Raw genomic sequence first — 45,109 nt, 5'->3', positions numbered from 1 at the left:
GCGTACGCGTCAGACGTCGGCGTACGCGTCAGACGTCGGCGTACGCGTCAGACGTCGGCGTACGCGTCAGACGTCGGCGTACGCGTCAGACGTCGGCGTACGCGTCAGACGTCGGCGTATTTGGAGTCGGCGGCCGGGTCCAGGGCCAGCCGGTAGCCGCGCTTGACGACGGTCTGGATGAGTTTGGGCGTGCCCAGTGCCGTGCGCAGCCGGGCCATCGCGGTCTCCACGGCGTGCTCGTCCTTGCCGGCGCCGGGCAGCGCCCGCAGCAGTTCGGCGCGGGCCACCACCCAGCCGGGCCGCCGGGACAGGGCGCGCATCAACGACATCCCGGCGGGCGGTACGGGCCGCAGGGCGTCGTCCACCAGCACGGCGTGCCCGCGGATCTCCACCCGGTGCCCGGCGACCGGCAGGGTCCGCGCCCGGGAGGGCAGTTCCTTGCACAGCACCTGGACGAGGGGGCCGAGCCGGAAGCGTTCCGGCTGGACCGTGTCGATACCCCTGGCCTGCAGCGGCAGCGCGGTGACCGGGCCGACGCAGGCGGACAGCACGTCGTGGTTGAGGGCGGCGAGCAGTTCGGACAGCAGCCCGCGGTCCTCGGCGCGGTTCAGCAGCGAGGCGGCGGCCGGGGCGCTGGTGAAGGTCAGCGCGTCCAGGCCGCGGCCGACCGTGGCGTCGAGCAGCCGGTCCAGGGGGCCGATGTCCTCGGGGGCCATCCACCGGTACACGGGAACGCCGACGACCTCGGCGCCCGCGGCCCGCAGCGACTCGACGAAGCCGGGCAGGGGTTCGCCGTGCAGCTGGACCGCGATCCGGCGCCCGTCCACTCCTTCGTCGAGGAGCCGGTCGAGCACTTCGGCCATGGATTCGGAGGACGGGGACCATTCCTCGGTCAGCCCCTGGGCGCGTACCGCACCTTTGACCTTGGGTCCGCGGGCGAGGAGTTCGACGTTGCGGAGCACGTCGAGCAGTTGCTCCCCGAGCCCCCAGCCGTCGGCGGCCTCGACCCAGCCGCGGAATCCGATCGCGGTGGTCGCGACGACGATGTCCGGCGCCTGGTCGAGGAGCTGCTTGGTCGCCGCCAGCAGTTCGCTGTCGTCGGCGAGGGGCACGATGCGCAGGGCGGGGGCGTGCAGGACGGCGGCTCCGCGCCGCTGGAGCAGGGCGCCGAGTTCGTCGGCGCGGCGGGCGGCGGTGACACCGACGGTGAATCCGGCGAGCGGCCCGTGGTCCTGCTGGTCGGGCCGGCCGGGTTGCTGCTGTGTCCGGTCCGGCTGCTGCGGTTCCTCGTACATGGATGGCATGGATGGCTCTCGTCCCGCTGGAGTGGTGTTCGTCCGCGTCACCCGCTGGGTTGGGGCGCCCCGCCTACCCGCCTCACGACGGACGACCGAGCCTGTCAATCATGCGTGACAGGCTCGGTTCCGCTTGATGTCGCCCGTGTTACGTCACGTGGCGGGCCGTGTGCCGGGTTACACCTCGGCGTAGCTGAGCTGCGTCTTCGTCTCCGACGCGGTCGTGGCGGTCGCCCCGGAGGTGGCGGGGCGGCGAAGGTATACGGCCCAGGTGACCGCGAAGCAGGCACCGTAGAAGGCGAGGAAGGCGACGAAGGCTCCGGTGCCGGACCCGACACTGAGGAAGGACTGCCGGAAGGCGAGGTTGATACCGAGCCCGCCGACCGCGCCCACGGCCCCGATCAGCCCCATCGAGGCCCCCGACAGCCGCCGCCCGTACGACGCTGCTTCCTCCCCGGTCAGCCCCTTGGCGGCGGCCTTGGCCTGGAAGATGCCGGGGATCATCTTGTACGTGGAGCCGTTGCCGAGCCCGCTGAGCACGAACAGCACGATGAACGCGGTGGTGAACAGGGCGAGGGACTTCTCCATGGAGGCGACCACGATGACGGCGGTCGCGGCGCCCATGCCGACGAAGTTCCACAGGGTGATGCGGGCGCCGCCGTACTTGTCGGCGAGCCAGCCGCCGACGGGCCGGATCAGCGAGCCGAGGAGCGGCCCGATGAAGGTGACGTACGCCGACTCCAGCGGCGTACGCCCGAACTGTGTCTGGAGCACGAGGCCGAAGGCGAAGCTGTAGCCGATGAACGACCCGAACGTGCCGATGTAGAGGAAGGACATGATCCAGGTGTGCGGGTCCTTCACGGCCTCCCGGGCGGCGCCGGTGTCGTTCTTCACGGACGTGATGTTGTCCATGTAGAGGGCGCCGAGCACGGCGGCGACGACGATGAGCGGGATGTAGATCCCGAGCAGCAGCCGCGGTCCTCCGTTGGCCCCGATGACGGCGAGCCCGATGAGCTGCACGACGGGCACGCCGATGTTGCCGCCGCCGGCGTTGAGTCCGAGCGCCCAGCCTTTCTTCCGCAGCGGGAAGAAGGAGTTGATGTTGGTCATGGAGGAGGCGAAGTTGCCTCCGCCGACCCCGGCGAGCATGGCGCACACGAGGAAGGTGCCGAAGGACGTCCCGGGCTCCATCACCACGAAGGCGGCGATCGTCGGGACGAGCAGCATGCTCGCCGCGATGATCGTCCAGTTCCGGCCACCGAAGCGGGCGACGGCGAAGGTGTACGGCACCCGGACGATGGCGCCGACCAGCGTGGCCATCGAGATGATGAAGAACTTGTCGGCGGGGGTCAGCCCGTACTCGGGCCCCATGAAGAGCACCATGACCGACCAGAGGGTCCAGATCGAGAACCCGATGTGCTCGGAGAGTACGGAGAAGAAGAGGTTCCGGTGGGCGACCTTCTCCCCCGTCTCCTTCCAGAACGTCTCGTCCTCCGGGTCCCACTGCTCGATCCAGCGGCCCCCCTTGCGCGTCGCGATGCTGCTGCTCGGGGCTGTCATCTCACGCCTCCACGATTTTTCCGGGTGGTGTTCCCGAAGGTAGGGACGGCGCGTTTCCACCCTGTGCCTGCGAGTGACCACGGGGGAACGTTGCTCTCACCCTCGGGCGGGGGGCGTGGTGAGGGTTTTCGGGCGGGGCCGTTTTCGGGCGAGGCGTTTTCGGGTCGGCGTCTCAGACCTCGAACCAGAGCAGCTTCCCGGCGCCGCGTCCGAGCAGACCGCTCCCCAGGGACCAGCCGCCCCACGAGGTCGCGCACTGCCGTACGAGGAGGAGCCCGCGCCCGCTCTCGGCGTCGCCGGGGGCCGGCGCGATCGGGGTGCTCTTCTCGCCCCGGCCGCCGGGAGGCTCGTCGAAGGGCGCCGGGACGTGGGGGCTGCTGTCCCACACGCCCACGCGCAGGCGCCCGTCGCCCAGCGCGGTCAGCCGCAGGGAGGCGGGCCCCCTGGTGTGCCGGTAGGCGTTGGTGACGAGTTCGGACGTCAACAGCTCGACGACGTCGAGGGTTTCGGCCATTCCGTGCCCGTGGAGGGCGGCTCGCACGGTCATGCGTGCGACGCGGGCGGCACGGGGGTCATGGGGCAGGCGAAGGGCGTACGTCCAGGTGTCGGGCGGGGCTACGGTGACCATGGGTGCCTCCGAAAAGAGAGGGGTTGGGTGCACTTCCGCTGGCGATGCAGGACCACCGTAGAGCAGGCGGTTAGATGGATCTAACCTTTCTATCCAGAAGCATCCATGCTTCACTCGTGTGAGGGAGAGAGACCCATGCCACGGCCAGGTAAGGAAGCGCTTTGCCGCCCACCAGTAATCCGACGCTGAGACAGCGAAGGTTCGGTGCCGAGCTGCGCAAACTTCGCGAACGGGCCGGATTGACCGCCACCGGCGCCGCCGAACTGCTCGGCGTCAACCAGGCACGCGTCAGCATGATCGAGACCGGCCGCACACCCGTCAGCGCCGACAAGGTCCGCTCCATGGCCCGCGCGTACGCCTGCGCGGACGACCGGCTCGTCGACGCGCTGGCCGCGATGACCGGGCGCCGTGCCCGCGGGTGGTGGGAGGAATACCGCGAGCACCTGACCGCCGCGCTGATCGACCTGGCAGAGCTTGAGCACCACGCGGCCGGTCTGCGGGTGGCGCTGATCATCCACATTCCCGCTCTGCTGCAGACGACGGACCACGCACGATCGCTGTTCCGACAAGTGGCCCCGCCCATGCGGCAGTACGAGGTCGAGCACCGCCTCACGTTCCGCATCAAACGGCAGGGCATCCTATATCGGGAGAACCCGCCCCCGTACGCGGCGATCATCCACGAGTCGGCGCTTCGCATGGGCTTCGGTGGTCCCGCGGTTGCCCGCGCCCAGCTCAAGCACCTGATCGAGATGAGCGAACTGGCCCATGTCACCCTCGGGGTGATCCCCTTCGGCACGGACCGCTTCCCGACCACGGGGCAGTCGTTCGACTACCTCGACGGCCCTGTTCCGCAGCTCGACACCATCCAGTTGGACTCACATCACGGTGCCTGCGAATTCCTCGACGGCGAGGCACAACTGAGCAAGTACCGCGCCGTCCTGGACCGGATGGAGTCGTGCGCCCTGAGTCCCGCCAAGTCACGGGATTTCATCCACCGCCTCATCCAGGACACGTGAGAGGGACCACCTGTGCATGCCACCGACTGGCAGAAGTCGACGTACAGCGGCGACGGATCGAACTGCGTCTACGTCGCCGCCACCCCTGCCGGAACCGTCGCCCTCCGCGAGAGCGACGCGCCCGACACCACCCTCATAACCACCCGCGCCCGCCTGGGCGAACTGATACGAAGCATCAAAGCGGCTCCGTCCCGCAAGGGAGCGTGACGCCACACGGTCAACGATCATTCAAATATGCACTCAACTTTTCAACGTGGACGCTGTCTGCGACAGCGCGGATACTGGTGTCGTCCGATGAGATCACCACGTGAACCGCCTCATCTCTGGCGATGGTGATATCACCCACGGGCATTACGGAGAAGCCATTGATCGCCACACTGCGCAAGCCCCCGAAGTACAATCCGAGCTGCACTGTATTGAAGCCCTGCAATCTCCATTTGCGGGGAGGATCTGCCGGATAGGACGGCAGGTCGAACCGCACGCGGAGCGAAGGACCCTCCCTGCTCAGGATGACATCGTGAATGTGCACCCCGTCCAGCCGTGGAGGTGATCCCTGATAGATGGACTCAATTCCTTCAGGGTTCTCCAAAAGGCCTGTCCAGGACATGCTTCCTCACTCCACTTAGTACTCGTAGTGCTGTGCGGTTCCGGGAACCTTACCGGTGCGTGGGTTTTCACCTGGCCGTACGTTGTAGTGCCGACCCTGATTTCCGACGCCGCCCTCTCTGAAGTCATGTCCCGCAGAGTGGTCTTGGATGATCACTTGGCTTCCGTCTTCTCTCGTGTAGACGTACTCGCGCGTCATCACCGGTTTACCGCTCTCGTCCATGATCTGACGCCCCGTGCGGTCCGTCATCGGAACCTTGCGCAGCTCGTCCGGATGCTGCGTCATGGGGAGCCCGAGGTCGCGTTTGGCCATCCTGAAGGCTGCGTTTCGACTGGGTGCCGTCTTGTGCGACGGCATGTCGGTGCAGGCCTTGGGCGCGAGCCCCAGAGGATCCGTCCACCTATGCGGGTTGTCCACGTAGGTGAGCGGGTTCGGGGCGGGTTCGAGCCCCAGCGGATCGGAGCTGAGATATCGCGCGGTCTCGGGGTCGTAATGCCGGAAGTAGTTGTAGTGCAGGCCGGTTTCGGCGTCGTAGTACTGGCCGGGGAATCTCAGCGGGGTGTATGCCGTGCTACTGGATGCCCAGGCCGTGGCACCCCAGAGCGTGGCTCGGGCGCGCCAGGCGATGGCGCCCGACTCATCGATGAGTTCGGTGGGCGTACCGATGAGATCGGTGACGATGGCGAAGAAGCGCGAGTCCACCTCGCGCTGAGGAGCATCGGCGGCAATCATTCGCTCGGTCTGGGAGATCGGGTGCAGACCGTCGTAGTCCCACGTCACGGTGACGGGATCGCGCAGGTCCGGAGCCACCGTCGTCTGCTCGCAGAGAGCGCTGTCGTCCCAGGTGAAATCGATCCGCTCGACGACTGTTTCACCGTCGGGCGCGAGACGCTGTTTGTCCGTGCGGCGCCCCAGAGGGTCGTAGTGGTAGCACCAGCGGGTGCCGTCGGGTGTCACCACCGCGGCGAGCTGGTCCTCCGCGTCCCACTCGTAGTGCCAGGTGTCCGGCTTGCGCGACAGGCGGGTCTTCTGCCGCAGTGTGACGCGGCCGAGTGCGTCGTGCTCGTACCTGGTCCTGCCCGCCTGCTCGATACGGGTGCCGCTGTAGTGGCGGGGGCCGACGGACTCCTGGCCCGGGTGTGAGGCCGGCCATGCGGCGGCGGACTGGTTGCCGGCCTCGTCGTAGGCGTAACGCTCGCTCCAGTCGCGGGCGTGGACGGCTGTGACACGGCCTGCCGCGTCCAGCTCGTAGCTTCGTCCGCCGTTCAGCTTGTCGTCGAGACCCACGAGATTGCCGTCCGGGCGGTAGCTGTAGGCCCGGTGCTGAATCTCCGGGGCGACGGCCGTCGAGATCGACTGGGTGGTGATGCGGCCCAGTTCGTCGAAGGCCGCGGACATACTGGCGAACTCACCCACCTGGCGGCCGAGTTCGCGTCCGGACGCGTCGTGTGTGAAGGCGATGGGCCGACCGGACGCGATCAGTCGTGTCCGATTGTCCGCCGCGTCGAACTCCCACGTACTGACGGCGCCCGAAGGGGTCGTACGGCGGATACGGCGGCCCAGTTCGTCGTAGGCATGGCTCATGGTCCGGCCGTTGACGGTCTCGGCGATCAGGCGGCCCGCCCGGTCGTACTGCCGGGTGAGGGCGGCATCCGGTCCCCTCACCTCCGACAGCTGGTCCGCCGCCCCGTAGACGTAGGTGGTGATCCGCCCCTCGACGTCCTTGCGCACCACTCGCCCCAGTGCGTCGCGCTCGTAGCTCACTGTCTGTCCGAGTGCGTTGGTGCGGGCGGTGTAACGCCCTGCCGCATCGACCGTGTAGGCGAGCGTGCGGTCGTCGAAGTCGGTTTCGGAGATGAGGTTGCCGACCGCGTCGTACGTGTAACCCCAACTCAACCCCGAGGGATTGACGACGCTCGTGAGACGCAGGGACGAGTCGTAACCGAACTCGTGACGGGCGCCGTCCGGGTCGGTGCGAGCCGCCAGCAGGTCGAAGTGGGTGTACTCGAAGCGGGAGACCCTGCCCATCTGGTCGGTGTGGCTCGTGCAGTTGCCTTCGCCGTCATAGGTCCAGAACTCGACTGTTCCGTCCGGCGCCGCACGGCGTGCGGGCAGTCCCTCGACGGTCCAGGAGAAAAGAGTGGCACGCCCCAGAGGATCGACACGGGCGACAGGTCGTCCGAAGGCATCGCGTTCCCACGTGGTGGCCGCGCCGAGAGGGTTGATGTTCTCCAGGGGCAGGCCTGCGGGATCGCATCGCACGGTCGTGGAGTGACCGAGCGCGTCGGTGATCGCGGAGAGGTGACCTTGCCCCGTGTACGCGTAGCGGGTGGTGACTCCGGCCGGGTCGGTGACAGCGGTGCAGTTGCCGGCTTCGTCATAGCTCTGCGTCCACCCGGTGCCGTCGGGCAGGGCCATGTACGCGGGCAGGTTCAGATCGTTGAAGCCGTAGCGGATGACAGCGCCATCGGGGTAGATCACCTCCGTGGCCTGACCGAGGGCGTTGTTCACCAGACGCGTGGTGCTGCCGAGCTCGTCCGACATGGAGACGAGGTGGTGGTGATCGTCATAGCCGGTCCGAGTCGTGCCGCCCAGCGGGTTGATCTCCGCGACTACCTGGCAGTTGTCGTTGACGACGAAGCGGGACGCCGCCCCTTCCGGGGAGGTGACCGTGGTGATGCGACATCCGGGCCATGCCTGGTCCGTACCGTCGTAGGAGAAGTGGTTGGTGACGTGTCCGGCCTCGCCCCCCTGCGTCACACAGCGATCCCGGTCGTCGTACGTGTATTCATAGGTGCTGTCGTTCGTGTCGGTCCATGACGTGATGCGCAGACGCTCGTCGTACGTGAACCGCATCGGCAGACCGGACGAGTTGGTGACCGAGGTGAGGTCGCCCCCCGTATAGCCGTACCGCTTGATCGTGAGATCCGATCCGTCCTCCGCCGCTCCGGCCAGACCGAGGGCGGTGACTCGGCCCTCCTCCACCGTGAGGGTGATGCGGTAACCGCCGGAATGCCGGATCGAGACAGGTACGCCGTCAGCGGTGTAGGCGAAGTCGATCGTGTTGCCGTTGCGGTCGGACACCCGCTCCAGCAGGCACAGCCGCTCCCGGACCGCCGCGAAGTGATGGGTGCGCCCCGAGAGCGGGTCATCGATGCGGTAGCCCCCGGCGTCCAGTCGCACCAGCGGCCAACGGGGACCTGCCACGGGCAGCACAGGGGTGTGCGACGTCTCCGGGTGCGGGTGGGGGTGCGGGTAGGACAGCAGCATTCCGTCCTCTGTGACGAAGACGATGCCGTTGTCGTCGACTTCGAGCCGCTGGTCGATGGTCGAGGACCAGGTGGGCCCGAACCACCAGCCGGTACGGTAGCCGGAGGCAACGCGGCGGGTGAACGCGATCGGGAGAACACCGGGCAGGACGATGTCCTTGTCCGTCAGGAACATCTCTCCCGTAGCCGCGTCAACCGGGTCACCGCAGCCCTTGATCTTGCTCTTGAGACGGTTGTACGCACCTTTGGCTCCGTCCGCGAGGGCTCCCCGGGCCGACTTGCCCAGGCCCCGGACCCCGGCAGCCATGCCCTTCATCCCGGCCTTGAGCCCGTTCAGGCCCTTGAGCCCCTTGGCGAGCCCACCGAGCGTGGTCAGCCCCTTCATCCCCGGAATGCAATCCAGGGCAGCGAACGCCACATCCCACAGGGACGCCTGCCCCTTCATATATTTATTGAGAGTGTCGGCCAAGACGACGAGGGCGGCGATCAGCACGATCGCACCGAGGATCGGCCCCCCGATGATGAGGGCGATGATCCCGAGGACGGCGACGACGACCTTGCAGACGGTGACGATGGTGTCCCAGTTGTCGACGAACCAGTCCCCGACCTCCTCGTACCACTTACGGTTCGGAATCCCCGCATCCGAAGCGTCATCGAGCTTCCGCTTGGCTTCCCCCGCCGCGTCCTCACGCATCTGACGCGCATCCGCGGCCATCTTCTTCGCCGCATCCAACGCACTCTGCGCCGAGGTCACATCCGACTGAGCAGAGGTATGCGCATCCTTCGCACTCTGCGCGTCCCGGGTCGCGGCCCGCACCTTCGCCTCATCCGGCTTCGGCACATCCTTGCCCGCCGAACCGGGATCGTCCTTGTACTTGTCGGCTTCCTTGTTGGCCCGCGTCACCCACGAATCGGCCGAAGACAGCTTGGACTTGGCGGACGAAAGGTCGGCCTGCGCCTCACGGCCCTTCGCCAGCGCCTTGTCGGCGAGGGTCTGCGCACGCTCCAACTGCGGCCAGTACGCCGCCAGCGCATCCCCCGCCAAGTCGTACGACTTCTTCAGCTTCTTGAGATTCTTCGGCACCCCGGAAAACTCATCCCGGAACACATCGGCCGTCTTGCCCACCATCGCCAGGACGGCATCCTCATCCGCCATCCCTTTGACCAGCCGCAGCGCATCCTGCACGTCATCGGCGAAGTCATGCAGGCTCTTGGCAAGGGACTTCACCCGGACCGGATCCCCCGGCGTCGGATCCTTCTCCAGATCCAGCACATGCCAGTCCGTCGGCCGATACCCCGCCACGCCGCAACCCCCGTCACAGACCGCCCACCAGAAACCGTACGCACAAGCGAAGCTATCGCACGATACAGACGGCCGGGGCTCCGCCTCACTCGGTGAGGTGGAGCCCCGGCATGACGCATACTCGCCGCGTCCCGGTCAGCGGTTGATCGACTGAATCTCCTGGACGATCACGTCCTGGCCGGCACCGAACTCGCCGTTCGGAAGGGGCTGCTCACCGGCCACGCCCGTGCCGGTCCAGTGAATCCGCCAGGTAATCGTGGCCTGCAGCTGGTACGAGCCGTCGCCCGACGAGCGCAGGTACTTCACGCCGCACGGCGGGGTCTCGTTCGCCTTGCCCTTGGCGTAAGCCTCGCCGATCTGTTTGCCGTTCAGTTCGCACACACCCGAGGCGGGATACGTCGTCGCGTCGGCCGTACCCGGCTCGATCTTCAGCGACAGCGGTTCGGCCGTGGTCGTCGCCTGAACATTCAGAAGCGGGACGGACGCCGTGACGGAGACAGGCTTGAAGTCCGCCGCGTCCAGCCATGCCCAGGTCGGCAGGTTCACCTTCGTGGTGCCCTCCGGAGCCAGCTCGACCTTGGTCGAGGGCACGCGGATCTCGGCGTACGCCAGTTGCGCCAGCATTTCGGGGGTGATCGCCTGCGGGACGTCCGGCGGAGGGGGAGCACCGTTGTCCACCCAAAAGATGTCCTTCGTGCAGTCCAGAGCCCCGGGGTCGCCTTCCCTGCCCTCGGTTACATAGGAATCCCAGAAGTAACCCTTGCCGGTTTTCTCCTTGTTGAAGTCCTTGTACTCACCACCGTTGACATACTTCTCGCGCTGCTTGGCATCCCACTCGTACCCCGTCGACCCCGCCTCCCAAATCGGCTCCAGATACTCCTGAAGCTGCTCCGGGGTGTACCTCGGGGCGTAATAGCAGGCGGGCGGAGTCCAGTTCGAGGCACTGGACGTCACCGGTCCGGCCGACTTCCCGGAACCGTTCTTGGAACGGTCGAACACCACAGCGCCCGCCGTGGAGGAGACCGTTCCTTTGCCGTCGCTGTTGCCGGAAGCCTGCGTGTTGTCGCTTCCCTGACCGTCACCCGGTCCGTATGCCACAGCGGTACCCGGCAATACGGAAACCGCGACGGCCGTAGCTGCACTCAGGGCCAGTATGCGGCCCATCCCTCTCATCCAGCGCACGTCTTGTCCCCCCGCTTCGAGATCAGAACAGTGGCCTGCCACACACCCTTCTCGCTCTTCTCCAGGCGTGTGTTGTACAGCACGTACGGGCTTTCGTCCGACGGCGTCCGGTCGACCTTGCCGGTCTTGCGGTTCTTGTTGAAGCCTTTGCTCTCGTCAGCGCAGTAGACGACCGCCGCCGAAGTGCTGCCGCTCAGGGTGACCTTCGGGTCGAAGTAGCGAGTGGTACCGGTGAACGACAGATTGGCGTCCTGGTACTCCTGCACCCACTCCACCGCACCGGTCAACGCCTTGTCCCGGTAGTAGAACGGAAGTCCCGGAGCACTCGCGTCGCCTCTGACGATGGCGTCGTTCGTGGCGTCGATGCGACCTGCGGTGTCCGTCAGGACGGCGTCCTTCGCATCGTCGCCGGTCTTCCAGTCCTCGTACTTGTCGATGACGTCTGACGGCAGCTTGACCGTCGGCCGGTCGGTCGCCGGCGAAGCGGAAGCGCCTGGAGTCTTCGACGCCTCCGTGCCGGTGTCGGCGCCCGCGATCTTGTCGTTGGGCTTGTCCTTGGAGTCGCTGTCGCCACCGCAGGCGGACAGCGTCAAGGCCGCAGCGGCGGTCAGCGTGATCGCTGCGAGCAGAGTGGGACGGCGGTTCACAGATGTCTCCCGTGAGGCGAAGGCGGCTTGAGGGCGCCACGCTACCGAGGGCACGGGAGGCGACACCAGTGCGAACTCCAGCAAAGCGAAGCTCGTGGCGAAACTGAGACGACCGGGTTGCGCGGGCCGGACGGGTGGGGAAACGCGCCGGGCCGGTGACGCTCGTTCAGGGCTGGCACTTCGCGCTTCCCCTCTGGGAGGCAAGCTTTTCGACCACCCAGGCACCCTCTTCGCTCTTGCTCAGCCGGGCGCTGTAGAGCACGTAACTGTTCTTGGTCACAGCCGTCTTGTTGATCTTTTTCGGCTTCAGGTACATGTCGTACCCCTTGCTCTGGTCCTCGCAGTACACGAGCGAGGCACTGTCGGCGTCACTCACGTTGACGACCTCGCCGTAGTAGCGGTACGCGCCGGTGGTCCGCGCCTTGGCCTTCACGTACGCCTCGATGTACTGCTGCGTCTGGGCAGCAGCCTCGCCCTCGTAGAAATAGAGGTACGCCTTGTCCAGAGGGTCCTGATGGGCGATGGCCAGGTCCACCGCCTTGATGGACTGCTCCCTGTCGGCCAGGACCGCGTCCTTCGCCTTGTCCCCGGTCTTCTTCCACTCGAAGGTGTACGTCAGATCAGACGGCAGCTCGATCTTCGGGCGGTCCGCGGCAGTCGAAGCGGACGCGCCAGGCGAAGCCGACTTCTCCTTGCCGGTGTCGGCGCCCGCGATCTTGTCGTCGGCCTTGGCGTCGGAGCTGTCGCCGCCGCAGGCGGACAGCGTCAAGGCCGCAGCGGCGGTCAGCGTGATCGCTGCGAGCAGAGTGGGACGGCGGTTCACGGACGGCTCCCGGTGGGGCGAGGGGGTCATGAGCGCAGTCACGCTACCGAGGGGAGAGCCCACAGCGAAGCGCGGGCCAAGCAGAGAGCTTGGCCCGCGCAAACATCACCGGAAGTGTGTCCGTCCGTCCGGCTGTCCCTAGGCCCTGTCGTCAAATTCCCGCCTGCCGGCCCTCCGGGCGGACGTCGGGAATTTGACGACAGGACCTAGCGCGCCCGCGCCCGTGAGCGAGGCCGGGAGTGGGAGTGGGACGGGGGGCCCGAGCCTGGGCCCGGGCGTGGGGGTGGTTTCTTCGAGCCCGTCGGCCACAGGCGCGGGCTCCGTTTCGCCGCCAGGTCCTCGATCCAGCCGACGCACACGATCGCGAGGCCTATCAGGGGCCAGACCAGGACGAACATCCACAGCGCGTACGTGGTGTCCAGCAGGCTCACCATCCCGTCGTTCATGAAGGGAAGGTCGTAGAGCTGGTCGATGATCGGGACCGTCGCCATGATCAGGAGGTTGTGCCACAGGTAGATCGTCATGGCACGGCTGTTGGAGAGCGTGACCAGTTTGTCCCAGCGCTTGAGGCGGCCGGGGAGGTCCTGCCAGGACGGGGAGTACTGGAGCAGGATGACCACGAACCCGAAGGACCAGGTGGCCTGCGCCAGCGGGATGTCGTTCAGGTCCCAGCCGTCGGGGCCCAGATGGCCCGACGCCCACCACAGGCCGAACGCCATCAGCAGGGTCGAGCCGGACACCGCCACATAGCGCGGGATCTTCTGCAGCATGCCCTCGTAGTGGGCGAACCCGAGGACCCAGCAGCCGCCGTAGACCGCGAAGTCCGAGACCGCGTTGCCCGTTTCACCGGGGATGTTGACGATGCCCGTGCCGACCACGGCCGTCAGACCGAGCGGAGCCAGCAGCGTCGGCCACGGGGCCCTGCGGAACGCCCACAGGAGCAGCGGCGACGCGAGGACGAACCAGAGGTACGCCCGCAGGTACCAGAGCACGCCCGCCGACTGGACCGCCCAGGTCTGCTCCAGGAGGCCCGACTTGTCGCCGATGCTCCAGGGGAACGGCGGGGCTCCGATCGGGACGATGTAGTTGAAGAGCTCGATCATCCCCCAGGTGCCGCCGTTGTCGGGGTCCTCGGAGATGTTCCAGCCCGCAGCGAACATCATGGCGAGCATGACGGCGCTGAAGATCCACAGGGGTGGCAGGAGCCGGCGGATACGGCCGCGGATCACGCCCAGGGCCGGGCGCTTCAGCGAGCGCGCCATCAGGGAACCGGCGAGCGCGAACATCACGCCCATGGACGGGAAGAGGACCGTCAGCCAGGCCCAGCCGAACAGGTGGTACATGACCACACGGATCAGCGCCAGCGTGCGCAGCAGGTCCAGGTAGCGGTCACGGCCGCTCGCCTTCTTCGGCGCGGAAGAAGCCGAAGAAGGCGAAGAGGCCGAGGGCGTGGCGGGAGTCGTGGGGGCGGGGACGGACGGTGCCCGGGACGCGGCGGACGCGGACGGGGCCTCGAACGGGGACCCCGGATTCTCCGCCGGAACCCGCGTGCCGAACCCGCCCGACCCGTCGGACCCGATGGATGCGTCGGATGCGTTGGACGCGTTGGACGCAGAGGACGTGTCCGTCGTGTCGAACGGGGACATCACCCAGCCCGCGTCGTACCGCGGCTCCTCCGGGTGGCCGCCCGGGTCGGTGTTCTGGCCATGCGTCATCCGACAGGCCTCCGATCGTTTCCGCTGCCGCTCTCCGCTCGCTGGCGGGGCATGGGGGCGGGTGCGCCCGCCGCTCCGGGGGCCGAGCCGACCACGCCGGTGCGGCGCAGTTTCTGCCAGCGCAGCCGGCCGCCGGTGAGGGCGGTGATCCAGGACTGGAGCAGGACGACGTACATGAGCTGCCGGTAGAGGATCTGCTGCAGGGGCAGCGAGATGAGGTGGGTCATGCGTTCCTTGTCGAGCCGGAAGGCGTACGCGGCGCAGATCGCCTGGATGGCGAGGACGCCCAGCCAGGCGCCGATCGTCTTCTCGGTGGGGCCGAACACGATCCCGTACAGCAGGAACACGTCGATCAGGGGGGCCAGGAGCGGGGCCAGGACCATGAAGAAGGAGATCAGGGGCAGGCCGACGCGGCCGAAGCGGCCCGAGGGGCCCCGTTCGACGAGCGCCTTGCGGTGCTTCCAGATCGCCTGCATGGTGCCGTACGACCAGCGGTAGCGCTGGGACCACAGCTGCTGGACGGACTCGGGGGCCTCGGTCCAGGCGCGGGCGTTCTCCGCGTAGACGACGCGCCAGCCGTCGCGGTGCATGGCCATCGTGATGTCGGTGTCCTCGGCGAGGGTGTCCTCGCTCATGCCGCCGACGCGTTCCAGGGCCGAGCGGCGGAAGGCTCCGACGGCTCCGGGGATCGTCGGCATGCAGCGCAGCATGTCGTACATGCGGCGGTCGAGGTTGAAACCCATCACGTACTCGATGTGCTGCCATGCGCCGATCAGCGAGTCGCGGTTGCCGACCTTGGCGTTGCCCGCGACGGCGCCCACGCTCGGGTCGCCGAAGGGCTGCACCAGTTCGCGCACGGTGGCGGGCTCGAAGACGGTGTCGCCGTCCATCATCACGATGAGGTCGTGCTTGGCGTTGGCGATGCCCCGGTTGAGGGCGGCGGGCTTGCCCGCGTTGAGCTGGCGCACGACGCGTACGTCCGGCAGCCGCAGGTCCTCCACGATGCGGGCGGTGCCGTCGCTCGAACCGTCGTCGATGACGACGACCTCGATGGGCTGTTCGCTCGCCACCAGCGAACGCACGGTGGCCTCGATGCACTTGGCCTCGTTGTAGGCCGGCACCAGTACCGAGACCGGTTCGGTGACCGGCGGTCCCCAGCGGAAGTTCTTCCGGCGTACGCGGCGTGCGTGGGCGATCGAGAGGACGAGCATCAGGCCGAAACGGGTGATGACCAGCGTGCCGATGACCGCGAGGCAGACGACGAGGACGTCGGTGCTCTTCTCGGAGAACTGCACCGCCCAGGTCCAGGCCTTGCCCTTCCACAGGTCGAGTCCGGTGACCTGGGTGTGGGCGCTGGGGGCGCCGAGCGCTCCGGTCAGGTTGTCGAACTCGTACCCCTTCTTCTGCATCTCGGGCAGGAAGCGGTCGAGTGCCTGCACGGTCTGGTGGCGGTCGCCGCCGGAGTCGTGCATGAGGACGATGGCGCCCTTGCCGCCCTTGGGGGTGGCGTTGCGGATGATCGTCTCGACGCCGGGCTTCTTCCAGTCCTCGCTGTCGGTGTTGTTGACGACAGTGAGGTAGCCGCGGCTGCCGATGTACTCGGTGACCGGCCACGACTTGTCGTCCATGGCGTCGGCGAACGAGGAGTACGGCGGCCGGAAGAGCGACGTACGGATGCCGGCCGCGCCCGCGAGCGCCAGCTGGTTCTGGGACAGCTCCCAGTCGATACGGCTCTTCGACTGGTAGGAGAGGTCGGGGTGGTTGAAGGTGTGCAGCCCGATCTCGTGGCCCTCGTCGACCATGCGCTGGACGAGCGCCGGGTAGCGCGAGGCCATCGTGCCGGTGACGAAGAACACCGCGTGCGCGTTGTGCTTCTTGAGGACGTCGAGGACCTTGGGGGTCCACTCGGGGTCCGGGCCGTCGTCGAAGGTGAGGACGAGATGGTGCTTCGGCACGCTGAGGCTGCTGGTGCGGCCGCCTCGGGTGTCGATGACGGGACCGCCGTCCAGGATCTTCTCCGGTACGCGGTCGGTGGCGGCCTCGGGCTGGATGCGGTGGTCCGCGAGTATCTCGCTGTGTACGTACCCGCGCAGCATCAGCATCGCCATGAGGGCGATGAGGATGAGCGAGGGCAACAGGTAGCGCATGGGCAGGCGTCGGCGCCGGACGGCGCCCCGGCCTGCGCCGCGCTTGCTGGTGCGGCGTGCCATCAGAGGATGTTCTCCGGGGAGGACGGGGTGGGGGGGCTCGGCTCGATGGGAGTCGGCACCGCCGTGAGCGGGGCGTCGGCAACGTCGTTGGTGCCGCTTCCGGCGGGGGCCTCGGTGGTGGGGCCGTCCGTGACGCCGGTGTCGGTCGGTTCCGGATCGGGATCCGGTGACGCGGGGACTTCGTCGGTGGGGTCCGCCCCGGGGTCGGGCGAGTTGTTGCTGCCCGCGCCCGGCTTGGTGGTGCTGGCGGAGGGCTTGGGGTCGGCCGAGGTGTCGGGCGCCTTCGCGCTGGCCGAGGCATCGGCCGAGAGGCTGGCGCCGGGTGACGGCGTCGTGCCTTCGGTGCCGGAGACGCTCGCCTCGGGCGAGGCGCTCGCGGAGCCGGACGGACCGGCGGATTCGGTGGGCGCCGCCGAGGGCTCGACCTGGCCGGCCGGTGAGTCTCCCTGCTGGTCCTTGATGGGGAGCCAGGGGGCGTTCGAGTTGCCGGATATGAGGGTGATGAGGATGGCCACCGCGTAGACCGCGCAGGCCAGGCCCACCGCCATGCCTATCCGGCGGTATCTGCGGCTGCGGCGGCCCGTCTCGTCGACGAAGACCGGGCCGTCCGAGCCCTCCTGGGTGCTGGGCGCGCCCTTGGCCTGCTGGACGAGCCAGTCCTCCAGCTGCCGTCCCACACCGTCGAGCTGGACCGTGACCTCGTGCGGGTCATGGGTGTGCTCGGGGTGCTCGGACTCCTGCCAGGTGTCGTGGCCGACGGCGGAACCGGGGCCCTGCGCGGCGGCGGGGTCGTACCCGGCACCGGCGGTACCGCCGCCCACCGCGCTTCCGCTGCCGCCCGTCGCGCTTCCAGGGAAACGGTCGGTGTTCCGGCCCTCCGGGAAACGGGCGGTGTCCTGGCCGTCGTCTCTCTGCCGCGGCACCGCCGCGGCGGCCTCACGGCGGAACCAGCCGTCGGACGCGCCCGGCGCACCGGACGTACCGGACACCCCCGGAGCGCCTATGACCTCGGTCGCGTCCGTACCGCCCGCATGGCCGGAAACGTTACGGAAGGGCTGATCAGGACCATTTCGAAGCGCCCGGTCGGCCTCGTCCCGGGCCGAGCGGTTGTCACCGCCGGCACCAGGCTGATCGGAATCATTCCGACCCGGTTGAGCGTCTTCTGGCCAACTTTTCACGCGCACGTACATCCCCCCACGGGAATCGTTCTGGGGTGGCGCGTGCGACCCGGATACTCGCACGTCATCGTCCGGAACCGGACCCCCACCCGGTCCGAGCGCCCCCTTTATCACACTGCACCCGGGCCACGAATGTATCGCACGTAGCCATGAGTGAGGGTTCTGTGTCAGATCCGACTCATCATGATGCGTGTATCTGTGGCCGGAATCCACCCCTCGGAAGGGCGCTCCAGCCACCCCTCGTCCGCCGCGAGCCGTGCCGCAGCAGCCCTCAATGCCGCAACTCCACGATGCACCAGTCCCTTCCGCCACACCAAAGACACCGGTGACAACGGGACGGGGTCGACGAGGGGGCGAAGCGTTGAACCCGGCATGGCCGGAAAGTCCACCACGGCCAGAACAGGGGTTCGTGTCTTGGCCATGATCCTCCGGAACTCCTCGGTACCGACGGCGAGCGGCGCGGGCGGAGCCACCTCGATCCCGCGTCCCTCGAAAAGCTGACGGGCCAGATCGGTCCATTCAAGCGTCCGGGGGTTCCCGGCACCCGCGTACACCCGCTCCCCCGCCAGCGCGTCGAGCGGTACGGCGTCCAGCGCGGCCAGGCGATGACCCTCGGGCAGGACGACGGCCATCCGCTCGTACCGCACGGGCTGCTGCTCCAGGCGGGCGCGCACGGCCGGGTCGAGGCCCGCGAACCGGCCGAAGGACGCGTCGAGCCGGCCGGCCAGCAGCTCGGCCGCCGCGCCGGTGAGGCCGCTCTCGAAGCGGGCCATCAGTTCGCAGTCGGGGGCCAGTTCGCGGGCCAGGTCCAGGATCCGTCCGGAGACGAGGCCCGGACTGTTCACGTCCACGAGCAGGGGGCGCTCGGCGCCCGCGCCGCCGTACGGGCCTGTCCGCCCGAAGGCCGCGAGCAGGTCGTCCTGCGCCTCCAGGGCCCGCCGCGCGTGGGGCAGCAGCCGCTCGCCGTCCGGGGTGAGCGTCACCTGCCGGGTGGTGCGTACGAAGAGGTCGGCGCCCAGTTCCCGTTCCAGGCGGCGGATGTCGCGGCTGAGGGCCTGCTGGGCGACGTACAGGCGGGCCGCCGCGCGTGTGAAGTGCAGGTCCTCGGCGACGGCGAGGAAGGCGCGCAGCAGACGGGGGTCCAGGTGGGAGCGGTGCGCGGAGCGGGCGGAGTGCGGGGGATGGGCGGGCATCGGGCGAACTTACAACGTGAGTGCGTGAATCGGTACGGAGCAGGTGTTGGACCCCGTACGCAGGGGCGGGCGACCGTTGATCCATGCCACCCAGCCGGTCCTCGCAGCACTCCCCCTCCCCCGCGCCCCCCTCCTCTCCTCCTCCGCCCCCCTCGCGGAATCCCTACCGTCGACTTTTCGCCATTCCTGGTACGCGGGCGTTCACGATCGGGAATCTGATCGCCCGGCTCCCCATGGGCATGTTCAGCGTGAGCGCCGTGATCATGATCGCCGGGACGCGGGGCTCGTACGCGCTCGCCGGCGCCGTCACCGCGACCGGGCTGGCCGCGACGGCGGTCGTCGCACCCTGGACGGCGCGACTCGTCGACCGGCACGGGCAGGCCCGGATCGCCGTTCCCGCGACCGCGGTCGCCGCGCTCGGCTCGCTCGCACTGCTGCTCTGCGTCCGCCTCGGGGCGCCGGACTGGACACTGTTCGCGGCGTACGCGGCCACGGCGACCACACCCAACACGGGAGGCATGTCCCGGGCACGCTGGGCCCACCTCCTCGAAGGGGACCCGGTCCGGCTGCACACCGCGAACTCCTTCGAGCAGGCCGCGGACGAACTGTGCTTCATGTTCGGGCCCGTGCTCGCCGCGCTGCTGTGCGGGGCGCTGTTCCCGGAGGCGGGCACCCTCGTCGCAGTCGTCCTGCTGCTGACCGGCGTGCTGGTGTTCAGCGCCCAGCGCTCGACGGAACCGCCCGCGCGGGGCCGTACGAGCGCCGGGTCCGCGTCACCGCTCCGGGCGCCCGGAATCCCTCCGCTGCTGATCGGGTTCCTCGCCACGGGGGCCGTGTTCGGGTCCATGGAGGTGGTGACGATCGCGTTCGCGGACGCACAGGGGCACCGGGCGGCGGCCGGGGTCGTACTCGCCCTGCAGGCGGCCGGATCGTGCGCGGCGGGGCTGCTGTACGGGGTGCTGCGGCCGGGCGGGTCCGTGGAACGGCGGTTCCTGCTCAGTGTCGGCGCGATGGCTCCGCTGATGTCCCTGCCGCTGCTGGCCGCGACGCTCGGGGGCGGCGGGCTCGTGACGCTCGGCCTCGCCCTGCTGATCGCGGGCATGGCGACGGCGCCGACGATGGTCACGGCGATGACGCTCCTGCAGCACCGGACGCCGGAGGGGCGGCTGAACGAGGGCATGACGTGGGCGGTGACGGGGCTGCTGGGCGGGATCGCGTGCGGGGCCGCGGTGGGTGGGTTCGTGGTGGAGCACGGGTCGGCTGCGACGGGTTACGCGGTGCCGGTCGGGGCGGCGGCGACGGCGCTGCTTATCGCGCTGGCGACGGCGCGCGGTTCCGGGCGCGCCTGAACCCGAAGCCCTCACCGGCCTCCGCGGCCCGCGCCCCAAAACCGGGCCGTCCGCCACCTGACCGCCCGGCGGGGGCTGGTCGCGCAGTTCCCCGCGCCCCTAAAAACCGGCCGCATGCCACCTGACCGCCCGGTGGGGGTTGCTCGCGCCGTTCCCCGCGCCCCTAAAAGCAGGCCGTCCGCCACCTGACCGGCCGACTTGGGTCACCCGCGCCGTTCCCCGCGCCCCTGACGGGGCCCCGGAGCGGCGCAGCCGCTTCAAGGGGCGCGGGGAACGGCGCGACCAGCCCCCACCGGCCCGCACCGGACGAATCGCCCCCTGCGGCGCAGCCGCTTCAAGGGGCGCGGGGAACGGCGCGGCCAGCCCCCACCGGCCCGCACCGGACGAATCGCCCCCTGCGGCGCAGCCGCTTCAAGGGGCGCGGGGAACGGCGCGACCAGCCCCCACCGACCCGCACCCCACAAACCCTGGTCGGCCTGCCGAACGACCGCCCCAATTCGCGCGCACCCCATTGACTCCCCCCGAGCCCCCACATACGTTCCCCCGTCGAAGCGCTTCGACGGCGCGCGTCGAATCGATTCGATGCGCGCCGCGCAGGCGGAGCGCAATGCTCCGATACCCGTCCGACTCCCCCGGAGGCACAGGATGTTGACGGCACGAAGGCGTGTGATGGCGGCGGCGGCCGCGGTGGTGAGCACCACCCTGCTGCTGGCCTCCTGCGGTGACTCGGACAGCGGGTCCTCCGACGGGAAGACCCTGAAGCTGTGGCACTACGAGAGCCCGGACAGCGCGATGGCGGTCGCCTGGAACGCGGCCATCAAGGAGTTCGAGAAGACCCACCCCGGCGTCAAGGTGAAGTTCGAGGAGAAGGGCTTCGAGCAGATCCAGAAGACCGCCCCGATGGTCCTCAACTCCAATGACGCCCCGGACCTCATGGAGTACAACAAGGGCAACGCGACGGCCGGTCACCTCTCCCAGCAGGGCCTGCTCACCGACCTGTCCGCGGAGGTGACGAAGCACGGCTGGGACAAGAAGCTCAGCGCGGGCGTGCGCACCACCAGCCAGTACGACGCCAAGGGCGTGATGGGCTCGGGCAAGTGGTTCGGGATACCCAACTACGCCGAGTACACGATGGTGTTCTACAACAAGGACCTCTTCAAGAAGTACGACATCGCCGAGCCGAAGACGTTCGGCGAACTGACCGCCGCCATGGACACGTTCGTCGACAAGGGCGTCACCCCGCTGGCCAACGCGGGCGCCGAGTACGTGGCCCACCAGTACCTCTACCAGCTCGCGCTGTCGAAGGCCGACCGCGCCTGGGTGGACTCGTACCAGCTCTACAAGGGGAAGCCGGACTTCCACGACGCCGCCTGGACGTACGCCGCCGAGACCTTCGCGGACTGGGTGAAGAAGGGCTACATCAGCAAGAAGACCACCAGCGCGAAGGCCGAGGACGCGGGGCTGTCGTTCATGCAGGGCAAGAGCCCGATCCTGTTCTCCGGCAGCTGGTGGTTCGGCCGGTTCGCCGCGGAGAACACGTTCGACTGGGGCACGTTCCTGTGGCCGGACTCGAATCTGACCCTCGGCTCGGGCGGCAACCTGTGGGTGGTCCCCAAGGGCGCCGAGAACAAGCAACTGGCGTACGACTTCATCGACATCACCATGTCGAAGAAGATCCAGAACCTGCTCGGCAACAAGGGCGGCGTCCCGGTGGCCGCCGACCCCGCCGCCATCACGGACCCGCGCTCCAAGGGCCTCATCGCCAACTTCAACACCCTCTCCGAGCGTGACGGCCTGGCGTTCTACCCCGACTGGCCGGCCCCCGGCTTCTACGACGTCCTCGTCTCCGAGACCCAGAAGCTAATCACGGGGAGCGCGAAGCCGGACGCCTACCTGGACGCCGTGAAGGCGGCGTACGACAAGGGCGTACAGGCCCCATGACGTTCACCGTCGACGAGCGGGGCGGGCACGAGGGCGCGGTCGTCGAAGCGCGTCACCACGCGAAGAGCAGGAAGAACAGCCCTCGGCCCCGCGACTCCTACGCCCTCTTCCTGCTTCCCGGCGCCCTCGCCTTCCTCGTGATCGTCGTCGTGCCGTTCCTGATGAACACGGGCGTGAGCTTCACCGAGTGGCAGGGCGTCGGCAGCCCGAAGTGGACCGGCCTCGCCAACTACCGCGAGCTGATGGACGACGCCGAGTTCTGGGCGTCGTTCCGGCACAGCCTGTTCATGGTCGTCGCGATGGCGGTCGTACCGACCGTCCTCGGACTCGTCCTGGCCGCCGCCCTCTTCGACTTCGTCGGCAAGCACTTCGGCAGCAGGACGGCCGCCGTGCTGCGGGCCTGCTTCTATCTGCCGCAGGTGCTGCCCATCGCGGTGGCGGGCATCGTGTGGAGCTGGATCCTCGCGCCCGAGAACGGCTCGCTGAACGAACTCCTGAAGGCGGTCGGGCTCGGGAGCCTCCAGCAGGACTGGCTCGGCGACCCCGATCTCGCGCTCTACAGCGTCATGGGCGTGATGGTCTGGGTGCAGCTCGGCTTCCCGCTCGTGATCTTCATGGCGGGCCTGCAACGTGTCGACCCGCAGCTGTACGAGGCCGCCGAACTCGACGGCGCCGGCTGGTGGCGCCGGTTCTGGCACGTCACGCTGCCGCAGATCAGGCCGGAGATCTATGTCGTGCTGCTCTGGTGCACGATCGCCGCGCTCAAGGTGTTCGGCGCGGTGTACGTGCTCACCAAGGGCGGCCCCGGCGGTGCCACCGACGTGCCCTCGTACTTCTCGTTCACCACGTTCTTCGAGAAGACGCAGGTCGGGTACGGCGCCGCGATCTCGACCGTCCTGACCGTGATCGTCCTGCTGCTCGCCGTGGTCGGCCTGAAGCTCCAGACCCGTGCCGAGGACGCCGAACAGGGAGTCGTGCGATGAACAGCACCGAACGAGGAGTAGGTGCCTCATGACCGCCCTCCGCCGCTACCCCGTCCTCCTCGCCCTGATCATCGGGGCCCTGTTCATGGTCCTGCCGTTCCTGATCGTCACCCTCAACGCGGTGAAGTCGCCCGCCGAGTACTCGGCGAACGGCCCGCTGAGCCTGCCCGAGGGCGTCTACCTCGACGGGCTGAAGGACTTCTGGGAACGCGTCGACTTCGGACAGAAGCTCGTCAACTCGGTGATCATCAGCGGGTCCGTCGCCCTGGGCGCGGTCGTCCTGTCCGTCCTCAACGCGTACGCGATCGGCATCGGGCGGATCAGAGGGCGCACCTGGGTCCTCGCCTTCTTCGTGCTGGCGAACATGCTGCCGCAGGAGGCCCTGGTCTACCCGGTCTACTACCTGAGCAAGGAAGCCGGCCTGTACGACACCAGGCTGAGCGTGATCATCGTCTTCACCGTGATCCAGGCCGCGTTCGGCACGTATCTGCTCGCCTCGGTCCTCGGTCAGTTCCCGCGCGAGATCATCGAGGCCGCCCGGATCGACGGCGCGAACAAGTGGCAGGTGCTCTGGCGGATCGTGGTGCCCGTCAGCCGGCCCACCATCGGTGTGCTCCTGGTCTTCTTCTTCATCTGGACCTGGAACGAGTTCCTGCTCCCCCTCGTGATGCTGATCTCCAACGACAACCAGACCGTGTCGGTGGCGCTCGGCGTCCTCCAGGGCCAGCGCCTGATGGACGCCACGATGACGAACGCCGCCGCCCTCCTGGGCGTCCTGCCCGCCATCGTCTTCTTCCTCGTCTTCCAGCGGACGCTCACCCGCGGCATAGCCGTGGGTGCCGTCAAGTAAGGGGTGTGCGCGTGAAGTTCACCGACGGCTACTGGCTGCTGCGCGAGGGTGTGACGGCCGCCCACCCGGTCGAGGTCCTCGACGTGAGCGCCGGGTCCGGGGCCCTGGAGATCCACGCGCCGACCCAGCCCATCCGTCACCGCGGCGATCTGCTGAAGGGACCGGTCGTGACCATCGGCGCGCACGCCCCGATGCCCGACGTCATCGGCGTCACGTTCACCCACTTCGAGGGTGAGGAGCCCCGGGGGCCGCGGTTCGAGCTGAACAGGCTCGGCAAGGAGGAGTTCACGGCGCACGCCGTGTACGACGACGACTCCGCCACCCTCACCGCCGGCGCCCTGTCGGTGCGCGTGAGCCGCACCGGCCCCTGGCACGTGGACTTCCTCGCCGACGGCCGCACCCTCACCAGCAGCGGCCCCAAGGGCATGGGCATCATGCGCGACACCGGCAGCGGCGGCCACTACCTGCGGGAACAGCTGAACCTCGGCGTCGGCACGCACGTCTTCGGGCTCGGCGAGCGGTTCGGCCCACTGGTCAAGAACGGCCAGGTCGTCGACATGTGGAACGCCGACGGGGGCACGGCCACCGAACAGGCGTACAAGAACGTGCCGTTCTATCTGACGGACGCGGGCTACGGCGTCTTCGTCGACCATCCGGGCCGGGTGTCGTTCGAGGTCGGCTCGGAGGCGGTGTCGCGGGTCCAGTTCAGCGCCGAGACCCAGCAGCTGACGTACTACGTGATCTACGGGCCCACCCCGAAGGACATCATCCGCAAGTACACGGCCCTCACCGGCCGCCCGGCCCTGCCGCCCGCCTGGTCGTTCGGGCTGTGGCTGTCGACGTCCTTCACCACCTCGTACGACGAGGCCACCGTCAGCTCCTTCATCGACGGCATGAGGGAGCGTGAACTCCCGCTCTCCGTCTTCCACTTCGACTGCTTCTGGATGCGCGAGTTCAACTGGTGCGACTTCGAGTGGGATCCCCGGGTCTTCCCTGACCCGCAGGGCATGCTGGCCCGCCTCAAGGAGCGCGGGCTGCACATCAGCGTGTGGATCAACCCGTACATCGCGCAGCGCTCCCCGCTCTTCGCCGAGGGCAAGGCGCTCGGGCATCTGCTGCGGCGGCCCGACGGCAGTGTCTGGCAGTGGGACCTGTGGCAGCCGGGCATGGCGCTCGTCGACTTCACCAGCCCGGCCGCCCGCGAGTGGTACGCGGCGAAGCTGGAGGCGCTGCTCGCGCAGGGCGTCGACTGCTTCAAGACCGACTTCGGGGAGCGGGTCCCGCTCGACGTGGCGTACGCGGACGGCGGCGACCCCGAGCGGATGCACAACTACTACACGTACCTCTACAACCGGACCGTCTTCGACGTGCTGCGCAAGCACCGCGGGGAGGGCGAGGCGGTCGTCTTCGCCCGCTCGGCGACCGCGGGCAGCCAGAAGTTCCCGGTGCACTGGGGCGGCGACTGCGAGGCCACGTACGAGTCGATGGCGGAGTCGCTGCGCGGCGGACTCTCCCTCGGCCTCTCCGGGTTCGGCTACTGGAGCCACGACATCGGCGGCTTCGAGGGCACCCCGACCCCCGCCCTCTTCAAGCGCTGGCTCGCCTTCGGGCTCCTCTCCTCGCACAGCCGCCTGCACGGCAGCTCCTCGTACCGCGTGCCGTGGCTCTTCGACGAGGAGTCCGTGGACGTCCTGCGCCTGTTCACCCGCCTGAAGCTGCGCCTCATGCCGTACCTGTACGAGGCCGCCCGCACCGCGCACGCGCAGGGGGTGCCGATGATGCGCGCGATGGTGCTCGAATTCCCGGACGATCCCGGGTGCGCGCATCTGGAACGGCAGTACATGCTCGGCTCCGACCTGCTGGTCGCGCCGGTGTTCTCCGACGACGGTGACGTGTCGTACTACGTGCCCGAGGGCACCTGGACGCACTTCCTGACCGGGCGGACGGTGACCGGGCCGCGCTGGGTGCGCGAGACGCACGGCTTCTCCAGCGTGCCGCTCCTCGTCCGGCCGGGCGCGGTGATCCCGGTGGGTTCCGTCGAGGACCGCCCCGACTATCCGTACACCGACGGGATCACCCTCCACGCGTACGCTCCGGCGCGCGGCGCGCAGGTCACGGCGGTCGTGGACGGGGTGACCTTCACCGTCGTACGGGAGGGCGACACCCTGCGGGCCTCGTCGAGCGACCCGAAGGCGCCCTGGGCGCTGGCGGCGGGCGACCGGACCGCGCGGGCGGCGGCCGGGACCGGATTCCTGTCCCTGGAACTTGGACCGGAAGCGGCAGCCGAGTTGGAGCAGGCCCCAGAGGACGGCGCACACCGGGAGCGGGGCTGAGCATGGTGAAGATCACCGATGTGGCCCGGCACGCGGGGGTCTCCCCCAGCACGGTCTCGTACGCGCTGAGCGGCAAGCGGCCGATCTCCGAGGAGACCCGGCAGCGCGTCGAGGACAGCATCCGCGAGCTGGGCTACCGGCCGCACGCGGGCGCCCGCGCCCTCGCGAGCAGCAGATCGAACGTACTGGCGCTCGTGGTCCCGCTGCGGGCCGGCATCCACGTGCCGGTGGTGATGCAGTTCGCGGTGTCCGTGGTGACGGCCGCCCGCCGCCACGACCACGACGTGCTGCTGCTCACGCAGGAGGAGGGCGAGGAGGGGCTGCGGCGGGTCGCGGACAGCGCCCTCGTGGACGCGCTGATCGTGATGGACGTCCAGCTCCACGACGCGCGCCTGCCGTTGCTGCGCGGCCTGGACCGGCCGTCGGTCCTCATCGGCTTCCCGGCCGAGCCCGCCGGGCTGACCTGCATCGACCTGGACTTCGCGGCGGCGGGCGAGCTGTGCGTCGAGCATCTGGCGGGGCTCGGCCACCGGGTGATCGGCCTGGTGGGCTCACCGCCCGAGGTGTACGTGCGCGAGACCGGGTTCGCCCAGCGGGTGGTCCAGGGCTTCACCGCCGCGGCCGACCGCAACGGCCTCTCCTCCTCGATCCACCCGTGCGAGGCCGACCCCGCGGCGGCCCGGCAGGTCGCCGAGCAGCTCCTGCGCGAACGCCCCGCCCTGACGGGTGTCGTGGTCCACAACGAGCCGGTCCTGGAACCGCTGATCGACGCGTTCGAAGCCCTCGGACTACGGGTCCCCGGCGATCTGTCGGTCACCGCGATCTGCCCGGACGAACTGGCCGGCCGCGTCCGCGTGCCCGTCACCTCCATCGCCATACCGGCCGCCGAGGTGGGCGCCGGATCGGTGGAGCTGCTGATGAAGAAGCTGGGCGGTGCGCCGGTACCGCAGGCCACGCTGCTCCCGCCCCGCCTGACGGTCCGGGCGAGCACACAGCCGCGCCCCTGATCCGTGCCCGACGTCCATTCGTGCAAGGCCCTATTCGAAGGAGCCGTGACATGAAAGGCAAGAGAAGCAGGAAAAGCAGGAGAAGACCGAGAATTGCGCTCGTCCTGGCGCTCACCCTGGTCGGCGGCCTCGGCGCCACCGTCCCCGCGGCGGCCGACGCCCCCGCGTACCCCTTCCGCGACCCCCGCCTCCCCGTCGACCGCCGTGTCGACGACCTCCTCTCCCGGCTCACCCTCGACGAGAAGGTCTCCCTGCTCCACCAGTGGCAGCCCGCGATCCCCCGCCTGGGCATCCAGGCGTTCAAGACCGGTACCGAGGCACTGCACGGGGTCGCCTGGCTCGGCGAGGCCACCGTCTTCCCGCAGGCCGTGGGGCTCGCCTCGACCTGGGACCCCGCCCTGATCCGCCGGGTCGGCTCGGCGGTCGGCGACGAGACCCGCGGCTTCCAGCAGGAACGCCCCACCGGCTGGGGCCTCAACCTGTGGGCGCCCGTGGTCAATCCGCTCCGCGACCCGCGCTGGGGCCGCAACGAGGAGGGCTACTCGGAGGACCCGTACCTCACCGGCTCGATGGCGACCGCGTACGGCACCGGTCTGACCGGCGGTGATCCCGAGCACCTGAAGACGGCCCCCACGCTGAAGCACTTCCTCGGCAACAACAACGAGGCCGACCGCACGACCACCTCCTCCGACCTGCGCCCGAGGGTGCTGAAGGAGTACGAGGAGCAGGCGTTCCGGCCGGCGATCGAGGCGGACGCGGCGACGGGCGTGATGTCCTCGTACAACCTCGTCAACGGCCGTCCCGCCACGGTGAATCCGGCGCTCGACGACGACGTGCGCACCTGGACCTCGCAGGACCTGCTGAACGTGACCGACGCCTACGCGCCCAACAACCTGACCGGCACCGGCAGTCAGAAGTACTACGGCACCCTCGCCGAGGGGAACGCGGCGGCGCTGAAAGCGGGCATCGACAGCTTCACGACGGACGACACGAACTCCGTACCGACGACCACGGCCGTCAGGTCGGCGCTGGCCGACGGCCTGCTGAAGGAGTCGGACGTCGACACGGCGGCCGGGCACGTCCTCGACATCCGGGTGCGGCTCGGTGAGTTCGACCCGGGCGGCGGCAGGTACGGGACCATCGACAAGTCGGTCGTGAACAGCCCGGCGCACCAGAGGCTCGCGCGGCAGGCGGCGGCCGACGCGGCGGTCCTGCTGAAGAACGCGGGCGGCGCCCTGCCGCTGAAGGCCTCCGCGAAGGACGTGGCCGTCGTCGGCCCGCTCGCCGACACCCTCTACACCGACTGGTACTCGGGCACGCTCCCGTACGCGGTCACCCCGAAGGCGGGCATCGCCGCGCGGCTCGGCTCCCCCGTGGCCGGCAGCGAGGGCGTCGACCGGATCTCGCTGCGGAACACGGCGAGCGGCGCGTACGTCACGGCGGGCACGGACGCCGACGGTGAGACGCTCAAGGAGAGCGCGGGCGGCGGGACGGCCGCGCAGTTCGACGTGTTCGACTGGGGCGCCGGGATCGTGACCCTGCGCTCGGCCGCGAACGGCAAGTACGTCGGCTACAACTGGTCGAACTTCGTCAACGACCAGGTCCAGCCGAACGGCTGGTTCGTCCAGCAGCAGTTCGCGCCGGAGGAGCAGGCCGACGGTACGTATCTGCTGCGGTACGCGGGCTACGAGACCCGCGAACCCTGGTGGTCGAACCCGGTCTACCTCGGCCCCACCGGCTCCGACGGCACCCTCGGCCTGGTCGCGAAGTCCGAGGCCGCGCACTATGCCAAGGACGTCGTCCGCAGCGGCACCGAGGAGGCCGTGGCGGCGGTGAAGGGCAAAAGCGCGGCGGTCGTCGTGGTCGGGTCCATGCCCGCGATCAACGGGCGCGAGAACGACGACCGCGAGGGCATGGGCCTCGCCCCGTCCCAGGAGGCCCTGGTCGAGGCGGTGCGCAAGGCCAACCCGCACACCGTCGTGGTCGTCGAGAACAGCTACCCGACCACCCTCGGCGCCCTCCAGGAGAAGGTCCCCGCACTCCTGTGGACCACCCACGCGGGCCAGGAGACCGGCAACGCCCTCGCCGACGTCCTCTTCGGCGACGTGAACCCGGCCGGCCGGCTCACCCAGACCTGGTACCGCTCGGAGGCGGACCTGCCGTCCGTCCTGGAGTACGACACCATCAAATACGACCGCACGTACCAGTACTTCAAGGGCGATCCGCTCTACGCGTTCGGGTACGGACTCTCGTACTCCTCCTACCGCTACGGGCAGGTGAGGCGCGTCGACGGCGGTTACGAGGTCGCGGTGACGAACACCGGCAGCCGCGCCGGCGACGAGGTCGTGCAGCTCTACACCCACCAGCGCACCTCGCGCGACAAACAGCCCCTGAAGCAGCTGAAGGCCTTCGAACGGGTCTCGCTGAAGCCCGGCGAGACGAGGACGGTGCGGCTGAAGCTGCGGGAGAAGGACCTCGCGCACTGGGACGTCACCCGGTCGAAGTGGGTGGTGGAGAGCGGCACGTACGACGTCCTGGTGGGCGCGTCCTCCGAGGACATCCGCTCCCGTACGTCCCTGAAGGTGACGGGCGAGACGATTCCGGCCCGGGACCTCTCCCGGACCACCCGGGCGGAGAACTTCGACGACTACGAGGGGGTGCGGCTGGTGGACGAGTCCAAGGCGCGCGGCACCGCCGTGGGGGCCTCGCGCGACGGCGCCTGGCTGAAGTTCGCCGACTCCCGGCTGGGCACCGGCGGTGCGAAGTTCGCCGCGCGGGTGGCCGGGGCGGCCGGAAAGGTGGAGGTACGGCTCGGTTCGCCCGCCGGGACGCTCGTCGGTACGGCGACCGTGTCCGGCACGGGGTCCGTGTACACGTACGCCGAGGTGAGTGCCCCGCTGTCGGCCGCCGCGAAGGGCCGCCAGGACGTGTATCTGGTGCTGGGGGACGGCATGCGACTGTCGACGTTCACGCTCCGCTGAGCTGTGGTGACGCGGTGGGGGCGGCGGCGAAAGGCCGCCGTCCCCACCGCGGCTCACTCCCTCAGCACTCCGCCGGCTTGCGCCACGAGCACTCCAGGTCCGTGTTCCGCTCGGCCGAGCGCGCGCTCGGGTCCGTCGGCTTCACCGTCGCGGTCGTGTCCGCCGTGGACCGGGCGAGCGTCACCACGATCGCGTCCTCCAGCGGTTTCACGGACGCGGCCAGGTAGTTGTTGAGCACGATGCTGTAGACGAGTTCGCGCCCGTCCGCGTCCTTCACGTACCCGGAGAGGGCGGACGCGCCGGTCAACGAGCCGGTCTTGCCGACCGCGTTGAGGGCCGCGGGGGTTCCGCACATCCTGGTGCGCAGGGTGCCGCCCACGAATCGTTCGGGGGCGCAGGCGACCGGCAGCGACGTGCGCCAGTCGGCGTACCAGGGCTCGGCCCGTACCGCGAGCAGCAGCTTGGCGAACTGCCCCGCGGTGAGGTTGTTCATGCGGGAGAGCCCGGAGCCGTCGACCTGCCGCAGCTTGCCCGTGTCGACGCCGACGCCCTTGAGGTAGCCGCTCACGGCGGCGAGCCCGGCGCTCCAGCTGCCCTCGCCGGAGACCTTCAGGCCCATGGTCTTGGTGAGGATCTCGGCGTGCATGTTGTTCGACAGCTTCATGAACGGGATCAGCAGGTCCTTCAGCGGCATGGAGGCGTGCGAGGCGAGGCGCCGGGCCGTCGCGGGGGTGGCGCGGCCGAGCCGGGTCGCCCCGGTGACCTTCACCCCGTGCGCGGTGAGGGCGTCCCGGAACACGGCGGCGGCGTACCCGGTGGGTTCCCACACGCTGACCCACTCCTGGGCGCCGGAGCCGCCGGCCGGTGTCGTACCGCTGACGACGATCGTGTTGGTGCCGTGCTCGCGCTCCACGGTGAGGTCGTTCGCCCCGCCCGCGGCGACGGTCGTGGCCCGTACGTCGAAGTCCACGTAGGTCGTCTTCGGGGTGACGGTGACCTTGGGTTTGTCCCCGGCGGCGGCGCCCGGTGCGACCGTCACGATCACCGAGCCGGTGTCGTAGTCGGTGTCCGGGGCGACGCTCAGCGCGCTGATCTGCGCCGAGTAGTACGAGGACTCGTCGTCGGCGGCCCAGGCGCGGCCGAGGCGGTTGCCGTCGAAGCGGGTGTCGTCGGCGAGGAGCCGCCCGTCGACGCGGGTGACGCCCGCCGCGGCGACCTGGGCGGCCAGGGTGTCGTAGTCGGCGGCCAGGGCGGTCGGGTCGCCGGTGCCGCGCAGATACAGGTCGCCGGTCAGCGTGGAGCCGTGCCGGCGGCCGGTCGCGAGGACGTCCGTGGTGAACGTGTGGTCGGGGCCGAGGATCTCCATCGCCGCGGCCGAGGTGGGCAGTTTGGTGTTGGAGGCGGGCATCAGGCGCGAGGTGGGCGACCGCTGGTACAGCAGGTCCCCGCTCGCCGCCCCGGCGACCACGACGCTCGCCGCCCCGCCCTCCATCCGGCTGTCCCCGAGGATGGTGTCGATGGCCTCCGGGAGCCCGCTGGTGCCCGGGTCGGCTCCGGCGGGTGCGCTCCAGCCGAGCCCGGCCACCAGGACGCCGAGCACCACGGCCCAGGTCCGGGCCCGGCCACGGGGCTGGTGAGATCTCTTGTTCTCTCCGGTCTCTCCGGTTTCCGCGAGTCGTCTCATGCGACAGCAGCATCCACGACGAAGGCCCCGCTGCCTATGGCAGCGGGGCCTTCGCTTCTGGATCTGAACATGGGAAAGTGGAGATGGCGGGAATCGAACCCGCGTCCAACGGTGCAGAATCAGGGCTTCTCCGAGCGCAGTTCGCTTAGATTTTCTCAGCCCCGGAGATCACGCGAACAAGTCTCCGACGGGCTCAGTCACTGTTTGATTTCCCGTCTCACCCCGTGACCGGGTCAGACGGTTTAGTCCCCTTGATTATGCCAGGATCCGGGTCGGGAACACCCCCGGGCTGACACCCATTTAGGGTCCTTCAGTCACTGGTTATTAAGCAGCGAGGGCGAAGGACTGGGAATCGCTCTTGGAATTGGCGATTATTGGTTGCGACATATGGTTAACGAGATCATTGCCGCTTCCTCGGCTCGCTTCCCCTGCTTCGACAGCCGCTGTCGAAACCGATCATCCCCATGTTGTTTTTTCAAAACCCTCCGAAGAGGGCCCTCCGAGGAGGGTGTGTGCACCCGCTGTGAGGTGCGTTGCCATCGTACGTGACCAACGCACGTCGATGCCACTGTATTCCCGGCGGCCCCCCTCGCGGCGGGTGTGCCGGGCCTGCCGTGCTACTCGCCGCGCTGCTTGCGCTTGACCGCCGCGATCGCCCGGTCCGACTCACGCCGGTCCTGCTTCTCGCGCAGCGTCTGGCGCTTGTCGTATTCCTTCTTGCCCCGGGCGAGCGCGATCTCGGCCTTCGCGCGGCCGTCCTTGAAGTACAGGACGAGGGGCACGATGGTGTGGCCCGTCTCCTCCGACTTCGAGGCCAGCTTGTCGATCTCCTCGCGGTGCAGGAGCAGCTTGCGCTTGCGGCGCGCGGAGTGGTTGGTCCAGCTGCCCTGGCTGTACTCGGGGATGTGGGCGTTGTGCAGCCACGCCTCGTTCCCGTCGATCTGCACGAAGCCGTCGGCGAGCGAGGCACGCCCCTGGCGCAGCGACTTCACCTCGGTGCCGGTGAGCACGAGTCCGGCCTCGTAGACATCGATGATCGCGTAGTCGTGCCGGGCCTTCTTGTTCTGCGCGACGATCTTGCGCTTGCCGTCCTTGACGGCGGCCTTGGCGCCACCTCCCTGCTTCGGCTGGGATTCCTTCGGTACGTACATGCCCTTGCTCATAGTGCTGGCCATTTTCGCACTAGAGGGGGGCCGGAGGGAAAGCCGATTACGCGAAGTACGGGCCGGCCGCCGCGGGGGCCGTGCGCGGGCCGGTCACTCGGCGTCCCCGAGCCCGCTCAGGACGGTCTCGGCGCGCTCCAGCGCGCCCGCGTCGGCCTCCAGGTCGGGGGTGATGCCCCGGGCGTCCACCGTGCGCCCGGAGGGGGTGCGGTAGTGGCCGACGGTCAGTTCGGCGACCGAGCCGTCCGGCAGCCGGCTCGGCATCTGGACCGAGCCCTTGCCGAAGGTCCTGGAGCCCACGACGACCGCGCGGCCACGGTCCTGCAGACCACCGGTGAGGAGCTCGGCCGCGCTCATCGTGCCGCCGTCGACGAGCGCGACCAGCGGTCTGGTGGTGTCGCCGCCGGGATCGGCGTGCAGGGCCTTCTGGTCGCCGTTCACGTCGTACGTGGCCACCAGGCCGCCGTCGAGGAAGGCGGAGGCGGCGGTGACGGCCTCGGTGACCAGGCCGCCGGAGTTGCCCCGCAGATCGAGGACGATCCCCTCGTCCACGGGCGCGCCGGCCACCGCGGTCCGTACGAGGTCTCCGGAGCCCTTGGTGAAGGCGGCGACCTTGATCACGGTGACGCCGCCGGGGAGTTCGCGCACGCTCACGGAGTCGGTGGACAGCCGCGCCCGGTGCAGGGTCTCGCTCCACGCGCGCGTGCCGCGCTGCAGTCCGAGGTCGACGGCGGTGCCCGCGTCGGCGTCGGTGGCGTCACCCCGCAGTAAGGCGACGACCTCGGTGACGGGCCTGCCGTCGACGCGGTGGCCGTCGATGCTGCGCAGCCGGTCGCCCTTGCGGATGCCCGCGGTCGCGGCGGGCGAGCCCGACCGGACCCGGGTCACCTCGATGCGTCCGCCGCGCTCGCGCCGGGCCCAGAGGCCGACGCCGGTGTACCGGCCGCCGAGGGCTTCCTCGAACTCCTCGTACTCGCCCTGGGAGTAGACGGCGCCCCAGCGGTCGCCGCTGCGGCTGACGGCCCGCTCGGCGGCCTCCACGGGCGACTTGCCGTCGGCCATCGCCTCGGCGGCGGCGTCGGCGACGTCGTCCTGTTGTCCGGACTGTGCGGTACGGGCCGCGGGGGTGACGGATTTCCGGCCGGGGGTGTCGAACGCGCCGGTCGCGGCGCCCGCGGCGAGGACGCTCGCGAAGACCAACGTCAGGGCCGCCCCGCGGCGGATGCGGCGGGGCTGACAGAACAGGTCACGGCCTGACATGCGGGTGAGTCTAGGACAACGAGAAGGGCCGTACCGGCGGTTGCCGGTACGGCCCTCTTGGCATGTGTCACACCTTCAAGTACTTGCGCAACGCGAAGAACGCGGCCAGCGCGGGCATCAGAAGGCTCGTGGCGAGGATCAGCGGCAACTTCGTGAGAACGGCGTCCCAGCCGATGAAGTTGATCAGGTTCAGCTTCTCGGACAGGGCGAGACCGTGGTCGATGATGAAGTACCGCGCGATCACCAGGAAGGCGCAGGCGACACCACCGCCGATCAGTCCGGCGACGGCGGCCTCCATGATGAACGGCGCCTGGATGTAGAAGCCGGAGGCGCCCACCAGGCGCATGATCCCGGTCTCACGCCGACGGCTGAACGCGGAGACGCGCACGGTGTTGACGATCAGCATCAGCGCGACGACGAGCATCATCGCCATCACCGCCCTGGCCGCCCAGTTCATGCCGTTGAGCAGCCCGAAGAGGTTGTCGAGGATGCCCTTCTGGTCCTGCACGGACTGCACGCCGTCACGGCCGTCGAAGGCGGTCGCGATGACCTGGTACTTCTCCGGGTCCGTCAGCTTGACGCGGAAGGACTCCTGCATCTGGTCCGGGGTCAGCGAGGCCGCCAGCGGGGAGTCGCCGAACTGCTCCTTGTAGTGCTTGTACGCCTCGTCGCTCGACTCGTGCGTGACGTTGTCGACGACGGCCATCTTGCCGAGGTCGGTCTCGATCTGCTTCTTCTGCTCGCTGGTGACCGCCCCCTTGGCGCAGTTGGGGTCGGACTCCGCGTCGGACTTGTTGCAGAGGAAGATCGAGACGTTGACCTTGTCGTACCAGTACCCCTTCATCGTGCTCACCTGGTCGCTCATCAGGAGCGAGCCGCCGAACAGGGCGAGGGACAGGGCGACGGAGACGACGACCGCGAAGGTCATCGTGAGATTGCGGCGGAGACCGACACCGATCTCCGACAGAACGAACTGGGCGCGCATGGCGTCTTCTCAGGCCTTTCCGTGGACGGACGCGTGGGACTCGCGGTCAGTGCTGATAGCCGTAGACGCCGCGCGCCTGGTCGCGGACGAGGCGACCCTTCTCCAGCTCGATGACGCGCTTGCGCATCTGGTCCACGATGTTCTGGTCGTGCGTCGCCATCACGACGGTGGTCCCGGTCCGGTTGATCCGGTCCAGCAGCTTCATGATGCCGACGGAGGTCTGCGGGTCCAGGTTTCCGGTGGGCTCGTCCGCGATCAGCAGCTTGGGCCGGTTCACGAACGCTCTCGCGATGGCCACTCGTTGCTGCTCACCGCCGGACAGCTCGCCGGGCATCCGGTCCTCCTTGCCGCCGAGCCCGACGAGGTCGAGCACCTGGGGCACGGACTTGCGGATCTCGCCCTTGGACTTGCCGATCACTTCCTGCGCGAAGGCGACGTTCTCGGCGACCGTCTTGTTGGGCAGGAGGCGGAAGTCCTGGAACACGGTCCCCAGCTGGCGGCGCATCTGCGGCACCTTCCAGTTGGAGATGCGCGCGAGGTCCTTGCCCAGCACGTGCACCTGACCGTGGCTGGCCCGCTCTTCGCGCAGGATCAGCCGCAGGAAGGTGGACTTTCCGGAGCCGGATGACCCCACCAGGAACACGAACTCACCGCGCTCCACCTCCAGGGAGACATCCCGGAGAGCGGGGTGGGTCTGCTTGGCGTAGACCTTGGAGACGTTGTCGAATCGGATCACGGATGCACCACAGGCCGTCGGGGGTTGGGGGCAGGTCCTGTCGTCACACTCCCGTCGTCCGCCCGGCAGACGGGAATGTGACGACAGGACCTAGATGAGCGTGACCTTACGCGACCCGGGTAGGGGCGCGCAGGCGCGGAGACGGGTTGCACAAGGGTTGTGCGCATTTGTACCGGGCACATAAGAGAAGAGGCTTCTTCGGGAAGGGCTCCGCCCCTTCAGGGGCGCGGGGAACTGCGCGACGAGCCCTCACCGCCCCGCAGCCGCGATACGCCCCGCAGCCCCCTCCGGAGGCGCCCGCCAAGCCCCCGAAAAGGCATCCGCACAGGAACCCGCGCACCTTCCGGAGGAACCTGGCACAGTGGAGTGGGAACGTATCCGTCCCCGAGAGCGTTGTGTCCGTGGAACCGGTGCAAGGAGGGCGAGCGCATGACGTACGACCGGCTGGTGTGCGCGAACTGCGCCGCGCCTGTGAACGAGGGCCGCTGCCCCGTGTGCCGAGCGAACCGCGCACGCCTGCAGAACGAGGGCCCGCTGGGCGGTGGGCTCAACCCCATGACCCTGATCGCGCTGCTCGCCATCCTGATCGCGGCGGTGGCCCTGCTGGCCCACCAGACCGCGTAGGAGACACGCGTCACAAGGAAGGGCCCGGAGCCGATGGCTCCGGGCCCTTCCCGTGTCACACGTCGTACGTCGTGCGTCAGGCAGCCGCGCCGCGGCCGCTCATGACGCGCGGCAGCATACGGAAGCCGATGCCGCCGGCGATCATCGTCGCGGCGCCGATCAGCAGGTACGTGATGTTCTCGGCGGCGCCGGTCTCGGCCAGCTCGCCACCGGTGCCCTGCGCGGAGGTGTCCGAACCGGTGTCGGTCAGGCTCTCCTTGCCGGCACCCTGCTCGACGACGTTGGAGCTGCCGTCGGCGCTGTCGGCGCTGTTGTCGTTGCCACCGCCGCCGTTGCCGCCGCCGGTGCCGTTCTCGTTCCCGTTCCCGTTCCCGTTGCCGGGAGTGGTCGGGTCATCGGTGGGGTCCTGGGTGGGCTCCTCCGTGGGCTCGGTGGGCTCCTCGGTGGGCTCGGTCGGCTCCTCGGTCGGAGGCTCCTCGGTCGGGGGCTCCTCCGTGGGCGGGTCGGTCGGGATCTCCGTCGGGTCGGTCGGAGGCGGGGTGGTCGGGTCGTCGTCAGCGGAAATACCAACGGCGACACCGCTCTGGTCGACGCTGGCGCCCACGTTCAGGCCCGCCACGTCGACACCGACGTCGAGCGCCGAGGCGGCACCGGCGGCGGTCAGAGAAGCACCGGCGGCGATCACCGCACCGGCGGCTATCCGCGCGATCCGGATCCGCGTCTTCTTGGTCATCTGGTTGCTACCCCCAGTAGCTCATCGTCAATGGTGCAGCGCCCGGGGCCGCGACCTCGGGGATGGCCCAGTGGGGCCCCCGGTTCACACGCGCCCCAGAAATACGCATGCCACGCGTCAGCTTTCCCATCTTTCAAGACATCGTCAAGGTCGTTGCGACCGCGATGTCCAGATCAAGGTCTTTTGACCGGCACAGCGTCATGTGAGTGTGATGTAAAACCCACACATCACTCACCAGAGCGCAGCAGAAAGGGCAACTGCCGTCCTACGGACCGCAGTTGCCCTGTCGACAAAACGATGTACGAAAAAGTCGCTTACTTCTCCTGCTGCTTGCGCCAGCGAATTCCGGCCTCCAGGAAACCGTCGATCTCACCGTTGAAAACGGCCTCGGGGTTTCCGACTTCGCATTCCGTGCGCAGGTCCTTGACCATCTGGTACGGGTGCAGGACGTACGAACGCATCTGGTTGCCCCAGGAGTTGCCGCCGTCGCCCTTGAGCGCGTTCATCTTGGCCTGCTCCTCCTGGCGGCGGCGCTCAAGGAGCTTGGCCTGGAGGACGTTCATCGCGGACGCCTTGTTCTGGATCTGCGAGCGCTCGTTCTGGCAGGAGACGACGATGCCGGTGGGGAGGTGGGTCAGCCGGACCGCGGAGTCGGTCGTGTTGACGCCCTGGCCGCCCGGACCGGACGACCGGTACACGTCCACGCGCAGCTCGGACTCGTCGATCTCGATGTGGTCGGTCTGCTCGACCACGGGCAGGATCTCGACACCGGCGAACGAGGTCTGGCGGCGGCCCTGGTTGTCGAACGGCGAGATCCGCACCAGCCGGTGCGTGCCCTGCTCGACGGAGAGCGTGCCGTACGCGTACGGGACGTGGACGGCGAAGGTGGTCGACTTGATGCCGGCCTCCTCCGCGTACGAGGTCTCGTAGAGCTCCGTCTTGTAGCCGTGGCGCTCGGCCCAGCGCAGGTACATGCGCTGGAGCTTCTCGGCGAAGTCGGAGGCGTCGACGCCACCGGCCTCGGCACGGATGGTGACGACGGCCTCACGGGCGTCGTACTCCCCGGACAGGAGCGTGCGGACTTCCATCTCGTCCAGCGCCTTCTTGACGGACGTGAGCTCGGTCTCGGCCTCGGCACGGGTGTCCGGGTCGTCCTCCTCCTCGGCCATCTCGAACAGCACGCCGAGATCGTCGATGCGTCCGCGGAGGGTCTCGGCCTTGCGCACCTCCGCCTGGAGGTGGCTCAGCTTGCTGGTGATCTTCTGCGCCTCATCGGGGTCGTCCCACAGGGACGGCGCCGCCGCCTGCTCCTCAAGCACGGCGATGTCCGCCCTCAGCTTGTCGAGGTCCAGGACGGCCTCGATCGACTCCATGGTCGAGGAGAGGGACTTGAGCTCTTCGGAAACATCGACGACTGCCACGCCCCCCAGCGTAACGGCTCCGCCAAGTCGGGCAGCCCTGGCTCGGACCGGAGCGCTTCGTCCGCGGCCCGGTGGGGGCTGATCGCGCAGTTCCCCGCGCCCCTGGAAGACGGGGCTGCGCCCCAGCCTTCAACCCGGCCGCAGCCATCCCAGCCCGCCCGCTGCTTTCAGCCCGTCCGGCGTTTGAGGACGAGCGCGGAGCGCGATCAGGGGGGCGAGGGGGCGCAGCCCCCATGCAGTGACGATGGGGGTCCCCCCGGTCGAGCGAAGCCGAGACTGGGGGAGGGTAGGGGCGGCGGGGGCGAGGAAAAGACAGGTCCGGTCAGGGCGCCGCCGGGGACGACCTCTCCGTGTCGTGGGGAGGCTCCGCGTCGTCCCCCGACGTGGCCAGCCACGCGCCGCCCCCTATCGCCGCGACGAGCGCCACCCCCGCCACCCCCAGCGTGATCCGCCGCCGCCGAGCGGAAGCGCGATGCCGCGCGGACCCGGGCCGCGGCGCCCCCGCCGCCCGAGGCGCCCGCGCGGTACCCAGCGCGCCCCCCGCCAGCTCGTCCGGCCCCGGCACCCGCATGGACGTGTGCGTGTCCCGGTTGGAGTCCGGCTTGGCCCCCGGCACCAGCGGAACGGCCCCGCGCCGCACCCGCTCCCGCGGAACCTCCGGCTCGGCGGGCGCCGCGTCCTCGTAGGGGCCCTCGGCCTCCCCGTCGGGCTCGTCGACGTCCAGCGGAGGCATCCCGGCGAGCAGGGGCAGCTGCTCGCGCAGCCGCTCCCCCAGTTCGGACGCCCGCAGCCGTGAGGCCGGCGCTTTCGCCAGACACTGCACGAGGAGCTGCCACAGTTCCTCGGGGATGCCGGGCAGCGGGACGACGGTCTCGGTGACGTGCCGGCGCAGGACGGCTCCCGGATGTCCGCCGCCGAAGGGGGTGAAGCCCGCGAGCAGCTCGTACAGCACGGTCGCCAGCGCGTAGATGTCGACGGCCGCCCGCGGGGGCAGGCCCTCGATGATCTCGGGCGCCAGATAGTCCGGCGTGCCGATGATCTTCGTCGCGCGGGTCCGCCGCGGTGAGTCGATGAGTTTGGCGACGCCGAAGTCAGTGAGCAGCGCGGGGTGCGAGCCGCCGGGTCCGAGCGGCCCCTGCATGTCGAGCAGCACGTTCTCGGGCTTCACGTCCCGGTGGACGACTCCGGCCGCGTGCGCGGCGGCGAGCCCGTCGGCGACGTCGGCGACGATCGCGACGGCCGACTCGGGCGCGAGGCGCCGCTCCCGGTCGAGCCGGGTCCGCAGGTCCGTGCCGCGGACGAGGTCCATGACCAGGGCGAGGTCGGTGCCGTCGACGACCAGGTCCCGCACGGAGACGACGTGCGGATGGTCCAGGCCCAGCAGGGCCGTCCTCTCCTGCACGAACCGTCCCACCAGCTCCTGGTCGGACGCCAGGTCCTCGCGCAGCAGCTTGATGGCGACGGGCCCCTCGGGGCCCTCGCCCAGCCACACCGTGCCGGCGCTGCCCCGTCCCAGGATCTGGTGCGCGGTGTACCGGCTGCCGATCTTCCGTACCAAGGCTGCTCCTACGGGCGCGTGTTGGCGACAAAACTACGCGCCCGGAGCACCAACCTTCACTTCCGGGACGGAAATCACCCCCCAGGTGTCGACAAATCCCCAGCACCGCGGTGCGGTTCCGGGGATTTGGAGGGAGCAAGCTCGCAGAACGCCGGCTTCGGGAAACTCAGTTGAGTCTTCCGACCCACTCGGAGACCTTGCCGTACCAGTCCCCCAGCTGCTCCCAGTAGCCCTTCGACGTCCCGACCCAGTCCTGGAGCGGGCTGAACTCCCAGATCGCCCACCCGGCCGCGAACAGGATGACGATCGTGAACAGGCATCCCTTGAGGCAGCCGAGTCCGGGGATCTTCATCGGGTTGGCGCTGCGCTGCCGAGGCTCGCGCTGCGGACGCGGCGCGGGCTGCTGGGGCTGCTGCGGCGGCGCGGAGTACCGCTGGGGCTGCGGGGCCTGCTGCTGGGGTGCGTACCCCTGCTGCTGTCCGCCCTGCTGGGGGTAGCCGTACCCCTGCTGGTTCTGCGGCGGCGGCTGGTTGCGCTGCCTGCGCTGTCCGCGCTGCTGCGGCTGCTGGGACGGCGGCTGCTGCGGCTGCTGCTGGGGCGGCCGGGCGACCTGCCGCTGCGGGCGGCGGCGCAGCGGGTCCTCGTTCGGGTCGAGGTACGACTGCGCCTGCGTCGGTTCGTTGCGGTCGCGGGCCGCGCGCAGCTGGTTCTGCCAGGGGTGCGGGTCCTCGGGGCCCGCCCCGGGCTGGTTCGGCGGCACCGGCGGCATCACGGCCGTCGGGTCGGCCGCGCCGCGGTGGGGCAGTACGGCGGTGGGGTCGGCCGCGCCCGCGCCGGTGTGCGGCAGGACGCTGGTCGCGCCGTTCGGGTCGTACGAGGCGGCGCCCTGCGGGAGCACCTGGGTGGGGTCGGCGGCGCCGAACTCGCCCGGTACGGCGGCGGGGGCCGGGTCCGGGGCGAGGAGGACGCCCACGGCCTCGGCGGCGGCGATCTGCGCGGAGTTCGCGTGCACCCCGATGCCCTGGGCGACCGTACGCAGGCCGCGGGCGAGGTTCTCGGCGCTGGGCCGCTCGTCGGGGTTCTTGCGCAGGCAGCGCTCTATGACGGTCCACAGCGGGTCGGGGACCGTGGAGGGCCTGCGGGGCTCGGCGCTCAGGTGCTGGTGCAGGACTTCGAGAGCGGAGCCGCCGCCGAACGGCGGACGGCCGGTGACCAGCTCGTACAGCATGATCCCGGCGCCGTAGATGTCGACGGCGGAGGTCTGCGGGCGGCCCTCGGCCGACTCGGGCGCCACGTACGCGGGCGTGCCGACGAACTCGTGGGTGCGGGTCAGCCCCGGGGAGTCCGCGAGACGGGCGATGCCGAAGTCCGTCAGCAGCGGGTGCATCTGGCCGTTGAGCTGCTGGAGCAGCACGTTCGCCGGTTTCAGGTCGCGGTGCACGACGCCGTCGGCGTGGCTGGCGGCGAGCGCGTCGGCGACCTGGGCGGTGAGGAGGGCCGCGGCGACCGGCGAGAACGGGCCGTTGTCGCGCAGGTAGTGGTGCAGGTCGGGACCTTCGATCAGGTCCATGACCAGCGCCAGCAGATCACCCTCGACCACGAGGTCCCGTACGCGCACGATGTTCGGATGCGTCAGCCGGAGGAGCACGGAGCGCTCCCGCAGGAACCGCATCACGATGTCGGGATCGCTGGCGAGCTCCTCCTTGAGGACCTTGATCGCCACGGTCTCGCCGGGCTGACCGGCCACGGCCGCCTCGGCGCCCGCCGCCTCGCGCTGGCTGGCCCGCCAGACGGTGCCCGTGGCGCCGCGTCCGAGCGGCTCCTCCAGGAGGTACTTGCTGCCTACCGGCCGCACGTCATGCGCTCCCTGCTGCTTGCTTGGCTGGTCCGTCCACCGTGCTACGGGTGGTTCCGACCCACTGTAATGCCGCCGAACACGGCTCCGGGGTGTCGTCGCGCTGCGGTTTTCTCAGTCCCGCCCACCCATGCATTACGTGGGGCTTTCCCGTATGTGTTCGATGAAAAGACGCTCGGTTCGGGTGCTTTGGTTGCCGGATCTTGACGTGACCGATCTCAACCGGGCATTGGTCAGGCACTTTTGCGGGCAGAGCCGACCAATCAAGATCACTTGCTTGCGGAGTGCGGGCGTGTTGTCAGTATCAAGTGCGAGGATGCTTTCCGTACTGGCCGACGTGCCCGTGCGCGGTGGGGGAATCTGCGGTGGGGACCGCGGCAGAGCCCCGTCGCGGGCGCCCGCGACAGAAGGGACCGCTGACGGCGATGCAGATCCGGCTGACCGTCGTAGACCCGCTGGGGACGCGCCCCGACGGACGCCCCGCGTCCTGCGACGTGCTGGTCACAGCACCCGCCGGGACCGCGCTCGCGGCGGTGGCCTCCGGCCTCGCCTCGGCGGTCGGGGGCGAGGGCCCCGGGGTGCTGTACGCGGAGGCGGAGCGGCTCGACGCACAGCGCTGCACGCTGGGTGAGCCTCCCCTGATGGACGGCGCCGTGCTGTCCCTGGGGTCCCCCGCGCAGCCCGGCCCCGATGTCGATCCCGCGGCGGCACAGCTGCGCGTGGTCGCCGGGCCCGACGCCGGGGGCGTCCATCTGCTGCACGGCGGCCGGATCGAGATCGGCCGTTCCGCCGACGCGGACGTACCGCTGGACGACCCGGACGTCTCCCGGCTGCACTGCGCCGTGACGGTCGCGGCGGACGGCCATGTCTCGGTGGCGGACCTGGGCTCCACGAACGGCACGGTGCTGGACGGCAGGCGCGTGGGCGAGCGCCCGGTGCGCTTCGCGCCGGGCGCGCTGCTGCGGGTGGGCGAGTCGGCCCTGCTGCTGGCCCCGGCGGGCGAACGGGCCGACGTCCTGGAGACCGCGCCGGACGGCGAGGGACATGTACGGGTGGTGCCGGCGGGGGCCGGGGGGCCCGGCCGGGAACAGTCGGGACAGGCGGGCCATTCGGGCCAGGCGTCGGGCGCTCACGGTGGCGCCGGATATGCGGCGGCTTCGGACCGCTCCGGGGCGGCACACGGACAGCGGCAGGCCCAAGGTCAGGGACAGGGACAGGGGCAGGTACGGGGCGAGGGGACGGGCGCGGGGCGGGATCAGGGGCGAAATCCGGCCGTTTCCGGAGGGGCGGCGGAGGCCGGATCCGGACCTGCCTCCCGGTCCGGGGCGGGGTCCGCGTCCTGGACCGACGCGGGCGCCGGAGGCGCGAGGGTGCCCAGGGCGCGCGGCGAGGACTCCGCCGCCGGCTCCAGGGGCGCCGCCGGCTCCAGGGGCGCCGAGGGCTCGGGGGACGCCCGGAGCACCGGCGGTTCCCGCTCGGGCGCCGAACGGCCGACCTCCGAGACCCATCACGGTTACGGCACAGCCGGGTGGGGCTCCGCCGGTGGCGGGGTCCCGGGCAGCCAGGAGCACCTGCCGGCGGGACCGCATGTGGTGCCGGGCCAGGGCGGGGCGCCCCGGATCGAGCACAGGGACGCCGGAGACCGCGGCGCGTACGGGGACTCCGGGGAGCCGTACGAGGAGGACCCCGGCAGCGACGTCCAGGGACCGGGCGAGGGCAAGCGGAAGGGCACTCCCCTCCGGGGGACACCCGTGCCGCGCAACGCGCGCAAGCGCGGCCTCTCCGCCTGGGCCCGCCGGCTGGCGGGGTCCCGGAGCGAGGACCAGTACGGCGAAGAGGGGGAGTACGACCCGTACGACTCGTACGAGGCACCCTTCGCCGAGCCCGTCGCCCTGGGCGTGCCCTCGCCCGAGCGGTGGCCCGATCCGGCCGCGCTGCTGCTGGCGGCGCTCGGACCGGGACCACGGCTGTGGGAGCGCGAACCGGGACACCAGGAGACCCTCACGGTCCGGCTGGGCACGGCGGACCGCAGCACCCCCGACGGCTCCGGGCTGCTGTCCGCGGTCCCGGTGACCGCAGCGCTCCGCGAGGTCGGGGCGCTGGGTCTGGCCGGACCGCGCGAGCGTCTGTCGGGGCTCTCCCGCGCGGTGGTGGCCCAGCTCGCCGCACTGCACTCCCCCGACTCGCTGGAGATCACCCTCCTCAGCACGGACCGCTCGCGTTCCCTGGAGGAGCGCACCGCCGAGTGGTCGTGGCTCGGCTGGCTGCCCCACCTGCGCCCCACCCACGGCCAGGACTGCCGCCTTCTGCTCGCCTACGACCGCGAACAGGCGACGGCGCGCACGGAGGAGCTGGTCCGGCGCCTGGAGGACCACCTGACGGAGACGGGACGGGCCGCCGAGCGTGGTCACGGGCCCCGCCTCGGCGCGGGCTCGCCGGACGACAGCGGAGCCTTCGCGCCGCGCCCGAGGCACCCGGCCGACGCCGGGACGGCACCCGGCCAGGACGCCGCCGGCCTGCCCGCCCCCGGGAGCCATCCCCTCGCCCGCGACCCCCACGTCACGCACCTCGGACTCCCCCGCAGCGGCACCCAGGGCGGTGAGGCGCGGGAAAGGGCCGGACGGCCCTCCTGGGCCCGGTCGGAGGATCCGGCCCAGACCGGCTGGTCCGGTCCCCACACCGTCGTCGTGGTGGACGGGGACCCCGGGTCGGCCGGTGTGCGGGACGCCGTGTCGCGGCTCGCGGCCGAGGGCCCCCAGGTCGGCATCCATGTCATCTGTCTCGCCGAGACACCGGCCGCGTCGCCCTCCTCGCCCGTGATCGACACGTACGAGGCGGCCTGTGCGGTGTCGCCCGCGTTCCGCGACTGCGGGGCCGTCGCGCTGCTCAGCGGTGACGTGGCGACGGCCCTGCGGCTGCTGCGCGTCGCGCCCGCGACACAGCCCCACGGCCCGTCGGGTTCTTCTGCTTCTTCTTCGGGTTCTTCGGGCGGGCCCGTCGGCCATGGCACGGTCGCCGCG

General features: G+C 69.8%; 32 protein-coding genes and 1 other RNA gene (1 of these 33 running past the window's edge). 11 read left to right on the top strand and 22 right to left on the bottom strand.

Annotation, left to right across the window (positions count from 1 at the left end; translation table 11 throughout):
* Positions 1-104: 104 nt before the first annotated feature.
* From ACZ60E_RS17255 to ACZ60E_RS17245, 3 genes are all read right to left on the bottom strand, one after another.
* Complete coding sequence (locus ACZ60E_RS17255; protein WP_469441785.1) at positions 105-1,295, bottom strand: uroporphyrinogen-III synthase; 1,191 nt, start codon at positions 1,293-1,295, stop codon at positions 105-107.
* 177 nt (positions 1,296-1,472) lie between these two features.
* The gene (locus ACZ60E_RS17250; RefSeq protein WP_469441329.1) at positions 1,473-2,855 is read right to left on the bottom strand and encodes a nitrate/nitrite transporter; all 1,383 of its coding nucleotides are present in this window, start codon (positions 2,853-2,855) and stop codon (positions 1,473-1,475) included.
* Between the two features lie 172 nt (positions 2,856-3,027).
* Entirely contained in the window at positions 3,028-3,483 is a 456-nt protein-coding gene (locus tag ACZ60E_RS17245) for an ATP-binding protein (RefSeq protein ID WP_384805259.1), read from the bottom strand.
* 161 nt (positions 3,484-3,644) lie between these two features.
* On the opposite strand from ACZ60E_RS17245, the gene ACZ60E_RS17240 reads away from it, so the two are divergent.
* Both ACZ60E_RS17240 and ACZ60E_RS17235 read left to right on the top strand, forming a co-directional pair.
* The gene (locus ACZ60E_RS17240; RefSeq protein ID WP_469441326.1) at positions 3,645-4,499 is read left to right on the top strand and encodes a helix-turn-helix domain-containing protein; all 855 of its coding nucleotides are present in this window, start codon (positions 3,645-3,647) and stop codon (positions 4,497-4,499) included.
* Positions 4,500-4,511: 12 nt separating this feature from the next.
* Positions 4,512-4,706, top strand: a complete 195-nt coding sequence (locus tag ACZ60E_RS17235; protein ID WP_469441324.1) for a DUF397 domain-containing protein — start codon at positions 4,512-4,514, stop codon at positions 4,704-4,706.
* A 10-nt stretch (positions 4,707-4,716) separates the two neighbouring features.
* Here the strand turns inward: ACZ60E_RS17235 and ACZ60E_RS17230 are convergent, their stop codons facing one another.
* The 9 genes from ACZ60E_RS17230 to ACZ60E_RS17190 form a co-directional block, all read right to left on the bottom strand.
* Positions 4,717-5,106 (bottom strand): Imm50 family immunity protein, encoded by a 390-nt coding sequence (locus tag ACZ60E_RS17230; protein WP_469441323.1) that lies wholly within the window; start codon positions 5,104-5,106, stop codon positions 4,717-4,719.
* A gap of 15 nt (positions 5,107-5,121) precedes the next feature.
* The gene (locus ACZ60E_RS17225) at positions 5,122-9,678 is read right to left on the bottom strand and encodes an HNH/endonuclease VII fold putative polymorphic toxin (RefSeq protein WP_469441321.1); all 4,557 of its coding nucleotides are present in this window, start codon (positions 9,676-9,678) and stop codon (positions 5,122-5,124) included.
* Between the two features lie 135 nt (positions 9,679-9,813).
* A complete protein-coding gene (locus ACZ60E_RS17220; protein ID WP_469441319.1) occupies positions 9,814-10,842 on the bottom strand; it encodes a hypothetical protein in 1,029 nt (342 codons plus the stop codon).
* Positions 10,843-10,847: 5 nt separating this feature from the next.
* Positions 10,848-11,507 carry a hypothetical protein gene (locus tag ACZ60E_RS17215; protein WP_469441317.1) on the bottom strand — a complete coding sequence of 220 codons (660 nt, stop codon included), beginning with the start codon at positions 11,505-11,507 and terminating at the stop codon, positions 10,848-10,850.
* Positions 11,508-11,673: 166 nt separating this feature from the next.
* Positions 11,674-12,360 carry a hypothetical protein gene (locus ACZ60E_RS17210; protein WP_469441315.1) on the bottom strand — a complete coding sequence of 229 codons (687 nt, stop codon included), beginning with the start codon at positions 12,358-12,360 and terminating at the stop codon, positions 11,674-11,676.
* Between the two features lie 176 nt (positions 12,361-12,536).
* Entirely contained in the window at positions 12,537-14,045 is a 1,509-nt protein-coding gene (locus tag ACZ60E_RS17205; protein ID WP_469441312.1) for an acyltransferase family protein, read from the bottom strand.
* Positions 14,042-16,255 carry a bifunctional polysaccharide deacetylase/glycosyltransferase family 2 protein gene (locus tag ACZ60E_RS17200; protein ID WP_453793482.1) on the bottom strand — a complete coding sequence of 738 codons (2,214 nt, stop codon included), beginning with the start codon at positions 16,253-16,255 and terminating at the stop codon, positions 14,042-14,044. Before ACZ60E_RS17200 ends, ACZ60E_RS17205 begins: the two co-directional genes overlap by 4 nt.
* Positions 16,255-17,244, bottom strand: coding sequence for a hypothetical protein (locus ACZ60E_RS17195; protein WP_469441310.1), 990 nt, complete (start codon positions 17,242-17,244; stop codon positions 16,255-16,257). The genes ACZ60E_RS17200 and ACZ60E_RS17195 overlap by 1 nt, the downstream gene beginning before the upstream one ends.
* 356 nt (positions 17,245-17,600) lie before the next feature.
* A complete protein-coding gene (locus ACZ60E_RS17190) occupies positions 17,601-18,626 on the bottom strand; it encodes a LysR family transcriptional regulator (RefSeq protein WP_469441308.1) in 1,026 nt (341 codons plus the stop codon).
* A gap of 83 nt (positions 18,627-18,709) precedes the next feature.
* Between ACZ60E_RS17190 and ACZ60E_RS17185 the strand changes: the two genes are divergently transcribed.
* From ACZ60E_RS17185 to ACZ60E_RS17155, 7 genes are all read left to right on the top strand, one after another.
* On the top strand, positions 18,710-19,975 hold the full coding sequence (locus ACZ60E_RS17185) for an MFS transporter (protein WP_469441305.1): 1,266 nt from the start codon (positions 18,710-18,712) through the stop codon (positions 19,973-19,975).
* Positions 19,976-20,620: 645 nt separating this feature from the next.
* Complete coding sequence (locus ACZ60E_RS17180; RefSeq protein ID WP_469441303.1) at positions 20,621-21,916, top strand: ABC transporter substrate-binding protein; 1,296 nt, start codon at positions 20,621-20,623, stop codon at positions 21,914-21,916.
* Positions 21,913-22,899, top strand: a complete 987-nt coding sequence (locus tag ACZ60E_RS17175) for a carbohydrate ABC transporter permease (protein WP_385834740.1) — start codon at positions 21,913-21,915, stop codon at positions 22,897-22,899. The genes ACZ60E_RS17180 and ACZ60E_RS17175 overlap by 4 nt, the downstream gene beginning before the upstream one ends.
* Positions 22,900-22,927: 28 nt before the next feature.
* Complete coding sequence (locus tag ACZ60E_RS17170) at positions 22,928-23,749, top strand: carbohydrate ABC transporter permease (RefSeq protein WP_453793477.1); 822 nt, start codon at positions 22,928-22,930, stop codon at positions 23,747-23,749.
* 11 nt (positions 23,750-23,760) lie between these two features.
* Positions 23,761-26,082, top strand: a complete 2,322-nt coding sequence (gene yicI, locus ACZ60E_RS17165) for an alpha-xylosidase (protein WP_469441299.1) — start codon at positions 23,761-23,763, stop codon at positions 26,080-26,082.
* 2 nt (positions 26,083-26,084) lie between these two features.
* Positions 26,085-27,089, top strand: coding sequence for a LacI family DNA-binding transcriptional regulator (locus ACZ60E_RS17160; protein WP_469441297.1), 1,005 nt, complete (start codon positions 26,085-26,087; stop codon positions 27,087-27,089).
* Between the two features lie 50 nt (positions 27,090-27,139).
* Positions 27,140-30,070 carry a glycoside hydrolase family 3 protein gene (locus tag ACZ60E_RS17155; RefSeq protein ID WP_469441296.1) on the top strand — a complete coding sequence of 977 codons (2,931 nt, stop codon included), beginning with the start codon at positions 27,140-27,142 and terminating at the stop codon, positions 30,068-30,070.
* Between the two features lie 61 nt (positions 30,071-30,131).
* Here ACZ60E_RS17155 and dacB read toward each other — a convergent pair whose 3' ends face one another.
* The 6 genes from dacB to ftsE all read right to left on the bottom strand — a co-directional run bounded on the left by dacB (position 30,132) and on the right by ftsE (position 35,898).
* Positions 30,132-31,754 (bottom strand): D-alanyl-D-alanine carboxypeptidase/D-alanyl-D-alanine endopeptidase, encoded by a 1,623-nt coding sequence (gene dacB / locus ACZ60E_RS17150; protein WP_469441295.1) that lies wholly within the window; start codon positions 31,752-31,754, stop codon positions 30,132-30,134.
* A gap of 75 nt (positions 31,755-31,829) precedes the next feature.
* Positions 31,830-32,218, bottom strand: a transfer-messenger RNA (tmRNA) gene (gene ssrA, locus ACZ60E_RS17145).
* A 153-nt stretch (positions 32,219-32,371) separates the two neighbouring features.
* Entirely contained in the window at positions 32,372-32,905 is a 534-nt protein-coding gene (gene smpB, locus ACZ60E_RS17140; RefSeq protein WP_189775199.1) for an SsrA-binding protein SmpB, read from the bottom strand.
* A 105-nt stretch (positions 32,906-33,010) separates the two neighbouring features.
* Positions 33,011-34,177: a S41 family peptidase gene (locus tag ACZ60E_RS17135; protein ID WP_469441294.1), complete on the bottom strand. Its 1,167-nt coding sequence runs from the start codon at positions 34,175-34,177 to the stop codon at positions 33,011-33,013.
* A gap of 67 nt (positions 34,178-34,244) precedes the next feature.
* Complete coding sequence (ftsX, locus tag ACZ60E_RS17130) at positions 34,245-35,162, bottom strand: permease-like cell division protein FtsX (RefSeq protein ID WP_267028789.1); 918 nt, start codon at positions 35,160-35,162, stop codon at positions 34,245-34,247.
* 46 nt (positions 35,163-35,208) lie between these two features.
* Positions 35,209-35,898 carry a cell division ATP-binding protein FtsE gene (gene ftsE, locus ACZ60E_RS17125; RefSeq protein WP_107015900.1) on the bottom strand — a complete coding sequence of 230 codons (690 nt, stop codon included), beginning with the start codon at positions 35,896-35,898 and terminating at the stop codon, positions 35,209-35,211.
* Positions 35,899-36,327: 429 nt separating this feature from the next.
* Between ftsE and ACZ60E_RS17120 the strand changes: the two genes are divergently transcribed.
* On the top strand, positions 36,328-36,522 hold the full coding sequence (locus tag ACZ60E_RS17120; protein WP_107015898.1) for a hypothetical protein: 195 nt from the start codon (positions 36,328-36,330) through the stop codon (positions 36,520-36,522).
* Between the two features lie 76 nt (positions 36,523-36,598).
* On the opposite strand, the gene ACZ60E_RS17115 is transcribed toward ACZ60E_RS17120, so the two are convergent.
* From ACZ60E_RS17115 to ACZ60E_RS17100, 4 genes are all read right to left on the bottom strand, one after another.
* The gene (locus tag ACZ60E_RS17115) at positions 36,599-37,255 is read right to left on the bottom strand and encodes an LPXTG cell wall anchor domain-containing protein (protein WP_469441293.1); all 657 of its coding nucleotides are present in this window, start codon (positions 37,253-37,255) and stop codon (positions 36,599-36,601) included.
* Positions 37,256-37,569: 314 nt separating this feature from the next.
* Positions 37,570-38,676, bottom strand: coding sequence for a peptide chain release factor 2 (prfB, locus tag ACZ60E_RS17110; protein WP_469441292.1), 1,107 nt, complete (start codon positions 38,674-38,676; stop codon positions 37,570-37,572).
* A gap of 322 nt (positions 38,677-38,998) precedes the next feature.
* Positions 38,999-40,234: a protein kinase domain-containing protein gene (locus tag ACZ60E_RS17105; RefSeq protein ID WP_384813668.1), complete on the bottom strand. Its 1,236-nt coding sequence runs from the start codon at positions 40,232-40,234 to the stop codon at positions 38,999-39,001.
* A gap of 166 nt (positions 40,235-40,400) precedes the next feature.
* Positions 40,401-42,089, bottom strand: a complete 1,689-nt coding sequence (locus ACZ60E_RS17100; RefSeq protein WP_384813666.1) for a serine/threonine-protein kinase — start codon at positions 42,087-42,089, stop codon at positions 40,401-40,403.
* A 425-nt stretch (positions 42,090-42,514) separates the two neighbouring features.
* On the opposite strand from ACZ60E_RS17100, the gene ACZ60E_RS17095 reads away from it, so the two are divergent.
* Positions 42,515-45,109, top strand: the 5' portion of a protein-coding gene (locus tag ACZ60E_RS17095) for an FHA domain-containing protein (RefSeq protein WP_469441291.1). The gene runs 1,269 nt beyond the window's last position; 2,595 of the gene's 3,864 nt are visible here — the first part of the coding sequence; the start codon lies at positions 42,515-42,517; the stop codon falls past the right edge of the window.

This window comes from Streptomyces sp. NPDC102514, assembly GCF_055584525.1.
The sequence above is the reverse complement of the archived record's forward strand: the minus strand, read 5'-3'. Positions and strand labels throughout refer to the sequence as shown.

Coding starts and splice junctions, on each gene's coding strand:
- ACZ60E_RS17115 (WP_469441293.1), bottom strand. CDS start 37,255: ATGACCAAGAAGACGCGGATCCGGATCGCGCGGATAGCCGCCGGTGCG.
- ACZ60E_RS17250 (WP_469441329.1), bottom strand. CDS start 2,855: ATGACAGCCCCGAGCAGCAGCATCGCGACGCGCAAGGGGGGCCGCTGG.
- dacB (WP_469441295.1), bottom strand. CDS start 31,754: ATGAGACGACTCGCGGAAACCGGAGAGACCGGAGAGAACAAGAGATCT.
- ACZ60E_RS17175 (WP_385834740.1), top strand. CDS start 21,913: ATGACGTTCACCGTCGACGAGCGGGGCGGGCACGAGGGCGCGGTCGTC.
- ftsX (WP_267028789.1), bottom strand. CDS start 35,162: ATGCGCGCCCAGTTCGTTCTGTCGGAGATCGGTGTCGGTCTCCGCCGC.
- ACZ60E_RS17210 (WP_469441315.1), bottom strand. CDS start 12,360: ATGACCCCCTCGCCCCACCGGGAGCCGTCCGTGAACCGCCGTCCCACT.
- ACZ60E_RS17155 (WP_469441296.1), top strand. CDS start 27,140: ATGAAAGGCAAGAGAAGCAGGAAAAGCAGGAGAAGACCGAGAATTGCG.
- ACZ60E_RS17205 (WP_469441312.1), bottom strand. CDS start 14,045: ATGACGCATGGCCAGAACACCGACCCGGGCGGCCACCCGGAGGAGCCG.
- ACZ60E_RS17120 (WP_107015898.1), top strand. CDS start 36,328: ATGACGTACGACCGGCTGGTGTGCGCGAACTGCGCCGCGCCTGTGAAC.
- ACZ60E_RS17200 (WP_453793482.1), bottom strand. CDS start 16,255: ATGGCACGCCGCACCAGCAAGCGCGGCGCAGGCCGGGGCGCCGTCCGG.
- ACZ60E_RS17255 (WP_469441785.1), bottom strand. CDS start 1,295: ATGTACGAGGAACCGCAGCAGCCGGACCGGACACAGCAGCAACCCGGC.
- ACZ60E_RS17170 (WP_453793477.1), top strand. CDS start 22,928: ATGACCGCCCTCCGCCGCTACCCCGTCCTCCTCGCCCTGATCATCGGG.
- ACZ60E_RS17185 (WP_469441305.1), top strand. CDS start 18,710: ATGCCACCCAGCCGGTCCTCGCAGCACTCCCCCTCCCCCGCGCCCCCC.
- ACZ60E_RS17245 (WP_384805259.1), bottom strand. CDS start 3,483: ATGGTCACCGTAGCCCCGCCCGACACCTGGACGTACGCCCTTCGCCTG.
- ACZ60E_RS17220 (WP_469441319.1), bottom strand. CDS start 10,842: ATGGGCCGCATACTGGCCCTGAGTGCAGCTACGGCCGTCGCGGTTTCC.
- ACZ60E_RS17230 (WP_469441323.1), bottom strand. CDS start 5,106: ATGTCCTGGACAGGCCTTTTGGAGAACCCTGAAGGAATTGAGTCCATC.
- ACZ60E_RS17190 (WP_469441308.1), bottom strand. CDS start 18,626: ATGCCCGCCCATCCCCCGCACTCCGCCCGCTCCGCGCACCGCTCCCAC.
- ACZ60E_RS17180 (WP_469441303.1), top strand. CDS start 20,621: ATGTTGACGGCACGAAGGCGTGTGATGGCGGCGGCGGCCGCGGTGGTG.
- ACZ60E_RS17135 (WP_469441294.1), bottom strand. CDS start 34,177: ATGTCAGGCCGTGACCTGTTCTGTCAGCCCCGCCGCATCCGCCGCGGG.
- ACZ60E_RS17160 (WP_469441297.1), top strand. CDS start 26,085: ATGGTGAAGATCACCGATGTGGCCCGGCACGCGGGGGTCTCCCCCAGC.
- smpB (WP_189775199.1), bottom strand. CDS start 32,905: ATGTACGTACCGAAGGAATCCCAGCCGAAGCAGGGAGGTGGCGCCAAG.